Raw genomic sequence first — 57,671 nt, 5'->3', positions numbered from 1 at the left:
GCGATCGTCCAGCGGTGTCGCGACCACCCGGACACCGGTGCTTGCCTGGTGCACGCCCTCCTCGACGCGCGTGACCCGGCGACCGGGCGTCCGCTCGACGACGACACCATCGTCGATGAACTGGTCATCTTCATCGGAGCCGGACACGAGACGACCGCGACGACCCTGGCCTACGCCCTCTGGCAGCTCGGCAGGCACCAGGACTTTCAGGATCGGGTGCGGCAGGAGGCGTCCGGCATCGGGGGAGGCGTACCGACCCCCGACGACCTCGGCGCGCTGTCGTACACGACGCAGGTCGTGCACGAGGCTCTGCGGTTGTTTCCCCCGGCGCCGGCTCTGGCCCGCATGGTGACCCAGGACCTCGTCGTCGACGGTTTTCAGGTGTCGGCCGGCCACATCGCCATCGTGGGAGTGTATGCGCTCCAACGTGATACCGATCTGTGGCCGGATCCGCTGACGTTCGATCCTGATCGATTCGAACCGACTGCGATGAAGAGCATCGATCGGTGGAGCTACCTCCCTTTCGGCGCCGGCCGTCGGTCGTGCATCGGAGACCACTTCGCGATGCTGGAGGCGGTACTCGCGTTGGCAACAATCATCCGTGAGGTCCATGTGGAGTCGCGCTCAGAGGAATTCCCGATGGCGCTCCCATTCACCGCTGTCGCGGCCGAACCGGTCATTGCCGAGGTCACGGCCCGGCCGGATCGTGGGAGGGCGGGGGCGACAGCAGTACGGGGGTGACAACAGCACGGGGTGAACCGCCAATCCGGGATGAATCGGGTGCCGAATGGCAGACCATGAGCGCCCAGGCCGAATCAGGCGAGGACACGTCCGCGTCGCCCCGTTGTGACGGCGCGACGACCGCCGACTCCACCAGCGAGTACCTGCCGATCGCCGACCACGGCGTCATCGGGGACCTGCGTACCGCGGCCGTCGTGGGAGTCGACGGTCGGATCGACTGGTTCTGTTGTCCGCGGTTCGACTCGCCGAGTGTGTTCGGCTCGCTGCTCGACGCCCGACGCGGCGGTGCCTGGACTGTGGAACCCATCGACGGAGAGGTCACCACGCGGCAGTTCTACCTCCCCGACTCCAACGTGCTCGTCACCCGCTTCCTGAGCGAGGACGGTGTCGCCGAGGTCCAGGACCTCATGCCGATCGCGCGCCCGCACGATCCCGACCATCGCACGCGGATCATCCGTCGGGTCTCCTGCGTGCGCGGCTCCGTGGAGTTCCGCGTGACGGTTGCGCCGCGGTTCGACTACGGCCGCGAGGCGCACACCGTCGTCGTCGAGAACGAACGCAGTCTCCGTTTCGAGACCGACGACCTGGTGCTGCATCTCGCCTCGACGGTCGATGTCGACACCGTCGACGACCGGGATGCACAGGCCCACTTCACCGTCGAGACCGGTCAGTGCGTGACGTTCGTCCTCGCCCCCGACCCCATCGGGTCGGAAGTGCTCGACCACGACAGTTCTCCCGCCGTCGTCGCCGCGACGGTCGCATTCTGGCAGGACTGGGTCTCGCGCTCCTCCTACACGGGCCGGTGGCGGGAGATGGTGCACCGGTCGGCGCTCACGCTCAAACTGCTCACGCACGAACCGTCAGGGGCGGTGGTGTCCGCGGTGACCGCCGCGCTCCCCGAAGAGATCGGCGGCGAACGGAACTGGGATTACCGCTACGTGTGGATCCGCGATGCCGCCTTCACGCTCTACGCGCTGTTGCGGCTGGGTTTCACCGACGAGGCGGGCGCCTTCATGGACTGGCTGACCTGCCGATTCGACGACGGCGCCGACGAATCCGGAGATCTGGGGCCGCTGCGGTTGATGTACACCGTCGACGGGGATCCGCCGCCGAAGGAGACCGAACTCGACCACTGGGAGGGTTACCGGCAGACCTCGCCGGTGTTGGTCGGAAACGCCGCCGCCGACCAGCTCCAGCTGGACATCTACGGCGAGCTCATCGACTCGGTGTACCTGTACAACAAGTACGGACCGGGGATCTCCTACGGGTCCTGGACGCATCTGTGCACGGTGGCGGGATGGCTCGTCGACAACTGGGATCGTCCGGACCAGAGCATCTGGGAGGTGCGGAGCAAGCCGCAGGACTACGTCTACTCGCGAGTGATGTCGTGGGTGGCCCTCGAGCGGATGATCCGGATGAGTCGGCAGCGCGGTCTACCGGGCGACGTCGCCGGTTGGATGAAGGCCCGCGACGACATCTTCCTGCAGATCATGGAGCGGGGCTGGAACGATGACGTGGGGGCGTTCGTCCAGACGCTCGACTCCGATCGGCTCGACGCCGCGCTGTTGCTCATCCCCGCCGTGAAGTTGTTGTCGCCCACCGATGATCGGTTCCTCCGCACGCTCGAGCGGATCGAGGAAGAACTGGTGAGCGACTCCCTGGTGTTCCGGTACGACACCGACGGCGGGCACGACGGGCTCGACGGTGCCGAGGGGACGTTCTCCCTGTGCTCGTTCTGGTATGTCGAAGCACTCACCCGCGTCGGCCGCCTGGCCGACGCCCGGCTGGCCCTGGAGAAGATGTTCACCCACGCCAATCACCTCGGCCTGTACGCCGAGCAAGTGGGCCTGACGGGGGAACAACTGGGCAACATGCCGCAGGCATTCACCCACCTCGCACTCATCAGCGCGGCCATCAATCTCGACCGACGGCTTGGTGATTGAGCCGAGCGCCACGGGATCCGGTTGCGGTTTGTACCGGTGACCGGGACAAACCGCAACCGGATCTCATGTGCGCGTTCAGATCCAGCCGGACCCGCCGCACAGGTCGTCGGCGGCCGCGGGGCCCGTGGACCCCGCCGCATACGGTTGCGGTGCGGGCGGATTCGCCAGCACCGGTGCGGCCACCTCCCACACGTGGGCGAGGCCGTCGGGTCGGGTGAACAGCGACCGATCGCCGCGCAGCACGTCGACGATGAGTCGGGCATAGGGCGACAGACCGTCGGCCACCTCGTCGAGTTGTTCGGTCATGTGCGCCACGGAGAGGTCGGTGCCGGACCCCGGTTCCTTGATCGTGACCGCCAGGTCGATGGCACCGTCGCCGGCCAGGTCGAAGGTCAGCACGGTGCCGTCCTTCGGGGTGTCGGTCAGCGGACCGTCGGCAGGGGAGCGGAACACGAGGCTGAGACGCTGGGAGCTGTGGTCGAGCATCTTGCCGGTCCGCAGCAGGAACGGGACGCCGTGCCAGCGGTCGGTGTCGACCCACAGACGCACGGCCGCGAATGTCTCCGTGGTGGAGTCCGCGGGGATGCCGTCGGTGTCGCGGTATCCCTCGTACTGGCCGAAGACCACCTCGGCGGGGTCCAGTGGTCGGAAGGCCGCGATCACCGACTCCCGCGCGTCGAGCAGGTCGTCGGCGCCGAGCGAGACCGGTGGTTCCATCGCGACTTCGGCCGCCACCTGGAACAGGTGGGTGACGATCATGTCCAGGAATGCGCCGGTGGCGTCGTAGAAGGCGGCGCGGTCGGCGATGTCGAGGGTCTCCGGTACGTCGATCTGGACTTCCGCCACGTGTTCGCGGTTCCACACCCCCGAGAACAACCCGTTGGCGAAACGGAGGACGTGCAGGTTCTGGGTGCTCTCCTTCCCCAGGAAGTGGTCGATCCGGTAGATCTGCTTCTCGTCCAGGGATTCGTGGACCGCCTCGTCGAGGGCCTGGAAACCGTCGGGGGACGTACCGAACGGCTTCTCGTAGACCACTCGAGAGCCCTCCGCGAGATCGTGCGCGGCAATGGCTTTCGTGTAGTCGACGAAGGTGGTCGGTGGGAGGGCCAGATAGTGGACCAGTTGAGCACCGTCACCGGCGGCGTCACGGGCCGCGTCGATCACCTCTGGCAGACGGCCGGGGTCGTCGACGGTGAACCCGCCGCCGGCGAAGCGGATGGTCTCGGCGAACGCTTCCCATTCGTCCGATGACACCGAACCGTCCGGACCGAATTCCTCGATCGCGTCCTTCACATGTTGCCGGAATTCATCGTCGGTCCGGTCGCCTCGTCCGTTGCCGACGAGCTGCCATCCGTCGGGGAGCAGGTCTCGCCGGTGGAGTTCGTACAACGATGGCAGGACCATCCGCTTGGCGAGATCGCCGGTCGACCCGAAGAGGATGAAGGTCACCGGCCCGGTGGAGTTGTCTGTGGTCACCCAATCCATATTGCGCGAACAGATGTGCAGAGTGCGGGATGTGTGCTGGATTCCGTTACCGATCCCGCACTGTGGATGTCAGCGGATCCTGCGCCGCCGGCCACATCTAGTCCTGCGAAAGGTCCTGGCAGGGGGAGCGCAGACACCACGGCAGGGCGTAACGCGACGGGAACGACGTACCTGTCGCCCTCGAGCGTCAGCCAGCCTTCGTCGATGTACAACTCGAGCCGACGATGGATTGCCTCGACGAGCAACTCGCTGAGTCCGAGTTTGGGAACCCAGGCGTCGATCTCGACGATACTCAGCGGTGAATCGCCGAGTCCGCTTATGACCACGCCGATCACCGACGACGAGAAGTCGATGTCGGGGTTGTATTCCCGAGGAAAGCCGGACCGAACCCAGGCGGTGAGACCCACCCGCAGCACGTCGATCCGGGGCTCTTCCCGCCACAGATGGGCCGCGCGCCCGGGACGTGCGCTCGAGGTGTTGACTTCGACGATCTCGAGGACCTGGGCAAACTCCCACAGGTCATGTAACGACGCGACGTTGCTCATGCTCTTGACGTGAGCGGGGAAGTCGATGTCGAGTCGGCGGGCGAGGTCGCGGGCATCGGCCGGTGTCAGCCACCGACTCTGCGTGGTGGGGCGGTGCGGACCCAGCCAGTCCAACAGTCCGGTGACCCGCCGGACCGGCTGTGTGCCCATGAGGGCAGCGCGTTCGGTGGCCTCGTCGACCTCCTCGATTCTCGTGGTCCGCAACTCGAGCCCGGAGACAAGGGCAAACTGCTCGGCCGCATAGCCCGATACGGCTTCGGTGCCGAGCCACATGCCGGTCTCGACCAGGTAGCGGCGCATCGTCTCGATCGCGATGGCGAGCGCTTTGGCGTCCTGCTGCTGGTTCGACTCGATGTGGCTGAGCATCGACACCATGGTGTCGACGTCGTCGGTGGTCCAGGTGAGCGGATCGAAACCGGGGTTCGTCTGCCCGACGGCGTCGAGCACGATGAACGCGTACGCCCCGATGTGGGTGACAGCTTCCTCGTCGCCGGGGAAGACTTCATCGCGGAGCCACGACTTGAATGATTCGGGAGCAACGTGTCGCCTTGCGGTGCCGAAGAGCGATACCACGTTGGAGTGGTTGCCACTGCCGGAGTCGTGTTTGCGCTTACGTTGGGCGCGCCGCTTCTTCTTGTCGCGTTCCGTCGGGGCTGTGGCGCCGGGTCCCGAGCCTGGACGGCTGTGAGGGCGGCGGATCGCCAACCTCCGACATCCTGATGCGAGTGGGCTATGTCACAAAAACATCAGACATGAGCGGAATGCACTCAACTCTGTTGGCGTTGTAGACCGCGTATGGCTCATACTTGAGCCTGTTGGACTTAAGAGAAAGGTGCACGCGAGTGGACAGCTTCACCCCCACCACCAAGACGCAGCAAGCATTGAGTTCTGCTGTGCAGGCGGCGGCCAGTGCTGGCAACCCCGACGTGCGACCGGCCCACATCCTCGTGGCACTGCTCGATCAGTCCGACGGCATCGCGTCGCCGCTGCTCAAGGCAGTGGGCGTGGACCCGTCGAGCGTTCGTGCGCAGGCCCAGGCATTGGTCGATCGCATGCCGACGGTGTCCGGCGCCAGCTCGACGCCTCAACTATCCCGCGAATCGATCGCGGCCGTCACCGCAGCCCAGCAGCTGGCCGGTGAACTCGACGACGAGTACGTCTCGACCGAGCACGTCGTCGTCGGCCTGGCGACCGGTGACTCCGACGTCGCCAAACTGCTGCACAACCTCGGTGCGACTCCGCAGGCTCTGCGCGAGGCCTTCGTCGCCGTGCGCGGCAGCGCACGGGTCACCTCCGAGGACCCCGAATCGACCTACCAGGCTCTCGAGAAGTACTCGACCGACCTGACCGCGGCCGCCCGCGAAGGCAAGCTCGACCCGGTCATCGGTCGCGACACCGAGATCCGGCGCGTCGTGCAGGTGCTCAGCCGGCGGACCAAGAACAACCCGGTCCTCATCGGTGAGCCCGGCGTCGGCAAGACCGCCATCGTCGAAGGCCTCGCCCAGCGCATCGTCGCCGGCGACGTGCCGGAGTCGTTGCGCAACAAGACCGTCATCTCCCTCGACATGGGTTCGATGGTCGCCGGTGCGAAGTACCGCGGCGAGTTCGAGGAGCGGCTCAAGGCCGTGCTCGACGAGATCAAGGGTTCGGCCGGACAGGTCATCACCTTCATCGACGAGCTGCACACGATCGTCGGAGCCGGTGCGACAGGCGATTCCGCGATGGACGCCGGCAACATGATCAAGCCGATGCTCGCCCGTGGTGAGCTGCGGCTGGTCGGTGCCACAACCCTCGAGGAGTACCGCAAGTACATCGAGAAGGACGCCGCTCTCGAGCGTCGCTTCCAGCAGGTGTACGTCGGCGAGCCGTCGGTCGAAGACGCCATCGGTATCCTCCGCGGCCTCAAGGACCGGTACGAGGTGCACCACGGCGTGCGCATCACCGACTCCGCATTGGTCGCTGCCGCATCGCTTTCCGATCGCTACATCACCTCGCGGTTCCTGCCGGACAAGGCCATCGACCTTGTCGACGAGGCCGCGTCGCGGTTGCGGATGGAGATCGACTCGCGCCCCGTCGAGATCGACGAGGTCGAGCGGATCGTCCGCCGTCTCGAAGTCGAGGAGGTCGCCTTGCAGAAGGAGACCGACGCGGCGTCGAAGGAGCGGCTCGAGAAGCTGCGCGCCGAACTCGCCGACCAGAAGGAGAAGCTCAACGAGCTCTCCGCCCGGTGGCAGTCGGAGAAGACCGCGATCGACGCGGTCCGAGACCTCAAGGAGGAGCTGGAAAGGCTTCGCGGCGAGGCTGATCGCGCGGAGCGCGACGGTGATCTCGGACGCGCCGCCGAGCTGCGGTACGGTCGCGTCCCCGGACTGGAGAAGGAACTCGAGGCCGCGATCGAGAAGACCGGCACGGATCCGTCTCAGGATGTGATGCTGCAGGAGGAGGTCGGACCCGACGACGTGGCCCAGGTCGTGTCGGCGTGGACCGGAATCCCGGCCGGACGCATGCTCGAAGGCGAGACCGCCAAGCTGCTGCGCATGGAAGAGGAACTGGGACAACGGGTCATCGGCCAGAAGGACGCGGTGCAGGCGGTGTCCGACGCGGTGCGTCGTGCCCGCGCGGGCGTCGCGGACCCGAACCGGCCGCTCGGCTCGTTCATGTTCCTCGGCCCCACCGGCGTCGGCAAGACCGAACTCGCCAAGGCGCTTGCCGAGTTCCTGTTCGACGACGAGCGGGCGATGGTCCGCATCGACATGAGCGAGTACGGCGAGAAGCACAGCGTGGCACGGCTCGTCGGTGCTCCGCCCGGCTACGTCGGGTACGAGGCCGGCGGTCAGCTGACCGAGGCGGTGCGGCGTCGTCCGTACACGGTGGTCCTGTTCGACGAGATCGAGAAGGCCCACCCGGACGTGTTCGACGTGCTGCTGCAGGTGCTGGACGAAGGTCGCCTGACCGACGGCCAGGGCCGGACGGTGGACTTCCGCAACACCATCCTGATCCTCACCTCGAACCTCGGTGCGGGTGGCGACAAGGATCACGTGATGATGGCGGTGCGGTCGGCGTTCAAGCCAGAGTTCATCAACCGTCTCGACGACGTGGTGATCTTCGACGCCCTGAGCCCGGAGGAACTGGTGTCGATCGTCGACATCCAGCTCGGCCAGCTCAAGAAGCGCCTGGCGCAGCGTCGCCTCGACCTCGAGGTGTCGACCAAGGCCAAGGAATGGCTGGGCGCACGCGGATTCGACCCGCTGTACGGTGCTCGCCCGCTGCGCCGGCTGGTGCAGCAGGCCATCGGTGACCAGCTCGCCAAGCAACTGCTCGCCGGAGACATCCGCGACGGGGACGTGGTGCCGGTCAACGTCAGTGCTGACGGCGAATCGTTGGTACTCGGCTGAGTTCGTGAATGACAAGTGAATGACAAGGGACCCATCCTTCGGGATGGGTCCCTTTGTCTGCGTCGGCTACGGATGTGGGAAGCGGTCGAGGTTGTCCTCTACCCACAGGCGCAATGCGTCCAGCGGCCCGGCGGCGTCCAGCCCGAGTTCCGTCAGTTCGTATTCGACGTGCAGCGGGACCGCCGGATAGACGGTACGGGTGAGCATCCCGGCTGTCTCCAACCGACGCAGAGTCGCCGTGAGGACTTTGGGGCTGATCCCGTCCAGCCGCACGCGGAGCTCTCCGAACCGCATCGGTCGATCGCGTAGGGCGCCGATGACGAGGGCGCTCCACTTGTCGGCGAGAAGATCGAGCATCCCTCGGCAGGGACACGATGCAGAGTAGGCGTCTCCGCGATGGGACTGCAGCGACATGGCGTCAACCTCTATGCTTTCCGAAGGATACTAGGACACCTTGTGGGTAACTGGGGTCGTCGAGATACCTTAGCGCCATGACCCGAGAGATGACAGCCCTGGTTGTGGCCGCCGCGGACTCCGTCGAGGACCCGAGCGCGTTCGCCGAGACGACAATGCCGGTGCCGACCCCCCGTCCGCACGATCTCCTCGTCGAGGTCCGCGCGGTCTCGGTCAACCCGGTGGACACCAAAGTGCGTGCAGGCCTGCGTGACTCCGATCCCCCGAGGGTTCTGGGATTCGACGCGGCGGGAATTGTCGTCGGGATCGGCGACGAGGTGTCGAGGTTTGCCGTTGGGGACGAGGTCTACTACGCCGGTTCGATCGATCGGCCGGGAACGAATGCCGAGTTCCACCTGGTCGATGAGCGGATCGTCGGACGCAAACCGTCGTCCCTCGACTTCGGCGCGGCTGCCGCACTGCCGTTGACCACGATCACTGCCTGGGAGTCGTTGTTCGAGAAGCTGCGGGTCGATTCCGCGGACTCGGGAACGATCGTCGTGGTGGCGGGTGCCGGGGGCGTCGGCTCGATGGTCATACAGTTGGTCCGGACCCTGACTGATCTCACCGTGATCGCAACCGCCTCACGGCCTGAGTCGCAGGAATGGGCGCGAGGGCTCGGGGCCCACCACGTCGTCGACCCGAGACGCCTGCGCGAGGACGTGCGGTCGTGCGCCCCGGGCGGAGTGGATTACATCTTCTCACCCCACTCGGACGGGAATGTCGAGTCCTATGCCGACATCATGGGCGTACACGGTCAGGTCGTCGCCATCGACGAACCGGAAGGTCTCGATACCCTCCCGCTGAAAGACAAGAGCCAGAGCTGGCACTGGGAGTTGATGTTCTCCAAGCCGTTGTTCGCACCGGAAGACGACTCGCAACACCAGATCCTCGGCCGGGTCGCCGAACTCGTCGACGCCGGCAAGATTCGCAGCACTGTCAACCGCGAACTGGCTGGCTTCACAATCGACAATCTTCGTACAGCGCACCAGGTTTCCGAATCCGGAGGGGCGATCGGCAAGGTGGTCCTCACGCGCTGACCACTGCGGACGAGCAGGCGGACCCTCACCAGGTGGCGAGTAACTCCATGAGGTGCGCTTCGACGAGGGAGGGCCGGGGTGTGCGTGGTCCGGGTCGTGGTGGCCGGTAGTCGATGACGTGGCTGGTTGTCAACCACGATCGGCGCGCTTGATCGCCGGGCCCCCTGCTCCCTGAGGAGTGCCCGGAGCTTGCGGAGGGCGCGTCACGAAGGGTCCGGCGACCGCGCCTGCCAAACCCTCGGGTGGTCGGTCCGTGGATCTCGTTGCGCACGGTGTTCAGATGTTCTGCGAACCGCCGGGGTATGTCGGGTCGGCGGTTGAGGTGTTCGGGGTTGGGTGGCGCGCCGGGTTCGGCGTTGAGTCGCCAGGCGCAGCGGCCTTCGTCGGGTCCGTCGCGGACCACCCGGGTGGTGTATTGGCCGGGTTGGTCGCCGACCATGCGGTTGTGGCGTGGACAGGCGGGTGCGAGGTCGTCGATGTCGGTGAGACCGCCCTTGGCCCAGTCCTTGTGGGCGTGATGGAGTTCGACGTGGGTGGCGGGTTGGTCGCAGCCGGGTGCCGAGCACACTTCCCCGTCGGGGCGGGCGAAGGAGACGAGTCGTTGTTCGCGGGTGGCGAGGCGTCTGCCCCGCCCGAAGTACAGCGGGACGGTGGTGGCGTCTTTGAAGATCGCCAGCCATGGCTGGATGTCGGCGGCCATGGCGATGAGGTCGGGGATGGGGAGCAGGGTGCCGGTGGCGGTAGTCGCCAGTCCGGCTTCGCGGATCAGGTCGTTGAGGTCGGCTTTGATGATCAGTTGGACGGGTAGTCCGCGGTGCGAGGTTCCCAGTGTTCCGTCGGCGAAGCCGGCGGCCAGTGCGGCGTCGAGGGCGTCGTGATTGGTCTGGGCGAGGGTGCGGCCGTCGCGGTCGGCTGCCGAGGCCAGGGCGTCGGGGTCGGCGGTGCCGGCCGGCCCTTGGGGCGACTGTGGGTCGTCGGGGTTGTTGAGTCCGGGTTTGCCCCACACGGCGAACATCATGGTCAGCCGGGCGGCGAGTGCGGGGGTCAGTGTGCCGGAGATTTTGGCGGTGCCGTCGGCTCGTTGTCGGCCGATCCACAGGCCGCGGCGTCGTTTCTGGTCGGTGTCGTCGGTCAGGGTGCCGTCGGGGTCGAGGTGTGCGAGCAGGCGGGCACCGAGTTGGGTGATGTCGGCGGGGGTGTGTGCTTCGGCGATGTCGGCCATCTGTCGTTCGGCGGCGACCTTCACATCGTGGTCGACGGCGGCCGGGATGCGGTCGAGGACGTCGAGGGCGGCCTGTACGTGTGCGGTACCGACCGCGCCTTGTGCGAAAGCTTCAGCGAGGCAGGGGTGTTCGGGTGGGAGGACCTCGCCGCCGAGGCTGGTGCGGTGGGCGGTGGCGTCCATTTGCTTACGGCGGCGCATCGGGTTCGAGACTCGTAGCCGGTGGGTCATGAATTGCATGAGGGTGCGGCAGCCCGCTTTGCGGGGCAGGTCGCGGGCGACGGCCTGATCGATCTGCCGGTCACCGGCAACGGTGAGTCGCGCGATGGCGCGTTCGGTGGCAGAAGTGACTTCGATCAGTTCTTCGTCGGTGCACGAGGACAAGTCGACGGTCTGTAGTTCGTCGAGGTTCGCGTGTAGTTCGGCGACGAGTTCGGCCGCGCGGGACACGGGCGCGCCGTGGTCGGCGAGTGGTGTGGTGCTGGGCATGACGGTCACCTCCCCCGAAAACCGGTGTTGCGAATGTAGGTTCGAGTGTACACCAATCCAGACGTATGACAAGGCCAAACATACTGCTGTGCAATGCTATTCGCTGATGTCGACTTGTCGGTGTCGTGTGGTAGGGGCCTCGGACGGAAGCTCTTCCCTGGATTCACGCGGCGACCTGTCCGACAGGGCCACCGCCCGTGGCTCAGCGCACGACCTCGCGATGCCCGGCGTCGAGGCGGCGGGTCCAATGACGGCCGTCGAGGTGCTCCAGTAGCGGAATCACCACGCGCCGAGTGGTTCCGAGCGCTTGGCGGGCGGTGCTGGTGGTGAACGGCTGATCGAGCGAGGCGAGGGTGCGCATCGCCAGGGCGGGGGCAGTCGGCAACAGCACGACGCCGTCGCGCAAACGGAGAATTCGGCCCGTGCGTTCGGCGGCGGCGAGCTCTCGGGCGCCCAGGCCGAGTGCGGTGAGGTCATCGGCCTCGGGTGCACGGAACGGGTGGTCGGTGAGCCGGCGCTCCAGTGCGCTGACCGCGTCGTCTGCATCACCCAGGGAGGGCTTGTGACCCGGAACGGCCAGATGCCCGTCGGACGACGACAGCCCAGCGTCCGAGACTACGGTCGCCAGCAGCGTCGTGTCCGGAAGGCCGAGCAGGGCAGGTACGCCGGACGCGGAGAGCCCCGCCGACAATGGATCTCGGTCGTGGAGATCGACAACGGCGGCGCGGAGACGCTCGGCCCATGCCGCGAGGGAGGATTCGGCGACCCACCATTCGCCGATCACTCGTACGCCGTGGGGAGTGGGCTCGGCGTCGTCGACGAGGCCCAGGCGAGCCAGATCGGTGACGCGCATCGCGCCGCGCCGATGCACTTCTTCGGCGGCCCCGGCGCCGTCGGACATGGCCGCCAGCGAGGCCGCGCGTCGTGTTGCGTCGCCGCGCCGGGTCAGTGCCGGGGGATCGGGGTGCAACACGACGCCGCCGCCGACGATACGTCGGCCGGGATCGCGCAGGACCAGCCGATCGCCCCGTGACATCGGCATGGCGCGCGCGAGCGTCACGCGCGCGTGGTCACCGTCGAAGGGGCGCAACCGGACCGGTAGCGCCGCTGTGCCGATGTGCGCGACGAGGTGTTCCGGTGCCTCCTCGAAGGACATGCCGCTCACGCGCCGGACATCGGCGACTGCGGAGGTGTGCCAGGCTCCGGGCGTCACGAGTGCGTCGCCACGCGAGACGTCGTCGACGCCGGCGCCGCGCAGATTGATCGCGACTCGGCTGACCGGGCCGGCGGTGGTGAGAGTCGCACCCTCGCTCTGCAGTCCACGGACATCGAGTCGTCGGCGGCCGTCAACCGTGACCAGGTCCAGGGTGTCGCCGACCGCGACGGTCCCGGCGGCCAGGGTGCCGGTGACGACGGTGCCGGCGCCGGTTCGGGTGAAGACCCGGTCGATCCAGAACCGGACACGACCCGCGGTCGGCGGCGGTGATGTCCGGGCCAGGACGGCGTCGAGCCGGGTGCGCAATTCGTCGATACCGGAGCCGTCGGTCGCCGATGTCACGACCGCCGGCGCATCGGCAAGGCCTGTGCGGCTGAGGTGATCACGCGACAGATCGATCACTTCGCGAACGCGGTCGGGCGAGGCCCGGTCGGCTCGGGTGATGACCAGTAGGCCGTACTCGATGCCGAGGCCGGCGACGGCGTCACGATGGTCGTCGGACTGGGCGCTCCATCCCTCGTCCGCGGCGACGACGAACAGGACGACGGGCGCCGGGCCCAGGCCGGCCAGCATGTTCGGGATGAACCGCTCGTGGCCGGGGACGTCGACGAAGGCCACGTCGGCACCGGAAGGCAGTGTGGTCCAGGCGAAGCCGAGGTCGATCGTCAGCCCGCGGCGTCGTTCCTCTTCCCATCGGTCCGGCTCGATCCCGGTCAGAGCACGCACCAGTGTGGACTTCCCGTGGTCCACGTGTCCGGCGGTGGCCACCACGTACTTCACGAGCACGACTTCACGACGCGTCCAGAGCCTGTCGGATCGCGGCGAGTACCTGCGCGTCGTCGGCCTCGGGAACGCAGCGCAGGTCCACGAGACAGGCATCGTCGTGAACGCGGGGCAGGACTGCCGGATCGCCGAGGCGTAGACGAGCGGCCGTCGCGACCGGGAGCCGCACCGCCCACCCGGGCAGCGGCACGCCGGGTGCGCCACCGCCACCCACCCGTCCGTCATGGGCGACGACCGGGAATCCGACTGCCGCGCCGACGGATTCGGTACGCATGCGAAGTCTGTCGGAATCGGCGTGGAGGTACTCCCAGACGGGAGGTCGTGGGCCGCCCACGGTCGCCTCCATCGCGGCCAGTGCCAGCTTGTCCGCGCGAACCGCCCGTGCGAGAGGGTGTTTCGCGAGGCGCTGAACCAGCGCCGCATCGCCGAGGAGAAGTCCGGCCTGCGGTCCGCCCAGGAGCTTGTCGCCGCTGGCGATGACGAGGTCGGCACCGGATTCGAGTGACGTGGCGGCGTCGGGTTCGTCGGGCAGCAGCGGGTCGGGCTGCAGGAGTCCGCTGCCGATGTCGGCGACGACGGGCACGCCGTGCGCCCGGGCGAGGTCGCGCAACTCGGACAGCGAGGTCTCGCTGGTGAAACCCTCGACCCGGAAGTTGCTCGGATGCACCTTGAGGATCGCTCCGACGTCGTCGTCATCGGTGAGTGCGTCGGCGTAGTCGCGCGCGTGGGTGCGGTTGGTGGTGCCGACCTCATGCAGCCGGGCACCTGTCGACGCGATCAGTTCGGTGAGCCGGAAACCTGCGCCGATCTCGATCATCTCGCCACGACTGATGACGACTGCACGCCCGGCCGCCAGCGCGGTCGTCGCCAGTACCAGTGCGGCCGCACCGTTGTTGACCATCAGAGCGTCTTCCGCTGCGGGACAGGCTCGTAGGAGAGCGGCGCGGGTGGCCGCCCCGCGCTTCGACCGGGTGCCGGACTCGAGATCGAGTTCCACGTCGACGTAACCCGACGCTGCGCCGACGGCGTCGAGCGCCGCGGGCGACAGCGGTGCCCGCCCGAGGTTCGTGTGCACGACGACCCCGGTGGCGTTGAGCACGGGGCGAGACGACGACGCATACGACGCGCTCACCGACTCGACGACGATCCGCTCGACGTCATCCGGTAGCGTCTCGCCGCGGCGGGCCGCGTCCTGAGTCTGTCGGATGATGTGGCGAATCGCGTTGTCGCCCAGTCGTGCTCGCGCCGCGGACACCGCGGGCAGGGCCAACAGTGCGTCGGTCCGCGGGATCCGGCGGCGCGGATCGGTGACGGGGGGCTTCGACACGGCTCCTCGCTTCGCTCGTCACCGGCTGAGCCGGCGGGGGTCACGGTCGACCCCTGGCGGAGGCGGACGGGAATCGAACCCGCCAGGCCGAGATACTCGACCTCCTCGGTTTTGAAGACCGGGGAGCCCACCAGGACCCATACGCCTCCATGCGGTCCCAACCTATCCGACGTGCGGCCGGGTCAGTCCTGCCGGTGTGGCCAGTTGCCCTCGGTGATGAGTTCCTCGAAGTGGCGGATCAGCTTCGGGTTGAGATCGTCGTCGACGGCGCGCTCAAAGTCGCCGTCCCAGTTCGCGAACCACTCCTCATCGCGCTTCATCAGGAAGATCGGCCAGCCGTGGGTGATGTCGAGTTCGTCGGCGTAGAGGTCGGTCGACCCGTCCTCTCGCATGTACCAGTAGTCGTGACCGGATTCCCAGAACGCCTGCAGCTCGCCGGCCGTGACGTAGTACTCGCCGTCTGCTTGCCTCATGTGCCCGATGGTAGCGATCGCCGGAGGGCCGTATCGGCGATTGCCGGAGGGCTACCCTCGACACGGTGACAGTGCGAAGCGAGACAGCCATCCGACTGACCGGTTACGCCCACGGCGGTGGATGCGCGTGCAAGATCCCGCCGGGTGAGCTCGAGCAGGCGGTCGCGGGACTCACCGGCCAGGTCGGAGAGGACATCATCGTCGGGCTCGACGACGGCGACGACGCCGCGGCGGTGCGTATCCGCGACGACCTCGCGGTGTTGTCCACCGCCGACTTCTTCACCCCGGTCGTCGACGATCCGTACGACTGGGGCCGCATCGCCGCGGCCAACGCGCTGTCGGACATCTACGCCATGGGCGGCACCCCCGTCGTCGCGATCAACCTGGTCGGGTGGCCGCGGGAGGTGCTGCCGATGGAGCTGATGACCGAGGTGCTGCGCGGCGGTCTCGACGTCGGGGCGCAGGCCGCCTGTCCGGTGATCGGCGGGCACACCATCGACGATCCGGAACCCAAGTACGGCATGGCGGTGACCGGGGTGGCCGAACCCGACCGGTTGTTGCGCAACGACGCGGCCGAGCCGGGGTTGCCCATCACGCTGACCAAGCCGATCGGCGTCGGGCTGTTGAACAATCGGCACAAGCAGACCGGCGAGGTGTTCGACGAGGCGATCGCCCTGATGACGACGCTCAATCGCGATGCGTCGATTGCTGCGGTCGCGGCCGGCGTCCGTGCGGCGACCGACGTGACCGGCTTCGGTCTGCTCGGGCATCTGCACAAACTGTGCCGCGCGTCGGGCGTCGGCGCCGTAGTCGACCGCGCTGCGGTGCCCGCGGTCGACGGCGCGGCGCAGGCCCTGCGCGACGGGTTCGTGTCGGGGGGTACCCGCCGCAACCTGGACTGGGTACGGCCGCACCTCACGGTCGATTCCGGTGTCGCCGAGGACGACCTGTTGTTCCTCGCGGACGCACAGACCTCAGGCGGGCTGCTCGTGGTCGGCGAGGTCCCGGGCTATCCGGTGATCGGCGAGACGGTGGCGGGGACGGGTATCCGTGTTCGCTGACTCGGTTGCGAAGACCCTTCGTGACGCGCCCTCCGCAAGCTCCGGGCGCTCCTCAGGGAGCGGGGGTGGGCCCTTGCCCTCCGCAAGCTCCGGGCCCTCCTCAGGGAGCGGGGGCCTTGCCCTCCGCAAGCTCCGGCCTCCTCAGGGAGCGGAGGGTGGCGCTTGCGTTCAGGGAGCGGAGGGGTAGCGCTTGCGCGGTGGGCTCAGGGCGCGGGCGGCCCGGTGGTGATCGAGTCGTCGGTGATTCCGGCCGCGCGACGGGCCGCGAGGCGGCGCTTCTGCGGTTCGATCGTGTAGCGGGGGTTCTTGGCCGACTCGATGCCGGCGTCGAAGACGCCGAATCGCGTGCAGGCCGACGCGGCGAGCAGGGCGAGTCCCGAGACGACCGCCAGGGGGCGGGAGCGACCGCTGAGCAACGCGCCCACTCCGCCGGCGACGGCGAGTCGCTCGCTCCAGCGCAGCAGGGTGCCGGCCTTCCCGTGGTGGAGCGGTTCGGCGGCGACCGGGTCCATCCGTCGCTCCGTGAGTCGCATCGCCGCGAGGTCGCCGACCACCCCCAGCACCGCGAGCGTCCGTGCCGGCCCGGCCTGACCGACCGGCGTGGTGACCAGCGCCAGCCCGCTCGACGCCAGGCTCGCGGAACCGACGAACACGAACGGCAGGTCCCGGTGCATCGCGTTCCAGGTCGGCACGGCGGTGTCGGAGAGCAGCACCGCGGTGTACACCGCGAGCGGCGGACCCGCCAGACCGGCGGCCAGCCCGGCGGGGGCCTCGACGGCGCGCAACACCGGACGAAGCGGGCCGAGCGGCAGCCGCGCACCGGTCATCCGGTCGACTTCGGCGACCGCCGCGACGCCGAGTGCCCCGCTGAACGCCGACAGGATCCAGGAACCGACGCTCATCGGCGACGTCACCTTGAACGTGCGCAACATGTTGTAGAACCGGTCCGGCCGTCCGAGATCGGCGACGAGCGCGATCCCGCCCAGACCCACGGCACCCAGACCGCCGAGGCGGGCGTTGCGGCGCAACGCGTCCCGCCCGGTGAGCTGGGCCCCGGCGGCCAGGACGCCGGAGCCGCCGGCGACACCGCCGAGAAACAGGTAGGCGGCGACCTTCTCGTCCCAGGGTGGCGGCTTGACGACGGGATGCCCGTAATACGAGGTGAATTCGGCGTCGGGCACCATCGACATCTCGCGGTTGCCCTCGCCTTGCCCGAAACCTCTACCAGGCCTTCGTTTTCCGCCACGGCCGAAACCCCGGCCGCGCCGCCGGGGTGGTTCCGGCGGGCGGAAGGAGTCGAACTCCGACGAGGTCATCGGCCGCCCCGCAGGAACGAGAGTGCGGCGGCGGCCAGCATTCCGGCCGCCGCGATCCCGGCGCGTTTGTACATGGCCGGCAGATCCGCGGTGCACACCCGCGGGTCCGGCGGCAGTCCGTAGACCTCCGGCTCGTCGAGCAGCAGGAACACCGATCCGGTACCGCCGACACCGTCGTTCGGGTTGGCGCCGTAGAGCCGCGCCTCGGTCATGCCCTGCTCGTGCAGCGCCCGGACGCGGGCGTGCGCGTCGTCGACGAGGTCGTCGTGGTCGCCGAACTTGATCGACGTGGTCGGGCAGGTCTTCGCGCAGGCCGGTGTCTCGTCGTCGAGCAACCGGTCGTAGCAGAGCGTGCACTTCTGTGCGACACCGCGTTTGGGCACCTCGGGCTGCTCGCCCTTGCGCTCGCCGGAGCGGGTCGTCGGCGCGGCGGTGCCGTCGGCCCGACGCTCGACGACGCCGAACGGGCATCCGGCCACGCACGTCCCGCAGCCGTTGCAGACGTCGTCCTGGATCACGACGGTGCCGAACTCGGTGCGGAACAGCGCGCCGGTCGGGCAGACGTCGAGGCACCCGGCGTGGGTGCAGTGCTTGCAGACGTCCGACGACATCAGCCAGCGGAACTCGGGGGTGTCGGGCGGGGCCGGGGAGGAGTGCTCAGCCGGCTGGGAGGCGGTGTCAGCAGGCGGGGAGTCGGGCATCGCGGGCATGCCCAGTCCGACGAGCGCACGCCCGGACTCGCGGGCCTCGGCGATGCGGTCGGAGTTCTGCTCGATGAAGGCGACGTGACGCCAGGTGCTCGCGCCGAGGGCGACGGTGTTGTCGTACGACATCCCGGTGAGCGCGAGGTCGCCGTCGCGCGGGTTGCCGTTCCATTCCTTGCACGCCACCTCGCAGGCCTTGCAGCCGATGCAGATCGAGGTGTCGGTGAAGAAACCCTTGCGCTCCTCGTGGGTGCTCCAATGCGCGTCGGCGCTCGGATCGGATGGCCCGGACAGCTGTCCCATCTATTCCTCCGCCTTCCCGGTGATGTGCTGGTTGTCGGTCTCGACGGTGACCCCGGCCCGCTCCTGGTAGGCCCGCTCCTGGTAGGCCCGCTCCTGGTAGGCACGCACCAGGTCGAGCAGTGCCCGGCCTTGCGGCCGGCGCCCGGCGACGACGTCGCACGAGCCCACCTTGGACTCCTGGATCTGCACGTTCGGATCCAGCGTGACCCCGATCAGGTCGTTGGCGGCGTCGCCGCTGACCACGGCGTCGGAACCCACGCCCCAGTGATAGGGGAGCCCCACCTGATGCACCTGCCGGCCGTTGATGGTCAGCGGCATCATGCGGTCGGTCACGAGCACCCGCGCCTCGATCGCGGCGCGCGGCGACACGATCGTCGCCCAGCCCTCGTTGGTGAGGCCCCGCTCTTCGGCGAGTTCGGGTGAGACCTCGCAGAACATCTCCGGTTGCAGTTCCGACAGGTACGGCGTCCAGCGGCTCATGCCACCCGCAGTGTGGTGCTCGGTGAGGCGGTACGTCGTGAACACGAACGGGTACACCTCGGAACCGGGGCTTTCGCCGCTGGGTGCGTCGAGATTGTCCGTGCGGGGGAACAGGACTCGCGATGGCGACTGCTGCTGGGGGTACAGCGCGTTCACCACCGGGGATTCCTGCGGTTCGTAGTGCGTCGGCAACGGGCCGTCGACCAGTCCGCGCGGGGCGTAGAGCCAGCCCTTCCCGTCGGCCTGCATGACGAACGGGTCGTCGCCGCAGAGGGCGTCGACGCCGCCGACCGACGGGTCGGGGCCGGCGTCGGGGGCCAGGTCGACCGGGAAGTCGGGCACGTCGGGACCGACCCACCGCCCGGCGTCGGCGTCCCATTCCATGTACCGCTTGCGTTCGCTCCACGGCCGGCCGTCGGGGTCGGCCGACGCGCGGTTGTAGAGGATTCGACGATCCGCCGGCCACACCCAGCCCCACTCGTGCTGGGTGACCCCGCCGCCGCCCTGCGGGACCCGGCGTGCGGCCAGGTTTCGCGGTCCGTCGGTGTCCGCGCCGGTGTAGACCCCGGTGTAGATCCAGCAGCCGCCCGCGGTCGAGCCGTCGCGCTTCATCTGGGTGTAGGACGTGAGGTTCGTGCCGGCGTCGGCACCGGTCACGTGGTAGCCGTTGATCTCCGACAGCACGGACTCGGGATCGGGGTTCCCGTGGTCGTCGAGGGGATAGTCCCAGGTGATGTCCAGCAGTGGGCGGTCACGTTCGTCGGTCGACCCGGCGAGGCGTTCGCGGATGCGCCGCCCGAGTTCGTAGAAGAAGTCCATCTCGCTCTGGCACTGGCCCGGTGGATCGACCGCCTGGTGGCGCCACTGCACCATGCGTTGGGTCTGCGTGAACGAGCCGGCCTTCTCCACATGCGTGGCCGCGGGGAGGAAGAACACCTCGGTGGCGATGTCCTCGGTGCGCAGCTCGCCGGACTCGATCTCCGGGCCCTCCTTCCACCAGGTGGCCGTCTCGATCATGTTGAGGTCGCGGACGACGAGCCACTTGAGATGCGACATCGCCATCCGCGCCTGACGCCCGTTGGCCGATCCGACCGCCGGATTCTGGCCGAGGACGAAGTAACCGTCGACCTTGTCGGCGAGCATGTCGACCGTCGTCTGGAAGGTCCCGGCGGGCCCGGTGAGCCGGGGCAGGTAGTCGTAACACCAGTCGTTCTCGGCGGTCGCGGCGTCGCCGAACCACGCCTTGAGAAGACTCACCATGTAGTCCTCGGCGTTGGCCCAGAAACCCTTCTCGGCCTTCGACGTGATCGCGTCGATGTAGTCGGCGAAAGTGTCGTGCTTGCCCGCCGAGGGCATCGGCAGATACCCGGGCAGCAGGTTGAACAGCGTCGGGATGTCGGTGGACCCCTGGATGCTCGCGTGTCCGCGGAGGGCCATGATGCCGCCGCCGGGGCGCCCGACGTTGCCGAGCAGGAGTTGCAGGACCGACGCGGCGCGGATGAACTGCGCGCCGAAGGTGTGCTGGGTCCAGCCGGTCGCGTACCCGAAGCACGTGGTGCGCTCGCGGCCGGAGTTGTCGGTGACGGCCCGGGCCAGATACTCGAAGTCGCGCATCGAGATCCCGCACATGTCGCGCACCATCTCGGGTGTGTAGCGCGAGTAGTGACGCTTGACGATCTGGAACACGCTGCGCGGGTGTTCCAGGGTGTCATCGCGCACGGTCGCCCCGTGCTCCAGCGGCGGCCCGCCGGAGCCGTGCTCGTGCCCAACCGCGCGGTCCTTCACCCGCGGCCCGTCGTCCGGGTGGCCGGGCGACTCGACCTTGCCGTCCTCGCTGTCGCGGCCACCGTCGTCGGAGTGGGCGGACGGTTCCTCGTAAGCCCAACTGGTGGCGTCGTATTCGCCGGTCTCCGCGTCGAAGCCGGAGAACAGGCCGTCGAGATCCTCGGTGTCGCGGAAGTCCTCGGCGATCAGGGTGGCGGCGTTCGTGTACGCGACGACGTACTCGCGGAAGTACTTCTCGTGCGTGATGGCGTAGTTGATGAGCGCACCGAGCAGGACGACGTCAGAGCCGGCCCGGATGGAGATGTGCCGGTCGGCCACCGCAGAGGTACGGGTGAAACGCGGATCGACGTGAATGATCGTCGCGCCCTTGGCCTTCGCCTCCGACACCCACTGGAAACCCACCGGGTGCGCTTCGGCCATGTTGCCGCCCATGAGGACGATGCAATCGGCGTTGGCCATGTCCTGCAGTGATTGCGTTGCGCCGCCGCGTCCGAACGAGGCCCCCAGACCGGGAACCGTGGCGGAGTGTCATATGCGGGCCTGGTTCTCGATCTGGATCGCGCCCGCCGCGGTGAAGAGCTTCTTGATCAGATAGTTCTCTTCGTTGTCGAGGGTGGCACCGCCGAGCGAGGCGACACCGGTGGTCCGCCGGAGCAGCCGGCCCTCGTCGTCGCGGTCCTGCCAGCCACGGCGTCGGGCCTCGAGGAAACGGTCGGCGATCATGTCGATCGCGGTGTCGCGATCCAGGTCCTGCCATTCGGTCGCGTACGGGGCCCGATAGCGGATGGAGGTCTGCCGCATCGGGTTGTTGACCAACTGCTCGCTCGACGCGCCCTTGGGACAGAGCCGCCCGCGGGAGATGGGGGAGTCCGGGTCGCCCTCGATCTGGACCACCCGCTCGTCCTTGACGTACACCTTCTGCCCGCAACCCACCGCGCAGAACGGGCACACGCTCTGGACCACACGGTCCGCGGTGGCGGTGCGCGGCTCGATGTCGCGTGTCCTGGCCGAGGTGACCGCCGGTCCGCGCCCGAAGACGTCGCCCGACCGCAACTGGCGGAACACCGGCCATTCGAGGGGGCTGAAGGCTGGCACGGATTCGAGTCTAGACCTGCCGTGGCTCGACGGGCCGGTCCCCGGGCCCGGTGCCACTCGGAACCAGGCGGTCCCGCGCGTTCTTCCATGGCTTCACCCAGGTCATGTCCTCGGGGGCGAGAACCGCTCCACATGCGCTGCACACCTCACCGCGCGTGGTCTCGTTCCCGCACCGGTTGTGGACCATCGACATGTGCGCGCCGCCGGGCGGCATCGGTGTGTGACGTTCTCCCCAGATCGCGAGTTGCTGGAGGATCGGCAGCAATTCGGCGGCGGCGTCGGTGCCGGCGTAGCCGTGGCGGACACGACGCCCGTCGTGATACCCGACCCGGGTCAGCAACCCGGCCTCGACCATCGCCTGCAGCCGGCGGCTGAGTACGGCATCGCTGATCGCGAGGCTCGCCTTCAGGGCGTCGAACCGTCCGCGCCCGTGCAGTACGTCCCGGATGATGAGCAACACCCACGGGTCCCCGAGGACGTCGAGCGAGCGCCGGATCGGACACATCTCGTCGGACCAGTCGGATCGCAGCGGCATCGGACATCCCTTCTCGAGACCAGCAATCACGGTACCCGTAGTATAACTTTCTTCAAGAAAGTCATCAGACGACGAAGGGGCCCGTGCGATGACACGATCAGCTCGCCGGGTGCATCCGGCGTGGTGGGTGGCCGGTGTGGCGTTCCTGGCCCTCATGGGTGCGGCGGGCTTCCGGGCGGCCCCCGGAGCACTGATGGTGCCGCTCCACCACGAATTCGGGTGGTCGACCAGCGTGATGTCCCTGGCGGTCGGCCTCAACCTGCTGTTGTACGGGCTGACGGCACCCTTCGCCGCGGCGCTCATGGATCGGTTCGGCATCCGGCAGGTCGTGGCGACCGCGTTGGTGCTGGTCGCGGTGGGTGCGGGCGGCAGCACCCTGATGAGCGCCTCGTGGCAGCTGCTCGTGTTCTGGGGCCTCCTGATCGGCCTCGGGACGGGCTCGATGGCCCTCGTGTTCGCCGCGACCATCGCCAATCGGTGGTTCGTCCGGCGCCGTGGACTGGTGATGGGCGTCCTGACCGCGGGGTCCGCGACCGGGCAACTCGTCTTCCTACCGCCCGTGGCGGCACTGGCGGAGAACGTGGGCTGGCGATCGGCCTCTCTGGTCATCGCCGCGGCCGCACTGATCGTCGTTCCGGTCGCCTGGCTGGTGATCCGCGACCGGCCCGGCGACCGTGGCGTGCTGCCGTACGGGGCGGACGCCGACCATGTTCCCGCGCCCGTGCCCAGCGGGGGTGCGACGAGGCGGGCACTCGAGGGACTCGCGTTCGCATCACGGCACAGGTCTTTCTGGGCGCTGGCGCTCGCGTTCGCGATCTGCGGCGCGACCACCAACGGGCTGATCGGGGTGCACTTCATCCCCTCGGCACACGATCACGGGATGCCGGCGACCACCGCGGCCGGACTGCTGGCAGTGGTCGGTGTGTTCGACATCGCGGGCACCGTCGCGTCGGGCTGGCTCACCGACCGATTCGATCCGCGGGTGTTGCTGGTCGCCTACTACGCCTTCCGTGGCGTCGGACTCCTCATGCTCCCGTGGTTGCTGGCCGACAGTGTGCATCCGAGCATGATCCTGTTCATCGTCGTCTACGGGCTGGACTGGGTGGCCACCGTGCCGCCGACCGCGGTCCTGTGCCGTGAGATCTTCGGCGACAGGGGGACGATCGTGTTCGGCTGGGTGTTCGCGGCCCATCAGATCGGCGCTGCCGCAGCAGCCCTCGGAGCCGGCCTGATCCGTGACGTGTTCGGCGCGTACACCTACGCGTGGTGGGGCGGAGCCGCCCTGTGCGTGCTCGCCGCGGTGTTGTCGTTCGTGGTCCGGGGCCGCAGGTCCGGCGCCGTCGGAGTCGCCGGACGAGACTCGGACGGCGACGCGCTCACTGCGCCAGCGCCACGCTGATGTCGCGCGCGGTGGAGCGCCCGAGATCGACGAGGAACGGGATGCGTTCCGGACTCATCAGATCGGTGGTACCCCGGATGCCGAGGGCGAAGCGCACATCGGTGCTGCCGTCGGCGGGGAAGATCGGAAGTCCGATGGTGCGGTGGCCGGCCGCCAGCTCCTCGTCGTTGAAGCCGTAGCCACGTTCCCGGGTGAGGGCCAGTTCCTTCGCGAGCTCGTCGGCGTTTCGGACGGCACGGTCGGTGCCGTCTCCGTAAGGGAGGCGTTCGAGCTCGTCCTGGCCGGTGTGCGAGAACGCCAGCAGCGCCTTGCCGAGTGCGGAGGCGTGCAGCGGCAGCAACACGCCCTGGAGTGCGTGCCCCTCGGCTTCGCGCCAGCGGCTCGTGCCGAGGAGGACGACTTCGTTGCCGTACCGCATCGCGACCGATGCCGACGCGCCCGTGGTCGCGGCAAGGCGTTCCAGATGTGGTTCGGTGAGGTAGATCCGATGCTGGCGATAGGCGATCTGGCCGTACTGTGCCAACGCCCCGCCGAGGCGGTATCGGCTTGCCTCGGCGGTCTTCTCGAGGAACCCGGCGTCGACCAGAGCGGTGAGCAGACGGTGAGTCGTGCTCAGCGCGAGGCCTTGCGCGCGGGCGACATCGGTGACCCCGAGTTCGTCCCCACCGCGGAAGCAGCCGAGGACGGCAAGCGCCCTCGACACGGTTTGCACACCCGATCCCGCCATTTCCTCGCTCCGCCTCCTCGACTCCCGTGAACCGGATTCGTCCGTCCGTTCCCGGTCGTGCGTCCCGAGTAGAAATCGGCCTGATTCAGGAACTGGCCACTTTCCACTATCCGGAAGATACTCCTCGCGACGGGGGCCGTCGATATCAGGATCAGCGCGGTTCGAGACCGTGCGACCGGACGAGGAGACGAGTGGCCGACGAGAGTGAACCGGGTTGGCTACGACGGCTCTGGCAGTGGTTGCGCCCCTACCGGGGCCGGGTGTCCGTGGCGCTCGTGCTCGCCGTCGTGGGGCAGGGATTGCTGGCGTTGGTGCCGCTGGTCCAGCAGATCATCGTCGACGACGTCCTGCTCGACCCGACGCACTCCCTCGCGTTCTGGATCATCGTCCTCTGCTCCATCGGCGTCCTGAGCTTCGTCTCCCACGCGCTGCGCCGGTACATCGGCAGCCGCTGCGCGGTCGACGTTCAGCACGATCTGCGCGTCGCGGTCCATCGGCACCTGCATGCGCTTGACGCACGGCGTCGGGCGGAACTCGCGGCGGGCGATGTCATCTCGCGGGGGACGTCGGATCTGAACCTGATCCAGATGTTCATCTCGCAGGTGCCGTTGTTCGTCGCCAACCTGACACTGCTCGCGGTCGGCCTGGTCGTCATGTTCGTCCTGTCGCCGCCGCTGTTCGTGGTCGTGGCGGCGAGCGTTCCGGTCCTGTTCTGGGTCACGCGCCGGCTCCGCCGCGAACTGTATCCAGCCTCGTTCGGCGACCAGGTGCTGCTGGGCCAGGTTGCCGCGGCGGTCGACGAGGAGATCGCCGGGGTCGAACTGATCCGCGCGTTCGGCCAGGAAGATGTGCGACGCAACCGTTTCCGCGACCGCGCGACCCGCCTGTTCGCCTCGCGGTTGCGCAGTGCGCGGATCTCGGCCCGCTGGAGCGCGGCGATGGTCGCGATCCCGGTGTTCACCCAGCTCGGCGTGCTGGTTGTCGGCGGGTGGCTGGCCATGAACGAACACGTCTCGGTGGGTGTTTTCCTCGCCTTCGCCTCGTACGTGCTGCAGTTCGCGCCTCCGGCAAGGCTGCTCGCGGCCATGGTGACGACGATGCAGCTCGCGCGATCGGGGGCGCGCCGGGTGTTCGCGCTGCTGGACACGGTGCCGGCGATGGACCCCACCGGTCCGGATCTCCCGTCGCCGCGCGGCACGATCGAGGTGACCGGCGTCGACCTCGCGCTCGGCGGCCACCCCGTCCTCCGTGGGGTGACGACTTCGATCGCTCCCGGTAGCCGCGTGGCGATCATCGGTCCGTCCGGCGCGGGCAAGACGACGCTCGGGTCGCTCATCGCCCGCCAGTTCGACCCCGACCGGGGATCGGTGCGGATCGGTGGCACCGACCTGCGTGCCGTGTCGCCGCGCTCGGTGAGGTCGGCGGTGATGATGGTGTTCGACGAGAGCCTGCTGTTCTCGGGCACCCTCCGCGAGAACATCGCAATGGGGTCCCCGGCCGACGACGCGGGAATCGTCGCCGCCGCCCGCGCCGCCGCGGCCGATGAGTTCATCGACAGGCTGCCCGCGGGTTACGACACCGTGGTCGGACCGGGCGGCGTCTCGCTGTCGGGCGGACAACGTCAGCGGATTGCGCTCGCCCGCGCCTTCTTCGCCGACCCGGCGGTCCTGATCCTCGACGACACGACATCGGCGCTCGACCCGACCACCGAGCGGACGGTGTTGGCGAGGCTGGCCGGGCTGATGGTCGGCCGGACCACGATCCTGATCGCCCGCCGGCCGGCGACGACCGAACTCGCCGACCAGGTCATCGTCCTCGAGGCGGGCTGCATCACGCACGACGGTCCGCCGTCGGAGGTGCTCGCCGACCCGCGCGTCGCGGCTCTCCTGGCCGGTGGCGTGCGGAAGGCGCACGAGACCGAGCGTTCGACGGTGCCGGACAGCTCGATGCCGACTCCCGAGAGCTGGCCGGAAGTCGACGAGGCGGGCTCCGATCCGCTGGTCCGGGCCCGCCTGGGGCTCGACGCCGACGAGAGCGGAAAACAGGTCCAGCAGGTGGACTCGCACCTACGCGAGGCACTGCTGGCGCTCCCTCCGCTGACCGACGTCCCCGCGCCGGGAGACGACCGTCCGCCTCCGAAGTCGACCCGTACCAGGGTTTTCGGTCTGACCGGGTCCCTGCGGCCGTTCTGGTGGCCCGTCGCGCTGTGCGTGGTCCTGGTCGTCGTCGACGCGGCGACGACGCTGGCCATCCCTGCCCTTTTCCGGCATGGCATCGACAACGGTGTCGGGGCGGATGCGGCGACCGTGTTCTGGGGAACGTGCGCGATCGTCCTGGTGATCGCGCTGGTGTCCTGGCTCAACTCGTGGGTGCTGGCGTTGCGGGCGGCGCGGGTCTTCGAGCGCGTGCTCTTCGCGTTGCGGCTCCGGCTGTTCGGGCACCTCCAGCACCTGCGCATCGACTACTTCGACACACGGCAGTCGGGCCGCATCGTCACCCGGCTCACCAGCGACGTGGACGCGGTCGGGCAACTGATGACGCAGGGCATGGTCAATGCGATCGTCAACGTGTGCACCTGTGCCGGGATCCTGGTGGTCCTGGCCTTGCTCGACATCCGGCTGGCGGCCGCGATGCTCGCCACCATCCCGTTGCTCGCGGTGGAATCGTGGATCTTCGTCCGGGGTTCGAATCGGGCCTACTTGCAGGCGCGTTCGCGTATCGCGACCGTCACCGCGCTCCTCTCCGAACATCTGGGGCGGGTGCGGATCACCCAGGCGCACAACGCCGAGGAGTGGACGACGGGTGCTTTCGACGGGCACTCGCGACGCTACCGAGATGCGCGCCGTCGTTCGATGTTGTACATCTCGGTGTTCTTTCCCTTCCTGAATCTGCTTGCGGTGGCGGCCAAGGCGCTCATCCTGATCGTCGGCGCACAGCTCATGGATGCGGGCTCCCTCACCACCGGTGTGCTGGTCGCCGCGCTCCTCTACGTCGATCTGTTCTTCACCCCGCTCCAGCAGTTGTCGATCGTGCTCGACCTCTGGATTCAGGCTCGGGTCGGCACCCAGCGGATGCGCGGCTTCCTCGACACCCCGATCGACGAGGGTTCGCGGCCAAGAGGCAGCGAGATCGTTGAACCAATCGATGCCACAGTCGAATTCGACGAGGTGGTCTTCGGTTATCCGGCGGCGACGCGGACGCGTGGTCGGCCCGCGCTCGACGGGCTCGACCTGGTCATCCCCGACGGTGAGACCGCGGCCGTCGTCGGCACGACCGGGGCGGGCAAGAGCACCGTGATGAAGCTGCTGCTGCGGTTTTACTCGCCCGACCGCGGCGTCGTGCGGGTCGGCGGCGTCGACCTGCGCCACGTGAGTCCGGGGGGCCGCGGTCCCCGAATCGCCTACGTGCCACAGGATCCCTATCTGTTCGCCGGCACGGTGGCGTCGAACATCGCGTTCGGCCGGCCCGACGCCGGGCAGGCCGAGATCGAACGGGCGGCGAGGTCGGTCGGCGCTCACGGCAGCATAGCGTCGCTGCCGCTGGGCTATCAGACGCCGGTGGGGCCGGGCCGGGCGACGCTGTCCGCGGGCCAGCAGCAATTGATCTGCCTGGCCCGCGCCGAGCTCGTCGAACCGGATCTGCTGATCCTCGACGAGGCGACCTCGGACATCGACCCGGGTACCGAAGCGGAGGTCTTGGCCGCGTTGCAGGCCGTAGCGCGCAGGCGCACAACGGTTCTCGTGGCGCATCGCCTCACCACCGCGGCTTGGGCGGACCGGGTCGTCGTGATGGCCGACGGTCGGGCCGTCCAGTCCGGACGGCACGCGGATCTGGTGTCGGCGCCCGGGCCCTACCGCGACTTGTGGCAGAGCTACGCGCCGACCGACCCAGCTCTGAGCGGAGTTGTCAAGCTTTCCAACTGATGGAAACGCAGAGGTGTGCGGACTGTCTCCGTCCACCTAACGTCTGCGGTATCCGAATCCTCGTGTTCGTCCGAACACGGCCTCCACCTGTCGAACAGGAGCCCGTCATGCCCGCAACCCCACGATTCCGCCTCGCCGCCGCCGCGGTTGCGGCGGCAGCGCTGTTCACCGTCGCCACCGGGTGCGCGTCGGGTGACTCGGACGGTAGCAGTGCCGGCGGCGAACAGTATGTGCTCAAGGTGACCGACCCAGGCAACGCCGGACCGCTGGCGGTCGGCAAGCGCGACGGGACCTTCGACGAGGCGCTGGCCCCGCTGGGCGCGAAGATCGAATGGGTCAATTCGACACCCGGGTTCTCCTCGAACCTCAAGCTGTTCAACACCGGCCAGCTCGATGTGTCCGGTGGTGCCTACAGCCCGGTCGTCGGCGCACTGTCGAAGAACGTCGGCGTCAAGATCATCGCGGTGGCCGACCCGGCCGGCAAGGACCAGAACGGCATCCTCGTCACCAAGGACTCCGGCATCACCGATGTCGCCGGCCTCGTCGGCAAGCGGGTGGCGGTCAACCCGGCGGGCAAGGGCGAGTACATCACGCTGAAGGCGTTGCAGCAGGCGGGGATTCCGTTCGACAAGGTCGAGCGGGTGCCCCTCCAGCAGGCGGAGGCCGGTTCGGCGTTCTCCACCGGTCAGGTCGATGGCTGGGCATCGTTCAACCAGCCGTACCAGGAGGCGAAGGCCGCCGGGGGTGTCGAGATCGCCACCGAGGAGAGCATCGGCTCGGTCGACAACACCATCGTCGCCTGCCGGACCGAGGTGCTCGAGGAGCGGCCCGACGTCGCCGACGCCTACCTGAAGGCGTTGCAGCAGTTGACCGACACGCAGCGCGAGAATCCGGCCGACTACGAGAACGTCTTCGAGAAGGCGGGTCCCCGCGCGCTCAGCGGAGACCGGCTCACCCGCGCCCTCGCACTCGGCGCCGACGCGTCGACCCCGCGTTACCCCACGGCGGAAGACGGTGAGGACCTCGAGTCGGTGTCGGCGCTGTTCGTCGAAGCCGGCGTGATCCAGAAGCCGGTCACGGCCGAGGACATCTTCTTCGATCTGCCCGCACAGTTGCAGAAGTACGAGAGCGGACAGAAATGACCTCGACCACGATCGCCCAGACCGCATCCGGAGGGACTGCGTCGCAACCGGTCTCACCGACCGGTCTGGAGACCCCACGTACGCGCAGGCAGCGCGCCCGGCCGGTGTGGCTCTCGCTGCCGCTGCGGTTCCTGGTTCCGGGCGTCATCGTGGCGGTCTGGTGGATCGGCACCGCCACCGGCGCGATCTCGCCGGCGGTCCTCGCCTCGCCCGGGGCCGTGTTCGACGCGTTCGTCGAGCTCTACCGCACCGGGCAACTCGTCGACTTCGCGCTGGCGTCGCTGGAGCGTGCCGCACTCGGTGTCGGTCTCGGCGTCGGCGTCGGGCTGATCCTCGGCGTGCTCGCGGGTCTGTACACGCTCGGCGAGGAACTCATCGACTCGACGATGCAGATCAACCGGGCCATCCCGTTCCTCGCGCTGGTGCCCCTGTTCATCGCCTGGTTCGGCATCGACAACACCTTCAAGGTGCTGCTGATCGCCATCGCGACCGTGTCGCCCATGTACGCCTACAGCTACCTCGGGGTCCGCAACGTCGATCGCAAGATGATCGAGGCGGCACAGGGTTTCGGGCTCAGCGGGGGACGCCTCATCCTCGGCGTGATCATCCCGGCGGCGCTGCCCGGAATCCTGATGGCACTGCGCATCTGTCTGTCCATCTCGATCACCGGGCTGATCGCCGCCGAGCAGGTCGGCACCCGTGAGGGCATCGGCTACCTGGTGAGTCTGGCGCAGGAGTACAACCGCACCGACTACATGATCCTGTGTGTCGTGCTGTACGCCGTCCTGGGCCTGATCTTCGACCTCGTCGTCCGCATCCTGGAGAAGTACTCGATGCCGTGGCGGGCGGGGGTGACCGTCCGATGAGCCCCGAAGCCCCGTTGCCCCCACTCCTCGAGCGGCAGCCGACGCAGGTCACCGCACGCGAACGCCGTGCGGGCCGGCCGGTCGCGGTCTCGCTGACCGGGGTGACCAAGACCTTCGGTCCGAAGACGGTCCTGCAGTCGGTCGACCTGACCATCCGGCGAGGCGAGTTCGTGGTGCTGCTCGGCCCATCGGGTACCGGGAAGACGACGCTGCTGCGCCTGCTGACCGGCCTCGAAGAGCCCGACTCCGGTGAGATCCTCGTCCCCGCTGCACGCACGACCGTGTATCAGGAGCCGCGACTGGTGCCCTCCAAGCGGACGCTGGCCAACGTGACGATCGGCCAGCGAGGCGGCAAGACCACAAAGGACCGCGGACGGGCGGCATTGGCGGAGGTCAACCTCGCGGACAAGGCAGACGCCTGGCCGGCCACCCTGTCCGGCGGTGAGGCGCAACGGGTCGCACTGGCCCGAGCCCTCGTCCGCGAACCGGAACTGCTGTTGCTCGACGAGCCGTTCGCCGCGCTGGACGCCCTGACGCGACTCCAGATGCAGGATCTGGTCGGCGATCTCGTGGCGCGGCACCAACCCGCGGTGCTGCTCGTGACCCACGACGTCGACGAGGCGGTCCGGCTGGCCGACCGCGTGATCATCCTGTCGGACGGCACCTTCGGCATCGACGAGGACATCGACCTGCCCCGCCCGCGTGACCGCTCCGACCCCGAATCGCTCCGCTACCGAGCCGAGTTCCTCCGTGAACTCGGCGTCGGCCGCATACATCCCGACACCGAGAGTTGAGGACGAATCCCCGATGACCATCGATACCGCGACCACCATCCACACCGCGACCACGGCGTCTGCCGATGCCGACACCGTCTGGTACACCCGGTGCCCGGTCCCGACCGCGAGCGGTCTGGCCAACAGCCTGGGCTGGCTCGGTGAGCCGGCATCAGCAGCGGGACTGGGCTTCTCGATCCTCCAGGACGCCGGCCCCGAACTCGCTCCGCGCCACTTCGACCATCAGTTGTCGGGATTGATCCGCGAAGGCGGCAACGTGCCGGCGATCGTCGCCCGCGCGTCGGGTTCACCGACCCGCTTGATCGGACTCACCTGGATCGACGAATCGCAGGCCGTTCTGGTCGGACCCGACTCCGACATCGACGACGCTGCCGGGCTCCGCGGCAAGCGGATCGGGATTCCGGCGTGGGCGGTCGACCAGGCCCGCAGCTTTCCCCGCGCGATGTCGTTGCACGGCTTCGCCTCGGCGCTGGCTCTCGGCGGACTCTCGTTCGGCGACGTGAACGTGGTCGAGACGGCCGCCAACTGGGAACCGCGCGTCCGCACCGCGGAGGCGGACCGGTTGCGATCGGTGCCGTCCGGTTTCCCCGAACTGCTCGACGGCGACGTCGACGCCATCTATGTGAAGGGCGCCAGGGCCGCCGAGGCCGCCGCCGAACACGGTCTGCGTGTCCTCGTCGATCTCGATGCGACCGAGTCGAAGCGGTCGCGGGTGAACAACGGCACGCCGCGACCGATCACCGTGCACGAGTCCCTGCTGCAGGAGCATCCCGAGGTCGTGGTCGGGTTCCTCGCCGCGAGTCTGCGTGCGGCGGACTGGGCGGCGGGCAATCTGGGTACGGTCCGCGAAGTGCTCGCGCGGGAGACGTTCTCGGGACCGGAAGGTGTTGTGGCGGCGTACGGGGACGGCTTCCACACGTCCTTGCACCCGTCGCTGTCCGACGAACGGCTGGATCTACTGGGAGTTCAGAAGCGGTTCCTCTACACCTACGGGTTCCTGCCCGCCGACTTCGATCTCGAGAGCTGGGTCGATCCCGAGCCCCTGCGCCGTGCGCGCGCCGAGATCGGTGCGGCCAAACCCATTGCCGACATCACCGGGGAAGCGTGATGGTTGCTTTCGAATGGGAGGTGCCGACCCGGGGCGACAGCCGGCACGTCGGTCCGGCCGCGCGTCACCGCGGCGGCTGGGCTCCGACCCCCGGGTCGGCGGTGGCCACCGACCTCCGCGCGGGTGGCCGGTGGGATCCGTTCGATCCGACCGAGCAGGTCATCACCGCGATCGACACCGCCGGCTACGACACGGTGATAGCGCCGTACGACCCGGCGGGTGAGGAATCGTGGATCCTCGCCGGCATTGCGTTGCGGCGCACGCGACATGCGCGCGTCGCCGTCGAGTTCCACCCCGGTTTCGGCACGCCGGTCTACGCGGCGAAGGTGTCCGCGACCCTGCAACGGAACTCCGCGGACCGGCTGCAGTGGCAGTTGCGCGTGGAGACCGACGCCGCGGACAACCGAGCCCGCGGAGACCGGCTGACCGATGCCGAGCGCTACCGCCGGGCCGACGAGTTCCTGACAGTGGCCAAAGGCGTGTGGGATGGAGCCGGAAACCGCCAGGGCGGGTTCGACGGTGGCGAGTTCAACCACGTGGGCGAGTTCTACGAGGTCACCGACGGTGGGCTCGATCGGTCGGTGCACGGTCATCGTTTCCCGACCGTCCGCCTGACCGGGGAGAGCGACGAGGCGCTCGCGCTGTCGGCCCGGCACGGCGACATCCACCTGTTCGAGTTGTCCTCGACCGGTGCGGCGCCGGCTATCGCACCGCTCGTCGACCGTGCGGCGGCACTCGGGCGGACGGTGGCGGCCGGCCTGTACCTACCGGTGATCGCCCGGTCGACGAAAGACGAAGCGGTGCAACGCCTGCGCCGTCAGTGGCGGGATGCCTACGGTGCCGACGCCGACACCCGGACGGACGATCTGTGGGTCGACGACCTCACCTTCACCGGGTTCGACCGGATCGGCCACCGACACCCCATCGGTCTGGTCGGCTCCTATGACGATGTCGCGCAGCGGATCATCGATCTGGCCGAGCAGGGTTTCGCGCGGTTCGTCCTGTCGGGCATACCGAACATCGAGGAACTCAACCGCAACACCGAGCACCTGCTCTTCCGGGCCGACGAACGCAACCGCGTCCTCGCCTGACCGACGATCCCTGACAGACGAGCGGAGACCCATGACCATCGACTTCTACTGGCGGATAGGAATGGGTGGCGACCACGCCACCCTGCGCACGCCCCGACGGCTCAACCGGGGAGACTGGCGCGGCGTCCAGCCGGGCAACCTGACCCCGGCGATCCGTGCGGGAGAACGTGACTCGTACACCTACATCGACCACATGGCGGCCGTGGCCAAGGCGTCGGAGAGCGCCGGCTTCGTCGGCGGTCTGCTCCCGTCGTTCCCCGGGACCGACGATCCGTGGGCGGCCGCTGCGGCGCTCGCCCGGGAGACCAGCACCTACCGGTTCATGGTGGCCTTCCAGCCGGGATTCCTGCATCCGCTGCAGGCCGCCCGGATGTCGGCCAGCCTGCAACGGGCGACCGGCGGGCGGCTCGTCTACAACATCATCAGCGGGGGTGGTGGCCCGGCCCAGCTGTGGTGGGGAGACAAGGTCGCCCACGACGACCGCTACCGTCGGACCAGTGAGTTCCTGGACGTCCTGAAAGGGGTCTGGGGGAGTGAACGGTTCGACTACGACGGTGACTTCTTCACCACCGAGGGCGCCTCTCTCCCAGCGCAACTCGCCGAGACGCCCTTCCCGGAGATCTACTTCTCCGGGTCGTCCGGCGCGGCGGTCAACGCCGCGGGCAGTCACGCCGACTACTACCTGTCCTGGCTCGAACCCTTCGCCGACCTGCGGGCCAAATTCGACGGGGTGCGCGAGCACGCCGCGCGGCTGGGACGGCGTCCGCGCTTCGCAGTCCGCATCGACATCCTCGCCCGGCACACCGCCGAGGCGGCGTGGGCCGAGATCGCCGAGGGCTGGCAGCACGTCGACCGCGCCGCGGCGAACCGCCAGGCGCAGGGTGACTCCGTCGGGGCCGGCCGGATCAAGGGCTGGGTACCCGAGAACATCACCGATTACACCGATCTCGAGGTGCAGCCCAATGTGTGGTGCGGCTTCAGCCTCATGCGCGGTGGTCCGGCCTTCGGACTGGTCGGCAGCTACGAGCAGGTCGCCGAACGACTCGACGAACTGATCGATCTCGGCGTCGACGCCTTCATCCTCGCGGGCAACCCTCATCTCGAGGAGGCCTACCGCGTGGGCGAGGAGGTCCTCCCGCTCCTGGGACGATCCCGGCTCGGCCGTGCCGAGACCACCACCGGTTCCGCCCTGGGTGTGGCCTGAGGGCCCACGCCCGCCATCACACCCATCGTCAAAGACAGACAACCCATTTCATCGCAAGGAGAGACATGACCACCGTAGAAACCGGACTCGACCGCGAGGTCGTCGACTTCGTCGCCGAGGTGACCGAGCACGCGCAGAAGGCATTCGACGTCTTCCGGACCACCGGAACGGTGTCGGCGAACGGGACCGCCAACTTCGTCGAGCGGGTACCCGGTCGTGAGATCGCCGTCGCGCTGAACGACCCCGGCCCCTGGGCCGACGACCTGACCGTCCACCCCGTGGTCGCGACCTTCGACGGCGAGATCCGGTCCGGTTCGGGCGCAGCGGGTTTCGTCACCTCATACGCCCCGGTGTTCCGGGCCCATGAGGACATCACGACCGTCGTGCACATCCACACGCCGTGGCTCGGGGCCTGGGCACAGACCCACCGGACCCTCCCGATCCGGTACGCCGCCTCGCAGCGACTCACGCTGTCCCGCGAGATCCCGCCGCACATCAACCGCCACCAGCCGGCGTCGGAGTTCATCCTCGAACGCCTCCAGGAGGATCCGCATCTCGCCGCCATCTTCGAGGCCAACGGCGGGTCCAACGTGATCGGACGCCGGGGTCTGCTCGACACCGCGAAGTTCATCGTCCTGCTGGAGGAGGGAGCCCAGTTCCAGGCCATCGCCGAAGGACTCGGCGGCTCGGCCGAATTCCACCCCACCAATCTCGCGGTGCAGTGGAAGCGCAGCGGTCTTCTCCCCGAGGCACGCGAACGCGGCCTCATCCCCGAACTCTGACCACCCACCTCACACACCAGGAGATCGCATGACCATTCGAGTCGGCTACTTCCCGCACAACAACTCCCTGTTCGTGCTCCGGCACCGGGGCATCCTCGAACAACGCATCGACGTCGAATGGGTCGACCTGCGGAGCCTGCCCGCGTCGCCGGAGCCGGACCCGACCACGGGCCTGCCCACCCTGCACTCGGACTGGCTGTTCACCGAGGGCGGGTACGACTTCATCGGCACGGGTTTCACGCCGCCGATCACCGGCCTGGCGCAGGGCCGTGACCTCGTGTACGTCGGGGTGTCCGGGCCGCGCACCGAGAACGGGCGGCTCGTCGTGAAGGCCGACTCCGACATCGACTCGGTGGCCGCGCTGAAGGGCAAGCGCGTGGGCATCGCCCACGGCTCCTGGCAGACGACGTTGCTGCTGTTCGCGCTCGACTCGGTCGGACTGACGTGGCGCGACATCGTGCCGGTCAACACCTCGGTCACCGATGGTGCAGACCTCTTCCGCGACGGCTCGATCGACGCCTGGGTCGGCGCCTACCCCGGCCTGGCCGCCGTCGAACGCGACCTCGAACTCCGGACCCTGATCGACACCGAGGGCCTGTTCAGCCACCCGTCGCTGTGGTTCACGCGACGCGACTTCGCCGAACAGCACCCTGCGGAACTGGCCGCGATCGTCGACGCGCTGCGCGAGTCGGATCAGTGGATCGTCGACCATCCCCGCGAGGCCGCCGAGTACTTCGTCCGTGACGTCGTCGATCGCGGCGGGGACGCCAGCCTCGACGCCTGGGAAGCCGCCATCCGCAACCGGCCCTTCGGGATCGGGCCGGTCACAGACGACTTCCTCGACGAGCAGCAGCGCGCCGCGGACCTCCTGCACGCCAACGGTCTGCTGCCGCGGCCGGTCCGCGTGCGGGACGCAGTCCTCCCGTCCGTCGAGGCGGTGGTCACCGCCCCGTGACGGGCGTCAGTGCTGCGCGGCCGTGACATCCGTGCCGCGCGGCACGAGCGCGAAGACGGCCACGGCGACGGCGACGAGCGTGACCCCGCCGCCCAGGCTCGTCTGCTGCATGGCGTCGGTGAATGCGGCCGCCGCCCGCTCCGCGAGTCCGGGCGCCCCGGCGGCTTCGGCGAGACCCATGGCGGCGCCGAGGGATTCGCCGGCCGCGTCGGTCACCTCGGCGGGTACGCCGGGGACGGGCTCGGCCGTCAGCGTGGTCCGGTAGAGGATCGACGCAACGCTGCCGAGGATCGCGACACCGAGCACATTGCCCAGGTCGTAGGCGGTCTCTTCCAGCGCGGCGGCGTTGCCCGCCTTGGCATCCGGGGTGCCGGCCATGATCATCGCCGACGCGATGGCCAGTGATCCGATGCCGAATCCGACGAGCACTTGAGCGGTGGCGACGGTGCTGTAGGAGAGCCCGTCGGAGCCGAGGAACATCAGCGCCATCCCTACGCCGGCGATGCCGATGCCGCCGGCCACGACGGCTCGGGCGCCGATCATCCGGGAGAGCGGGGCGGCGATCATCGAGGACACGAACGCCGCTCCCGCCACCGGCAACAGCCGCACACCGGCCGCGATCGGGGAGTGGCCCTCGACCAACTGGAGCCACTGGGCCAGCAGCAACAGTGCCGCCGCGAGTCCGAACATCGAGCCGAGCGCGGCGAGAACGCCCGCACTGAACGGTCGGCTGCGGAACAACGAGACGTCGAGCAGCGGCTCGGTACGTCGCATGCAGCGGCGGACGAACAGGGCCAGGATGAGGACCGCGCCGAGCAGGGCCACCCAGGCGGCCGGTGCGAGGAGGCTCTCCTCCTTGGCGAACCGCTTGATGGCCCAGACCAGGGCGACCATGCCGGCGATCGACATCAGCGCACCGACGGCGTCCCACCGGCCCGGCTGCGGGTGCTTCGACTCCGGCAGGATCAGCACTGCGGCCACGATGGCGACCGCCATCAGCGGGACGTTGACGAGGAACGCGGCGCGCCACGAGAAGTACTCGAGCAGAACTCCGCCGACGATCGGGCCGACGGCCGCACCGAGGCCCGACACCGCGGCCCAGAGCCCGAGGGCGGTCGCACGCTCGGCGGGGTCGGTGAAGATGCTGCGCAGCAGGGACAACGTGGTCGGCATGATCATCGCGCCGCCGACGCCCAGCAGCACCCGCACCCCGATCACTGCCTCGGGTGACTCGGCCAGCAGGACCAGTGCCGAGGCCCCGCCGAACACCGCGAAACCGGTGACCAGCATCCGTTTCCGGCCCCACCGGTCGGCCAGTGAACTCATGGAGAGCAACAGGCCTGCCAGGACGAGCGAGTAGGCGTCGATGATCCACAGCTGCTGATCGGCGGTCGGGCGCAGGTCGCCGGCCAGGTCGGGAAGCGCGACGTTGAGGATCGTGAGGTCGACGGTGATGACCAGCAGGCTGGCCGACAACACGGCTGCCGACGCCCATCGGCGCCGGAAGGACAGACCTTGCGCGCCGGCGGTCTCGGTTGCGGATCGCTGGGTCATCGTCGGCTCCGGTTGTGCTCGGGGGAGGACAGCCCGGTCAGGGCCGTCAGGGTGGCGGTCAGGTCGTCGAGGGACAGCGGCGTCCCGTAGAGGAGTGCGTGCATGGCCACGCCGTCGGTGTACGCGGCGATCGCGCGAGCGGCCGTCTGCCCGACGTGCGGGATGAGGATCTCGACCAGCCCGTCGGGCCAGCGAACCGCGAGCGGGCGGAGCGCAGGATCGAGGACGGCGGCCGACACGAGCGCGAGGTCGGCGCGGATCAACCGCTCGTCGGACAGATAGTCGTGGAGCGTCTCGGCGAAGACCGCCGCGGCCGGGCCGTGTTCGGCGAGGGTCTCGGCCACCTCGGCCAGGCCGGAGTCGATGTCGTCGGCCAGGCGGGCGAGCGCTGCCTCGCGCAGATCGTCGAGCGTGGCGAAGTACTGCGTCGTCGAACCGAGCGGCACACCGGCACGTTTCGCGACGAGCCGGTGGGTGAGCCCCTCGGAGCCCACCTCGGTGATGAGCGTGGCGGCGGCCTCGACAATGGTGCGTCGCCGTTCCTCGGGATCTCGTCGGCGGCGGGGCGCTGCCTCGGTCATCACTACCCTTCCAAGTTAATGTACGGATGTACATGTACAAACGTACACTAGCGCTTCGCGGGTTTGCGTGTCGAGTGCTGGCATCATGCGACCATGGCGGTGAACAGGATCGATGCGGTCGAGCTGCCCCGGACGGCGCTCGGCGACTTCTTGTCGTCGTCGGCGTTCGCGGAGATGCTCGACCCGGACGACGAGCGCACGTCCTCCCGCAGTGCGGCGGCCCGACGCGCCGAGGTCGCCGATGTGGTGCGCGCCGTCGACCGTTTCGCCGGCCGACGATTCGTCGACCGGGAGCGCGCCGGCGAGGTCGTCTTCGGCGGGATCACCGCCGGGGGGCTCGGGGTCCGCCCTTCGGTGGTCGACGAGGTGCTCGCCCTGCTGCGGCCAGTCGGCGTCCCTGCGCCCGGTGCTCCGAAACCCGTTCCCTACGAGGCGCAGTCGGTGCTCGGTAGCTACGTCTATGCACTGGTCGATCCGCGTGACGCCACGGTGTTCCACATCGACGCCGGCCGCGGGAACCGCGTGTACCGCCACACCGCCGCCGCGCTGGCGGGCGACGCACCCGACCCCGCCGACATCGTCGGCGACGACGACCCGGCCGAGGTCGCGGCCGCCGTCTCCGAGCGCATCCGCGACATCGACGCCGACGGGTTCGGCGTCGAACACTGGATTCTGCGGTACGACGTCGGTTCCCTCGATTCGGCTGCAGAGCACGCTCTTTCGCTGCGACGCACGACACTCGACGTCGTCGCTCTGACCGGATCGAAACTGCCGGAAACGCCGGATGCACAGGGGCCGTGGCGCATCGAGGAGCTGATCCTGCGCCATGCGGCGCCGGTGTCGCCGCCGCTACCGGATCCGTGCGTGCTGGTGAAGGTCGACGAGTCCGCCCGGAGCGACGTCACCGCCGACGTGATCTACGAATCCGCCCGCAGCGCTTGGCGTGCGGGCCCGCACCGCACCGTCCCGGACCTGCCGGTCCTGGTCTTCGCCGAGGACCTCGTCCGGGCCGTCCACCGTGTCGACTACTGGGAGTCCTACCGCGACGCCGCGGGAAACCTGGATCCGAAGCGGTGGGTGTACACCGGGAAACCCGACGCCGAACTCGAGGCCCGATATGTGGGTACCAGCCTGCGCGAGGTCCGGCAGGAACGCGGCGGCAAGTGGAATCCGTCCGGCTGGCACCCGTACGGACACGTTCCCTGAGCCTGTCCGTTGGAACAAACTCGCCTGTCGTGATCCGACGAGGGACGCGCGGTCTGTTCTACTCGCGGCATCGTCCATCGACAGAAAGCCGGCGCATGTCCTCGGATCGACGCGATTCATTCGACCACCGCACCGCCCTGATCACCGGGGCCTCCGCCGGGATCGGCAAGACGTTCGCGGAACATCTTGCCGCGAAGGGGTACGACCTACTGCTGGTCGCTCGTCGGGCCGACCGCCTCGACGAATTGTCCGAGCGACTACATCGCGAGCACGGCGTTCGCTGTGAGGTGTTCGCCGGGGATCTGTCCGAACCCGGCACGCCGGCCGCGATCATCGAGCGCGCCGATGAACTCGGGCTGGACATCGACGTGCTGATCAACAATGCCGGCATGTCGCTGAGCACCAAGTTCGCCGAGACCCCGTGGGAGGAGGTCGGAGGTCAGCTGCAGTTGATGCTGACCTCGCTGACCGAGCTGTCCCACCGCGTGCTCCCGGGGATGAAGAAGCGCAGATGGGGGCGGATCGTGAACGTCTCGTCCATCACGGCTCTGCTGCCTCCGGCGGAGGGCCTGCTCTACTCCGCGATCAAGTCGTATGTGCTGCTGATGTCCCAGTCCCTGGACATGGAACTGAAACCGCACGGCATCCACGTGACGGCGCTCTGTCCCGGTTTCACCAGGAGTGAGTTCCACGATGCGATGGGGGCGGAGACCCGCGAGACCGCCGATCGCCTGCCCGGCGTGCTGTGGCAGGAGCCCGAGGACGTCGTGCGCGAGGGATGGAGCGCGGTGATGAAGGGCGACGCGGTGTGCGTGACCGGCATGGTGAACAAGCTGGTCACGACGGCCGTGCGTCCCATTCCGCCGGGTATCCAGTACTTCCTCGGCCGGACGCTCAATCCGTTCAAGTAGACGCCGGGGCGGCTCATTTCTTGGTGCGCCGACTCCCGCCGTGCCAGTCCTCCTCGACACCCGCCTCGCCGTCGGTCACTCCGAAGGCCCGCAGTTGTGGCTTCTCCCGCAGGCTCCGCTTGAGCTCGGCGAAACCCGGGAAACTCGCCAGGCCGATCACGTGGTCCCACAGGACGACCGCGTCGTCGTCACCGGGTAGGCGGCTGATGACGGGCCCGAAGAAGGCCACTCCCTCGGGCGGCTGGAAGTGGATGATCGGCGTACCCACGTCGCGACCGGTCAGGGACAGGGCCTCGTCGGTCTCGGTTTGGATCTCCGCGTCGAACTCGTCGTCGTCGAGGGCGTTCAGGTGGTGCGCGGGCAACCCGAGTTCGTCCAGGACGGGTCCGAGGAACTCCGCGGTACCGCGGAAGTCGGTGGCGTCGACGGTGTAGGAACCGGTGTGCGCGTCGAAGATTCGTGTACCCAGCGCCTCGTAGAGCGGGCCGATGGCGGCCGGTCCGTGTTCGCGGCGGATGCTCGCCGCCGCGCGCAGAAGGCGGAGTCCGGCGGTGTGCCCGGCCTCGTACTCCGGCGGGAACTGCGCGTCGTAATCGACGTGTGCGTTCAGCAGACGGAGCGAGATGAATCGCCATTCCACCGTGTAGTCCCGCTGGGCCTGTACCGTTCGCACCCATTTGCTCGTCATCCACGCGAAGGGACAGACGGGATCGAAGTAGAAGTTGACGTCGGCCATGGACTCGACGGTAGACGACGCTGTGAGGCGGGGCTAAGCGGTCGCGAGCGAGTCGCTGAGCTGCAGTGCTAGCTTAGTCGGCCCTTCTGTCGGCGGGTCAAACCGATACCGCCGTGCCTCTTTGATGTTCTCAGGACTGTCTGAGGGTGATCGCGCCCTGTTCTGAACAGGTCGATCCGCCTAGCGAGCATCTAGGCCCTGCAAAGGTGCCTCGAGACAGGTCGCATCTGGACGGCGATGCGCATCGCTAGTCGGTGGCGTTCGTTGAGGATGGTGGCGAATCGGGAATCTATCTCCGCTGCGTTGATCGGAGGTATCGCTGTGCATGATCTGCGACCTCACGTGTCGTCAGCTCGTCCTTCGCAACTTTGTCGAGCAAGACATCGCCCCTCCTGTTGGCAACCGTTGCGAAAGACTTCTGGATTAGCTTCACTAACGTAGATAACAGCGACTGATTCGGCAACTGGTCGGTGCTGGCTATCTCGGCCGCTGTGGGGCGTAATTTCCTTGTGACGGCGACGGTAGCGATCATCGATAGATGTAGGAGGAAATCGTCGGTCTGCTCCCGATGATGGGCACGAAGGTATTCTTCGCAGACCCTTAGAAGTCGTATCGAATATGCATACATCTCAATCGGATGGTTGGAAGAGAACACCAACTCATAAACGTCGTCATCGAAGATCCTTGACAACTCTCCCCGGGCGACATGCGGTAGTTGAACGCATATACTCAGAACGGACTGGCCCATCTGATCGATTGTCACCAGATTTGATGACGAAACGCCCTGATTAAGGTAGAAATTCTTCCGACGCTCGTAGTAAAGATCATGGTTCCGTAGATGCTCCTCGATTTGTCGTTGGACCTTATCGGTTGCGCGAACTGCACTAATTCCTAGGTTTGTTTGGCTATTTGTCGCTCGAATTATACGGTCGCGAATAGTCTCGTCCTGCGCCTCGATAATCTTGACTAGAACTCCGCGAGTGTCCGTGACAGGAGCTGTGGCATTCTCTCGTGCCCGCTTGTAAACCTCGTGGGAGGTCTGAAGTCCGTTTACAATCTGAGGAGAAGCTAGCTCGAGTATTTTTCCTGCTTGCTGAACCTTGTCTGCAACAATCGTCACACCGTTATTAAGCCACCAGAAATCCACATCTTGCTCCCGGTTTTCTAGGGTAGTTCGAATGCTCGCATTGACGGCGGTCTCTCCCTCGTAGTCCCGAACGTTTGCTTCGAACAGTGAAGCATCGAGCTTCCCTGTTTCATCCGTGATGAATTCTTGATACCGAGTCAAGCTGACTACGCCGATGTAACCGCCAGTGCGATCGGTCGCCAGTGGGAACTCGGTGAGAGTTAGGGAGCGATTAGTAACCGGCCGCTGCCGTGCAAGATCAGCCACACGCTCGGCATCTAGAAAGTCTGCGGCGACGCTCGCCGAGCCAAAGCAAGTGCGAAAGGCCTTCTCGAGCTTTCCAGTCCTGATGTGAAGATTCGGGTGAATGTGGTCCGCCTTCAAAGAAGCGAATGCGAAGTACACCGAGAGCGTGGGCATTTCCAGAGAACGGTAGGACTTTAGAAATCTACGCGTAATCTCTATGACTTTCGCGTTGAACGTTTTGGCGAGTTGTGGCTCGTCACGTTCGAAGTCCAACAGATTCGGAATGTTCACAATCAGTTTGTCGATGGATGACTCGCTAAAACTTTTCGAGTTCTTGACTTGTAGGAATATTAGATCGAGGTGTGCCCGACGGCCCAGGCTATGGATGGCTGAGTCGTCTCGGACGTGATAACCGTCAGCGAAGATGTATACGGCGTCGATTCCGCCGTCATGCATTCCATCGACAACCCCCGATACGATGTCATCGTGCGCAGGTTTGTATTCGCGGAGATAGTGCTTCGCGACGAAGTATGCTTCCTGGGCGGATGCTGACAGAGTCGCCGTGTCCTGGCGTGACCGTGACACCATATCAGCAAGAAGCGTTACATCATTGGAAGTCATTCGGCGGTTGTCTCCGGTGTTAGGTGCGTTAAGAGCTCTAGCCTCTGTGGCTGTTGGTTATCAGGCGGCCCGTTCCGTGTACTAAGTCCGCTGATACGCGGTGACCGCCCTTGCTGGCCGGCACACGAATCGACCAATGCGCGTCAGATATGCCTGCTTCTGGACCAAGTCGGCGTGGGCCTCACTGGAGACCCACGCCGACTTCCAGATCAGCGCTGCGCGCTCGCGAGTGCCTCGTTGAACGTCGTGCTCGGACGCATGACGGCGGCGGTCTTGTCCCAGTCGGGGTAGTAGTAACCGCCGATGTCGACCTGCTCGCCCTGTACCGCGTTCAGCTCCTCGACGATCTTGTCCTCGTTGGCCGCGAGGGTCTCGGCCAGCGACGAGAAGTGCTTCGCGAGATCCTCGTCCTCGGTCTGCGCCGCGAGTTCTTGCGCCCAGTAGAGCGCCAGGTAGAACTGGCTGCCGCGGTTGTCGAGTTCGCCGGTCTTGCGCGACGGCCCCTTGTCGTTCTCGAGCAGCTTGCCGGTGGCGGTGTCGAGGGCCTTCGCCAGGATGACGGCGCGCTTGTCGTCGAACTTCTTGCCCACGTCCTCGAGGCTCACCGCGAGCGCGAGGAACTCGCCGAGCGAGTCCCAGCGGAGGTGGTTCTCTTCGATGAGCTGCTTGACGTGCTTCGGCGCCGAGCCGCCCGCGCCGGTCTCGTAGAGTCCGCCGCCGGCCATCAGCGGGACGATCGACAGCATCTTGGCGCTGGTGCCGAGTTCCAGGATCGGGAACAGGTCGGTCAGGTAGTCGCGCAGGATGTTGCCCGTGGCCGAGATGGTGTCCAGGCCGCGGACGACGCGCTCGAGGGTGTACCGCATGGCGCGGACCTGCGACATGATCTGGATGTCGAGGCCCTCGGTGTCGTGATCCGGCAGGTACTTGTGGACCTTCTTGATCAGCTCGTTCTCGTGCGGGCGATACGGGTCGAGCCAGAAGAGCACCGGCATCCCGGAATCGCGGCACCGGTTCACGGCCAGCTTGATCCAGTCCTGGATGGGCGCGTCCTTGACGATGCACAGACGCCAGATGTCGCCCTCCTCGACGGTCTGGGTGAGCAGCACCTCGCCGGTCTCCAGATCGGTGATGTTGGCGGTGCCGCCCGCGGGGACCTCGAAGGTCTTGTCGTGCGAGCCGTACTCCTCGGCCTTCTGCGCCATCAGGCCGACGTTGGGCACCGTGCCCATCGTCGTCGGATCGAACTGCCCGTTGGTCTTACAGAAGTTGATCATCTCCTGATAGATGCGGGAGAAGGTCGACTCCGGGTTGACGGCCTTGGTGTCCTTGAGTCGGCCGTCGGCGCCGTACATCTTGCCGCCCGCGCGGATCATGGCCGGCATCGAGGCGTCGACGATGACGTCGCTGGGGGAGTGGAAGTTGGTGATGCCGCGGGCCGAGTCGACCATCGCCAGCTCGGGGCGATGCTCGTGGCACTTGTGCAGGTCGTCGATGATCTCCTCGCGCTGCGCGCTGGGCAGCGACTCGATCTTGCTGTAGAGATCCGACAGCCCGTTGTTGACGTTGACGCCGAGTTCGTCGAAGAGTTCGCCGTGCTTCTCGAAGGCCTCGCGATAGAAGACCTTGACCGCGTGCCCGAAGACGATGGGGTGCGAGACCCGCATCATGGTGGCCTTCACGTGCAGCGAGAACATCACGCCGGTCTTGTAGGCGTCGTCGATCTGTTCCTCGTAGAACTTGATCAGGGCCTTCTTGCTCATGAACATGCTGTCGATGACATCACCGTCGGTCAGCGACACCTCCGGCTTGAGCACAAGGGTCTCGCCGGAGTCGGTGATCAGCTCCATCTTGACCTTGCGGTCACCGGAGACGGTCATCGACTTCTCGCCGTGGTAGAAGTCGCCCTCGCGCATGTGGGCGACGTGGGTGCGCGATGCCATCGACCATTCACCCATGCTGTGCGGGTGCTTCTTGGCGTACTCCTTGACCGCCTTCGGTGCGCGACGGTCCGAGTTTCCTTCGCGCAGAACGGGGTTCACGGCGCTACCGAGGCACTTGGTGTACCGGTCGCGAATCGCGCGCTCCTCGTCGGTCTTCGGGTTGCCCGGGAAGTCGGGCAGGTCGTAACCCTTGCCCTGCAGCTCCTTGATGGCGGCGAGCAGCTGGGGGACCGACGCGGAGATGTTGGGGAGCTTGATGATGTTGGTGTCGGACTTCTGGGTCAGCTTGCCGAGCTCACCCAGGTTGTCGGTGACCTTCTGGTCATCGGGCAGGAGGTCGGAGAACTCGGCGAGGATGCGAGCCGCGACGGAGATGTCGCTGGTCTCGACGGAGATCCCGGCCGCTCCGGCGAACGTGCGCACGACCGGCAGAAACGCATGAGTGGCGAGCATGGGTGCCTCGTCGGTCAGCGTATAGATGATGGTCGGCTGTTCGGCACTCATGCGATGTGTTCTCGATTCTGTCTTGGTCGACGCGTTTGTGTTCGGCCTTGTGGGTCCGGTTTTACCGATATCACGACGGGGATGGACTCGCGTGACATCCACCCATGATTTTGCCTGTCCGGGCCGGGCGGCGGGAGACGTGGTCGGTGGATTCGCGTCGAACGCCAGGTGGTAACGGCTGTGACCTGGCCTGCGTCCCAAAATTTGTGTGGTCGACGCCACAGTCGGTTCGCCCGGGGTGCCGACATGAGTCGACCCCACTCGGTGGCGGGTGATCGCCGTCGAGCGGGGCCGGTCGGGACGGTGGGGCTTGGTGCGGGTGGTGTCAGGCGACGCGAACCGGCACGGTCTGCCGGAGCCTGATCAGGCCGTCCCGGATGCGGGACTTGACGGTCGGCAGGGCGACGTCGAGATGTTCGGCGACCTCGCGGTAGGTGAGCCCATGGAAGTAGGCGAGCTCGATCGCCTGGCGCTGCAGCGGGGTGAGGGTTTCCAGGCCGGTGTGGATCAGGCGGGCGATCTCGCGTCGCTCCACCGATTCGCTGACCTCGTCGACCTCGCGGCCGGTGTCGGCGATGCCGTAGGCGACGGTCCGGCGGGTCGCCGCCGACTCCGAGCGCACGCGATCGACCGCGCGACGATGCGCGAGCGTGAGAATCCACGACAGTGCGGAGCCGGACGCGGGATCGTAGGCGTCGGCATTGCGCCAGACCGCCAGGAACGTCTCCTGGGTGGCTTCCTCGCTGTAGCCCGGATCGCGGAGGACCCGCAGCGTCATGCCGTAGACCCGGTCGCACGTCGCGTCGTAGAACTGCGCGAACGCGTCCATGTCGCCGGTTGCCACCCGGGCGAGGAGAGTGCTCAGTTCGGTGTCTTTCATCACGAAGCTCCTTGCCGCAGATGGATTGTCCCGCTCTCGGGGTTCACGTCGGGCGGACTGCGCCGGGTGGCCGAGTTGCGATGTGTCCAACGCTAGGCCCCGCGCTGCGCACAGTGATCATCGCGACACACAACGGGACGCTTTCGCAATACTTGGTAACGGGGAGATAACGGCGGGGCTCGCGGCCTCCGAACAACGGGTGAGCTGGGATGTCGGCGCTGCGGAGTAGCCTGCTCGCCACGAGAGGAGCGTGGATGCCTGACGACACCATAACGATCGCCGACGGTCGTGCACGTTGCCTGTGGGCGGCGCGCGAACCGGAGACCACCTATCACGACACGGAGTGGGGGTTCCCGATCGCCGGCGACACGGCGCTGTTCGAGCGTGTCTGCCTCGAGGGTTTCCAGTCGGGGCTGAGCTGGCGGACGATCCTGATCAAGCGGGAGAACTTCCGTGCGGCGTTCGCGGGGTTCGACATCGAGCGCGTGGCGCGCTTCACCGACGCCGACGTCACCAGGTTGCTCGCCGACGCCGGCATCATCCGGCACCGCGGCAAGATCGAGGCGTCGATCAACAATGCGCGCCGGGCCGTCGAGCTGATCGACGAGCAGGGGTCGCTGGAGTCCTATTTCTGGGGATACGCCCCGGCCGGGGAACACGTGCCGGGTTCGATGACGACATCGCCCGAGTCGCTCGCTCTGTCGAAGGACCTGAAGAAGCGTGGCTGGCGGTTCGTCGGGCCGACGACCATGTTCGCTCTCATGCAGGCAACGGGAATGGTCAACGACCACGCCTACGGCTGCGTGATCCGAGGTGACGTGGAGGCGGCGCTACGTACGGCGAGCCCGCATAGATTGTAGACAATCCGACAATGTGCCATCATCCCTGCATGACGGCCCAGATCGGCATCGGGATGGTATGCCCGTTCGACATGGCTCTCGATCGTGAGCTGTGGCGGTGGATGCCGGATACGGTGTCGCTGTACTTCACCCGCACCGGTTTCATCGACGCGCCGGTCGACGTGGAACTGTGCCGCGACCTCAACAACCACGCCGAGATCGCCGCCGCCGTGCGGGCCGTCTCGTCGGTCGGTCCGCGCGCCTTCGGTTACGCCTGCGCGTCGGGCAGCTTCGTCTACGGGATGGCCGGTGCGCTCGAGATCTCGAACTGCATGGTCGCGGCCGGCGCCGAGCGGGCGGTGACGACCTCCGAGGCACTGATCCGCGCCCTCGATGCGCTGAACGTCGGTACGCTCTCGGTCGCCACGCCGTACACGGCGTCCCTCACCGGCCTGCTGTGCGATTTCCTCGCCGAGTCCGGCCGGAGCGTCGTCGCCCAGGCGGGGCTCGGGCGGAACTCCGAGATCTGGACCATTCCGTACCACGTGACCGCGGACCTCATCCGCGCCGCGGACCACCCCGACGCCGACGCGATCTTCGTGTCCTGCACCAACCTGTGGACCTACGACATCCTCGCCGGCCTCGAAGCCGAACTCGGCAAGCCGGTCCTGTCGGCGAACCAGGTCACCGCCTGGGCGACCCTGTGCGACGCCGGGGTTCTCGGTGAATTCGGCAGGCACGCGGACTCTTCGGACCGCCGTGCGCAGACACTGTTCGCCCGTAGCATTGCCGCATGACCTCGAGCGCGGCGACATTCGGCGAAGCAGGCACCGCCAAGTACGTGAATCTGACGACCTACCGCAAGGACGGCACCGCGGTGACTTCCCCGCTGTGGGCGGCGCTCGACGGCGACCGCCTCGTGATGTGGACCGTCGCGGATTCGTGGAAGGTCAAGCGTCTGCGACGCGATCCGCGCGTCGTCGTGCAGGCCTGTGACGTTCGGGGCCACAAGACTTTCGGCGAGCCCGTCAGTGGTACCGCCGAGGTGCTCGACGCCGCGGACAGCGGCCGCGTCAAGAAGGCCATCGCCGACAAGTACGGACTCCTCGGCAAGATCACCATGCTCGGAAGCAAGCTCCGCCGGGGCGAGGCCGGCAGCGTGGGGATCGTCATCACGCCTGCGGTCTGACGCGCTGCTGGGTGCACAGCCCACGGATGTGGGAGTGGCATTCGGTCCAGATCTGCTCGTGGGCGACGGCGTCGATCTGGCCGGATCGAAGCTCGTCGTCGGCTCGGCGCAGCCGTGCGGCGACCCTTCGAAGTGCATCTCGCCGCTCGGTCTCGCCTCTTGGGCGCATCCTGGGGTCCTCGATCCACACCTCCATCACCGCCTGGCGTGGCCGGGTCTCGCGGGTGGCGAGCCACGCGGCCACCGCCGGAATCGGAGTCAGGATCACCGCGCCGACGACCGCCACCGCACCGGAGGTACCCACCGCGGCCGCCACGATGATGGTGACCAGGAGCAGTACCCCCGTGATCGCTGCACTGTGATGCCACGCCCGCAGCCACCGACGCTCTCGTACGGTCGCCCCGGGCGGGAAGACGGTGATTCGGTGACAGGTGTCGTGATGCGCATGGTCCGTCGTGGCGAAGCCCCAGAGGGGTCCGGCGTCGAATACTCGCGTGATGATCCCGGTCATGGCACCGATGTCTACTCGCGCCGGCGCCTCACACAGACCGTCTGAACGCGATCTGAACGTCGCAGCGGGCGATCCCTACGCGATCGTGACACCCCCGTCGACTCGGTGCGTCCGTACGATTCGCGCCCGGATCACCGGCTCTGCCAACGCCTCGTCAATTTCGCTCCCCGGCGCGTATGGAACGCGTTAAGGACTGCCGCAGACGACGTCGATGCGCACCATCCTGTCATGAGCCCACAGATCGGTGGGCTGTGCGAAAGGGAGTGAGTGATCGTGGCGGATGTGTTGTACGTCGTGCTCGCCGTGGGAGGGTTCGCCCTGCTCGTGCTTGCATTGCGCGGAATCGACCTCAGGATCAAGAAGTGACCGTGGATGGGGTGACCAACGTCGTCCTGCTCGCCCTGGCGACGGCGGTGGTCGCCTTTCTGTTGGTGGCGCTGGTGTTTCCGGAGAGGTTCTGATCCCAGATGAGCACAACCGTTTCAGGCCTGCTCCAACTCACCGCTCTCGTACTGGTGCTCGCCGCTGTGTACGTTCCCCTCGGCGACTACATGGCGCGCGTCTACACCAGCGACCGGGACCTCTTCGCCGAGCGCGTCTTCTACCGCGTGGCCCGTATCGATCCGCGGAGTCGACAGACCTGGCTGGGTTATACGCTGGCGGTTCTCGGCTTCTCGCTGGTGTCGTTTCTCACACTGTTTCTCATCCAGCGCATGCAAGGGGTCCTGCCGTGGTCAGACGGCAAGCCGGGCGTGGATCCGTCGACGGCTTTCAACACGGCGATCTCGTTCGTCAGCAACACCAACTGGCAGTCGTACTCACCCGAGGTCGTGATGAGCAACCTGACCCAGATGGTCGGGTTGGCGGTCCAGAACTTCGCCTCCGCCGCCGTCGGGATGGCCGTGGCCATCGCGGTGATCCGCGGCATCATCGACCGTCGTGCAAGCGGCCAACTCGGCAACTTCTGGGTTGACCTGGTGCGAGGTGTTATCCGAATCCTGTTGCCGCTCAGTCTGATCGTCGCGACATTGTTACTTACACAAGGCGTGGTGCAGTCATGGCACTCCGGCTTCGGGTGGACCGCGCTCGACGGCACCGACGCACGCAGTGTCATCGGTCCGTTCGCCTCCCAGGAAGCGATCAAAGAGCTCGGTACCAATGGCGGCGGTACGTTGTCGGCGAACTCCGCGCACCCGTTCTCCAACCCGACCCCGTTGTCCAACATCATCGAGAACCTCGCGCTCCTGCTGATCCCGGTGTGCCTGACGCGCACCTACGGAACGCTGGTCCGTGACCGGCGGCAGGGGATGACCATCCTCGGCGTCATGGCGGCCATCTGGGCGCTCATGCTCACGGTCGTCTGGACGTTCGAGAGCCGCACGGCCGGAGCGGCATCCGCTGCTGCGGGGGCCATGATGGAGGGCAAGGAGGTACGGCTGGGGGTGCCGGCCTCGGCCTTGTTCGCCGTGTCGACCACCGGGACCTCGACCGGTGCCGTCAACTCCATGCACGACAGTTTCTCCGCCGCCGGCGGGGGAGCGCTGATCTGGAACATGCTCCTCGGGGAGGTCGCGCCCGGCGGGGTGGGATCGGGGCTCTACGGCATCCTGGTGATGGCGGTGATCACCGTGTTCATCGGGGGGCTCCTGGTCGGGCGGTCACCGACCTTCCTCGGCAAGCGGATCGGTCAGCACGAGATCACGATGGCGGCACTGTATGTGTTGGTGATGCCGGCGCTGGTGCTGGCCGGCACGGGTGTCTCGATGGTCTTGGGCTCGACGATCGACGCCCAGGGCAACAGCGGGGATCCGGGTAGCCCGGGTTCCATCCACGGGTTCGGCGAGGTCCTCTACGCCTACACGTCGGCCGCCAACAACAACGGCAGTGCCTTCGGCGGGCTCACGGTGACCAGCGACTGGTTCCAGGCCTCGCTCGGAGTGGCGATGTTGCTCGGACGGTTCCTGCCCATCGTGCTCGTGCTCGCTCTGGCCGGTCTGCTGGCGCGGCAACGTCCCCGCGGCATCGAGATGTCGGCCGGTGACGGGGTCAGCGCAGATGCGATGCCGGCCGCCGAGATGCCAGCGGGCGGATCGGATGGGGCGCGCACCGCAGTGCTGTCCGCCCCGGCCGAGGCCGAGGAGTCGGCCCGTGCCACCCTGCCCACCCACGGACTGCTGTTCGGATTCCTGCTCGCGGCGACGATCCTGCTCGTCGCGGGACTCACCTTCTTCCCGGCGATGGCGCTGGGACCGATAGCCGAGGCCCTTCTGTGACAACGCAACTCTCTGAAACCGACGATCCCGCGGACACTCGGGACGCCCCGGATCGCGACGCCACTCCGGCGCTGGTGTCGAGCGGTGCGTTCGACGCCCGCTCGCTCGTGACCTCCCTGCCGCTCGCGCTCCGCAAGCTCGACCCGCGTGATCAAGCGCGCAACCCGGTGATGTTCGTGGTGTTCCTCGGTGCGGTCGTGACCACGGTTCTCGCTGTGGCACAACCGTCGTGGTTCAGCGCGACGGTGGCGGCCTGGCTGTGGTTCACCGTGCTGTTCGCCAACCTGGCCGAGGCCGTGGCCGAGGGTCGCGGACGCGCGCAGGCAGACAGCTTGCGAAAGGTCAAGCGCGACACGATCGCTCGTCGAATGCGGCAGGACGGCTCGATCGAGGAGGTGTCGGGCAGCGCGTTGGCCATCGGCGACCTCGTGATCGTCGAGGCGGGTGAGACGATCGCGGGCGACGGCGATGTCGTCGACGGGATCGCCACCGTGGACGAATCGGCGATCACCGGTGAATCAGCGCCGGTGGTACGCGAATCCGGCGGCGACCGCTCGGCGGTCACCGGTGGCACCGTGGTGTTGTCGGACCGGATCGTCGTGCGCATCACCACGTCTCCCGGGGAGACATTCGTCGACCGGATGATCGCGTTGGTCGAAGGTGCCGCCCGTAAGAAGACCCCCAACGAGATCGCGCTCGACATCCTGCTGACCAGTCTCACGGTGATCTTCGTGCTCGCCGTCGTGGCCGTCGGACCGATGCAGGAATATGCCGGACAGTCGCCCGACCCGGTGAAGCTGATCGCGCTCCTGGTCTGCCTCATCCCCACCACGATCGGGGCACTGCTGAGCTCGATCGGCATCGCGGGGATGGATCGTCTGGTGCAACGCAACGTGCTCGCCATGTCCGGGCGCGCGGTGGAAGCGGCCGGTGACATCGACACCTTGCTCATGGACAAGACCGGCACCATCACCTACGGCAATCGACGCGCAACCGATCTGCATCCTGCGCCGGGTGTCTCGGTGGACGAACTCGCAGGCGTCGCCTACCAGTGCAGTCTGGCCGACGACACACCGGAGGGTCGTAGCATCGTCGACCTCTGTCGTTCCACCTACGGGGTCGAGTGCATGGACGACACCATTGTTGCCGAGGCGCGTGGCCGGATGCATCCGCACTATCAGATCGTCGCCTTCACCGCCCAGACCAGGATGAGCGGCATGGACGTCCACGCCGACGGCGCTGTCGTCGAATACCGGAAGGGCGCCGCGGATGCCTTGACGAACTGGGTTGTCGCCGGGCGCGGTGGGGTGGACGAGTCGGTCGTCGCCGATGTCGACCGCGTGTCCACGGGCGGCGGCACGCCTCTGGTCGTCGGACTGCGCGAAGCTGGACAGCCTGCCCGCGTGCTCGGTGTGATCGAGCTGTCCGATGTCGTCAAGCCGGCGATGCGCGAGCGTTTCGAGCAGTTGCGGGCCATGGGGATTCGGACGGTCATGGTGACGGGAGACAATCCGCTCACCGCACGGGCGATCGCCGACGAGGCCGGTGTGGACGACTTCGTGGCCGAGGCCACTCCCGAGCAGAAACTGGATCTCATCCGGTCCGAGCAGGCGTCCGGACGGCTCGTCGCGATGACCGGCGACGGTACCAACGACGCACCCGCACTGGCGCAGGCCGACGTGGGGCTGGCGATGAACACCGGGACCTCGGCGGCCAAGGAAGCCGGCAACATGGTGGACCTCGACTCCGACCCGACCAAGCTCATCGAGGTGGTGGCGATCGGTAAGCAGCTGCTGATCACCCGAGGCGCGCTGACGACCTTCTCGCTCGCCAACGACCTGGCGAAGTACTTCGCGATCCTGCCCGCGATGTTCACCGCCGTCTACCCGCAGCTCGACGCCCTCAACGTCATGGGTCTGCATTCGGCGCAGTCGGCCATCGTCTCCGCGGTGATCTTCAACGCACTGATCATCGTGGCGCTCATCCCGCTGTCCCTGCGTGGTGTGCGCTACCGGCCGGGCTCGGCGTCGAAACTGTTGGGACGCAACCTGCTCATCTACGGGATCGGCGGCGTGGTCACACCGTTCGTCGGCATCTGGCTGATCGATCTCGTCGTTCGATTCGTACCGGGAATGGGCTGATCACCATGAACACACTTCTGTCCGGCTTCTTACGCCAGTGCGTCGCCGCCGTCGTCGTGCTCCTAGGCCTCACGATGCTCGTGGGTGTCGCCTATCCCGCTGCGGTCTGGGCGATATCGCGGGTGGATTCGTCCAAGGCCGAGGGATCGAGACTGACGGATGCGGCCGGCTGCACGATCGGCTCGTCCCTCATCGGTGTCGATCCCCAGGTGCCGCCCGGGGCTCCCGACCCCTATCTGCACGCGCGAGTGGTCGGTGCCGAGGACGAACCGATGGCGACCGGCGACCCGTCGGCGTCCGCGGCGAGCAACCAGGGCCCGAACAGCGAGCTCCTGCTGGAGAACGTCGAGGCCCGGCGCGCGATCGTCGCCGCACGGGAGGGCGTGGCACCGACGCAGGTGCCCGCCGACGCGGTGACCGGGTCGGGCTCGGGACTCGACCCGCACATCAGCCCGGCGTATGCCCGACTCCAGATCCCGCGACTGGCCCGGGAGAACCGGATGTCGACCGGCGACGTCAGCGCCGTCATCGACGCCCACACCGAGGGCCGGCAAGGGGGATTCCTCGGCGAGCCGCGGGTCAACGTCCTCGAGGTCAATGTGGCCCTCGGCCACACGCCGCCCGGCTGTCGGGCCCCGTGACCGAGGCTAGAATCGTCCGATGAGCTCAGCGGCCGGACACTCCGAGGGGCGGGGCAAGCTGCGGGTCTTCCTCGGATGCGCGCCCGGTGTCGGCAAGACCTACGAGATGCTCGCACAGGCGCGCGGTCTCGTCGACGAGGGTGTGGACGTGGTCGTGGCGCTCGTCGAGACCCACGGCCGAGTGGCCACTGCCGCGCTGATCGAGGGATTGGAGGTGATCCCGCGGGTCAACCGGCCCCACCGCGGGACACCGCTGGAGGAGATGGACCTCGACGCCGTGCTCGCGCGGCGTCCCCGCGTGGCGCTCGTCGACGAGCTCGCCCACACGAATGTCCCGGGTTCGCGAAACCGCAAGCGGTGGCAGGACATCGAGGAGTTGCTCGCCGTCGGGATCGACGTCTACTCGACGATCAACATCCAGCACCTGGAGAGTCTGAACGACGTCGTCGCCCAGATCACCGGAGTGGTGCAACGGGAGACCGTGCCCGACGACATCGTGCGCGGTGCCGACGAGATCGAACTCGTCGACATCGATCCGCAGGCCCTGCGTCAGCGCCTGTCCGTCGGCAAGGTCTATCCGAACGGGCGGGTCGACGGTGCCCTGGCCAACTACTTCCGGCAGGGCAACCTCACCGCGCTGCGCGAGCTCGCGCTGTTGTGGCTCGCCGACCAGGTCGACGACAAGCTCGCGGATTATCGTGCGGCGCACTCCATCACCGAGACCTGGGAAGCGCGTGAACGGGTCGTGGTGGCCGTCACCGGTGGCGCCGAATCGCCGACCCTGCTCCGACGCGCGAGCCGGATCGCATCGCGGTCGAGCGCCGAACTGCTGGCCGTCCATGTGGTCCGGGGCGATGGGTTGACCGGTGCGGGTGTGGACCTCGCCGCGCTCAAGGAGCTCGCGGCGGGATTCGGGGCGCGTATCCACACCGTCGTCGGCGATGACATCCCGGACACGCTGCTGGATTTCGCACGTGGCGTCAACGCCACCCAGCTCGTACTAGGCACCTCGCGTCGACCGCGATGGCAGCGGATCTTCGACGAGGGCGTCGGCGCCGCCGTGGTGAGCGAGAGCGGGCGCATCGACGTGCACATGGTGACCCACGACGAGACGTCGCGCCGGTCCCGACTCGACATCCGGGACACCCGCTTCCACCGGCCGCTGAGCTGGGTTTTCGCGGTACTGGTGCCGGCCGCCGTGACCGGGGTGCTCCAGCTGCTCGACCCGTGGCTCGGTTTCGCCAGCCAGTCGGCGCTGTACTTCGTTGCGGTACTGGCGGTGTCGATGCTCGGCGGCATCCTGCCGGCCGCGTTGTCGGCGGTCATCTCGGGGCTGCTCCTGAACTACTTCTTCACCGATCCGAGATTCACGTTCACGATCAGCCAGCCCGACAATCTGATCACCATCCTGGTGATGTTGTTGATCGCGGTCGCGGTTGCCGCGCTGGTGGATTCGGCGACCGTTCGACGTGCTCAGGCCCAGGACGCCGCCCGCGAGGCCGAATTGCTGGCGCTGTTCTCCAGCGTCGTGCTCGGCGGTGCCGACGTCCCGGTGCTGCTGGATCGGTTCCGGGAGACCTACGATCAGTCGGCCGTGTCGGTGGTACGGCGGACCTCTCGGGCCGGCCGGACGGTCGAGGCCGCGGTGGGCGACTCGCCGCCGACGACCCCGGAGGACGCCGACACCGTCTGCGTGGTGCCGGGTGACGAGTTCGAGCTGCTCTTGCGCGGGCCGAAGCTCGGGGCGCGGGATCGTCGCGTCCTGTCGGCCGTGGCCGGGCAGGCGGCGGGCGCCGTGCAGCGTCACGCCCTCGAAGCCGAGGCGGCGACGGCCGACGCGCTCGCGCGCACCGACGAGCTACGGCGGGCACTGCTGTCGGCGGTCGGACACGACCTGCGGACGCCGTTGGCCGCGGCGAAGGCGGCGGTGTCGAGCCTGCGCAGTGACGACGTCACCTTCAGTGACGAGGACACCGCGGAACTGCTGGCGACCGTCGACGAGTCGGTCGATCACCTCACCTCGCTGGTGGGGAACCTGCTGGACTCCTCGCGGCTCGCGGCAGGGGCGGTCCGGCCGCAGCGGCAGCGGACCTTCCTGCCCGAGGTCGTGCATCGCGCCACGGTGACGGCGGGCCGTCCCGACCGGCAACCGGGCCCGGTCTTCGATCTCGAACACGCCTGGGCCTACACCGATCCCGGACTGCTCGAGCGTGCGCTGGCGAACCTCATCGACAACGCGCGCCGACACGGCGGCGGGCAGGTCGAGATCACCGCCCGGCTGACCCCCGCCGACCCGCCCCGATGCGTGATCCGGGTCGTCGACCACGGAACCGGTCTCCCGATGGTGGATCGAGACCAGATCTTCGTACCCTTCCATCAGAGTGGCGACACCAGCGGCGCGTCGTCGGGGGTGGGCCTGGGGCTGTCGGTGGCGCGGGGATTCGTCACGGCAATCGGGGGCGTGCTGAGCGTCGAGGACACGCCGGGCGGTGGCGCCACCATGGTCGTCGACCTGCCCGCGACCGACGAGGATACGCACACCGAGACCGAGGGTCCGACTCGATGAGCGCCGAGAAGACGCGGGTCCTGGTCGTCGACGACGAGCCGCAGTTGTTGCGGGCGTTGCGGATCAACCTCAACGCGCGTGGCTTCGCGGTGACGACCGCGGCCACCGGCGCCGCCGCGCTGACAGCGGCCGCGCGGGAGAACCCGCACGTCGTGGTGCTCGATCTCGGCCTGCCCGACATCGACGGTCTGACAGTTCTCGAGGGACTGCGCGGATGGACGACGGTGCCCGTCATCGTCCTGTCGGCGCGCACCGACGCTGCCGACAAGGTCGTCGCGCTGGACTCGGGGGCCGACGACTACGTCACCAAACCTTTTGGCATGGAGGAGTTCCTGGCCCGGATGCGAGCCGCGCTACGGCGCGGAGCCGTGTCGAACGCGACGTCGGAAGCACCGGTCGTGGACGCGGGTGCCTTCGTCGTGGATCTGGCCGCCAAACAGGTGACGCGCGGGGAGGTTCCGGTCCACCTGACGCCGACCGAGTGGGGCATCCTGGAGATGCTGGTGCGTCACGAGGGAAAACTGGTGTCGCAGAGTGACATCCTGACCACGGTGTGGGGCCCGGGGTACCTGGGACAGAGTAACTACCTGCGCGTCTACATGGCGAGTCTCCGGCGCAAGCTCGAGGAGGACCCGGCGCACCCGCGGCACCTCCTGACCGAGGCCGGGATGGGTTACCGGTTCGTCCGTGGCGCACCGTGATCACGGCGTCGGAGATCCCGGTCGGTCTGTCCGAGCAGGCCGCGCTCGGTCCGCTGTGGGTGGACTGGCTGTCGCGTCTACCGGGCGTGGTCTCGGTGCTCCTGGACGAGTGGGGATTGC

At 67.7% G+C, this 57,671-nt stretch carries 46 protein-coding genes and 1 tRNA gene (2 of these 47 cut by a window edge); 27 read left to right on the top strand and 20 right to left on the bottom strand.

Annotated elements, in window-relative coordinates; genetic code table 11:
* Positions 1–741, top strand: the 3' portion of a protein-coding gene (locus tag ACFVHY_RS16525; protein WP_390273765.1) for a cytochrome P450. 654 nt of this gene lie to the left of the window's left edge; only the last 741 of its 1,395 coding nucleotides appear in the window; its start codon lies off the left edge, out of view; it ends in the stop codon at positions 739–741.
* A gap of 56 nt (positions 742–797) precedes the next feature.
* A complete protein-coding gene (locus ACFVHY_RS16520) occupies positions 798–2,684 on the top strand; it encodes a glycoside hydrolase family 15 protein (RefSeq protein WP_390273763.1) in 1,887 nt (628 codons plus the stop codon).
* 75 nt (positions 2,685–2,759) lie between these two features.
* Here the strand turns inward: ACFVHY_RS16520 and ACFVHY_RS16515 are convergent, their stop codons facing one another.
* Both ACFVHY_RS16515 and ACFVHY_RS16510 read right to left on the bottom strand, forming a co-directional pair.
* A complete protein-coding gene (locus tag ACFVHY_RS16515; protein WP_390273761.1) occupies positions 2,760–4,160 on the bottom strand; it encodes a glucose-6-phosphate dehydrogenase (NADP(+)) in 1,401 nt (466 codons plus the stop codon).
* Positions 4,157–5,419, bottom strand: coding sequence for a hypothetical protein (locus ACFVHY_RS16510; RefSeq protein ID WP_390273759.1), 1,263 nt, complete (start codon positions 5,417–5,419; stop codon positions 4,157–4,159). The genes ACFVHY_RS16515 and ACFVHY_RS16510 overlap by 4 nt, the downstream gene beginning before the upstream one ends.
* Positions 5,420–5,556: 137 nt before the next feature.
* Here ACFVHY_RS16510 and clpB point away from each other — a divergent pair, with 137 nt between their 5' ends.
* Entirely contained in the window at positions 5,557–8,109 is a 2,553-nt protein-coding gene (gene clpB / locus ACFVHY_RS16505; protein WP_390273756.1) for an ATP-dependent chaperone ClpB, read from the top strand.
* A 66-nt stretch (positions 8,110–8,175) separates the two neighbouring features.
* Here clpB and ACFVHY_RS16500 read toward each other — a convergent pair whose 3' ends face one another.
* Positions 8,176–8,523 carry a winged helix-turn-helix transcriptional regulator gene (locus ACFVHY_RS16500; protein WP_390273754.1) on the bottom strand — a complete coding sequence of 116 codons (348 nt, stop codon included), beginning with the start codon at positions 8,521–8,523 and terminating at the stop codon, positions 8,176–8,178.
* Positions 8,524–8,600: 77 nt separating this feature from the next.
* Here ACFVHY_RS16500 and ACFVHY_RS16495 point away from each other — a divergent pair, with 77 nt between their 5' ends.
* Complete coding sequence (locus ACFVHY_RS16495) at positions 8,601–9,602, top strand: zinc-binding alcohol dehydrogenase family protein (protein WP_390273752.1); 1,002 nt, start codon at positions 8,601–8,603, stop codon at positions 9,600–9,602.
* A gap of 25 nt (positions 9,603–9,627) precedes the next feature.
* On the opposite strand, the gene ACFVHY_RS16490 is transcribed toward ACFVHY_RS16495, so the two are convergent.
* From ACFVHY_RS16490 to ACFVHY_RS16470, 5 genes are all read right to left on the bottom strand, one after another.
* Entirely contained in the window at positions 9,628–11,313 is a 1,686-nt protein-coding gene (locus tag ACFVHY_RS16490; RefSeq protein ID WP_390273750.1) for a DUF222 domain-containing protein, read from the bottom strand.
* 202 nt (positions 11,314–11,515) lie between these two features.
* Positions 11,516–13,309, bottom strand: a complete 1,794-nt coding sequence (gene selB, locus ACFVHY_RS16485; RefSeq protein ID WP_390273747.1) for a selenocysteine-specific translation elongation factor — start codon at positions 13,307–13,309, stop codon at positions 11,516–11,518.
* Positions 13,310–13,319: 10 nt separating this feature from the next.
* Positions 13,320–14,639, bottom strand: coding sequence for an L-seryl-tRNA(Sec) selenium transferase (gene selA / locus ACFVHY_RS16480; RefSeq protein WP_390273745.1), 1,320 nt, complete (start codon positions 14,637–14,639; stop codon positions 13,320–13,322).
* 54 nt (positions 14,640–14,693) lie between these two features.
* Positions 14,694–14,788: transfer RNA gene (locus ACFVHY_RS16475), tRNA-Sec, on the bottom strand.
* Positions 14,789–14,821: 33 nt separating this feature from the next.
* On the bottom strand, positions 14,822–15,112 hold the full coding sequence (locus ACFVHY_RS16470) for a hypothetical protein (protein ID WP_065631414.1): 291 nt from the start codon (positions 15,110–15,112) through the stop codon (positions 14,822–14,824).
* 65 nt (positions 15,113–15,177) lie between these two features.
* Here ACFVHY_RS16470 and selD point away from each other — a divergent pair, with 65 nt between their 5' ends.
* Positions 15,178–16,173, top strand: coding sequence for a selenide, water dikinase SelD (gene selD / locus ACFVHY_RS16465; protein WP_390273742.1), 996 nt, complete (start codon positions 15,178–15,180; stop codon positions 16,171–16,173).
* Positions 16,174–16,376: 203 nt separating this feature from the next.
* Here the strand turns inward: selD and nrfD are convergent, their stop codons facing one another.
* From nrfD to ACFVHY_RS16445, 4 genes are read right to left on the bottom strand one after another with little or no spacing between them, the layout of a single operon-like run.
* Positions 16,377–17,489 (bottom strand): NrfD/PsrC family molybdoenzyme membrane anchor subunit, encoded by a 1,113-nt coding sequence (gene nrfD, locus ACFVHY_RS16460; RefSeq protein ID WP_390273740.1) that lies wholly within the window; start codon positions 17,487–17,489, stop codon positions 16,377–16,379.
* Positions 17,486–18,496, bottom strand: a complete 1,011-nt coding sequence (locus ACFVHY_RS16455) for a 4Fe-4S dicluster domain-containing protein (protein ID WP_390273738.1) — start codon at positions 18,494–18,496, stop codon at positions 17,486–17,488. Before ACFVHY_RS16455 ends, nrfD begins: the two co-directional genes overlap by 4 nt.
* Positions 18,497–21,856, bottom strand: a complete 3,360-nt coding sequence (gene fdh, locus ACFVHY_RS16450) for a formate dehydrogenase (RefSeq protein ID WP_390273735.1) — start codon at positions 21,854–21,856, stop codon at positions 18,497–18,499.
* Between the two features lie 10 nt (positions 21,857–21,866).
* On the bottom strand, positions 21,867–22,391 hold the full coding sequence (locus ACFVHY_RS16445; RefSeq protein WP_390273733.1) for a winged helix-turn-helix transcriptional regulator: 525 nt from the start codon (positions 22,389–22,391) through the stop codon (positions 21,867–21,869).
* 88 nt (positions 22,392–22,479) lie between these two features.
* Here ACFVHY_RS16445 and ACFVHY_RS16440 point away from each other — a divergent pair, with 88 nt between their 5' ends.
* Positions 22,480–23,790 carry an MFS transporter gene (locus ACFVHY_RS16440; RefSeq protein WP_390273730.1) on the top strand — a complete coding sequence of 437 codons (1,311 nt, stop codon included), beginning with the start codon at positions 22,480–22,482 and terminating at the stop codon, positions 23,788–23,790.
* Here ACFVHY_RS16440 and ACFVHY_RS16435 read toward each other — a convergent pair.
* Positions 23,768–24,517 carry an IclR family transcriptional regulator gene (locus ACFVHY_RS16435; RefSeq protein ID WP_390273728.1) on the bottom strand — a complete coding sequence of 250 codons (750 nt, stop codon included), beginning with the start codon at positions 24,515–24,517 and terminating at the stop codon, positions 23,768–23,770. The genes ACFVHY_RS16440 and ACFVHY_RS16435 overlap by 23 nt on opposite strands.
* A gap of 191 nt (positions 24,518–24,708) precedes the next feature.
* Here ACFVHY_RS16435 and ACFVHY_RS16430 point away from each other — a divergent pair, with 191 nt between their 5' ends.
* From ACFVHY_RS16430 to ACFVHY_RS16390, 9 genes are all read left to right on the top strand, one after another.
* Positions 24,709–28,440, top strand: a complete 3,732-nt coding sequence (locus ACFVHY_RS16430) for an ABC transporter ATP-binding protein (RefSeq protein WP_390273726.1) — start codon at positions 24,709–24,711, stop codon at positions 28,438–28,440.
* A 107-nt stretch (positions 28,441–28,547) separates the two neighbouring features.
* Positions 28,548–29,582 (top strand): NrtA/SsuA/CpmA family ABC transporter substrate-binding protein, encoded by a 1,035-nt coding sequence (locus ACFVHY_RS16425; protein ID WP_390273724.1) that lies wholly within the window; start codon positions 28,548–28,550, stop codon positions 29,580–29,582.
* Entirely contained in the window at positions 29,579–30,448 is an 870-nt protein-coding gene (locus tag ACFVHY_RS16420) for an ABC transporter permease (RefSeq protein ID WP_390273722.1), read from the top strand. The genes ACFVHY_RS16425 and ACFVHY_RS16420 overlap by 4 nt, the downstream gene beginning before the upstream one ends.
* The gene (locus tag ACFVHY_RS16415) at positions 30,445–31,242 is read left to right on the top strand and encodes an ABC transporter ATP-binding protein (RefSeq protein ID WP_390273719.1); all 798 of its coding nucleotides are present in this window, start codon (positions 30,445–30,447) and stop codon (positions 31,240–31,242) included. Before ACFVHY_RS16420 ends, ACFVHY_RS16415 begins: the two co-directional genes overlap by 4 nt.
* 13 nt (positions 31,243–31,255) lie before the next feature.
* Entirely contained in the window at positions 31,256–32,350 is a 1,095-nt protein-coding gene (locus ACFVHY_RS16410; protein WP_390273717.1) for an ABC transporter substrate-binding protein, read from the top strand.
* A complete protein-coding gene (locus ACFVHY_RS16405) occupies positions 32,350–33,441 on the top strand; it encodes an alkanesulfonate monooxygenase (RefSeq protein WP_390273714.1) in 1,092 nt (363 codons plus the stop codon). The genes ACFVHY_RS16410 and ACFVHY_RS16405 overlap by 1 nt, the downstream gene beginning before the upstream one ends.
* Before the next feature lie 31 nt (positions 33,442–33,472).
* Positions 33,473–34,645, top strand: coding sequence for an LLM class flavin-dependent oxidoreductase (locus ACFVHY_RS16400; RefSeq protein ID WP_390273712.1), 1,173 nt, complete (start codon positions 33,473–33,475; stop codon positions 34,643–34,645).
* 65 nt (positions 34,646–34,710) lie between these two features.
* A complete protein-coding gene (locus ACFVHY_RS16395) occupies positions 34,711–35,427 on the top strand; it encodes a class II aldolase/adducin family protein (protein WP_390273710.1) in 717 nt (238 codons plus the stop codon).
* A gap of 28 nt (positions 35,428–35,455) precedes the next feature.
* Positions 35,456–36,382 carry an ABC transporter substrate-binding protein gene (locus ACFVHY_RS16390; protein ID WP_390273708.1) on the top strand — a complete coding sequence of 309 codons (927 nt, stop codon included), beginning with the start codon at positions 35,456–35,458 and terminating at the stop codon, positions 36,380–36,382.
* 6 nt (positions 36,383–36,388) lie between these two features.
* Here ACFVHY_RS16390 and ACFVHY_RS16385 read toward each other — a convergent pair whose 3' ends face one another.
* Together ACFVHY_RS16385 and ACFVHY_RS16380 are read right to left on the bottom strand one after the other, a co-directional pair.
* Positions 36,389–37,936 carry an MFS transporter gene (locus ACFVHY_RS16385; protein WP_390273705.1) on the bottom strand — a complete coding sequence of 516 codons (1,548 nt, stop codon included), beginning with the start codon at positions 37,934–37,936 and terminating at the stop codon, positions 36,389–36,391.
* Positions 37,933–38,517: a TetR/AcrR family transcriptional regulator gene (locus ACFVHY_RS16380; protein ID WP_390273702.1), complete on the bottom strand. Its 585-nt coding sequence runs from the start codon at positions 38,515–38,517 to the stop codon at positions 37,933–37,935. Before ACFVHY_RS16380 ends, ACFVHY_RS16385 begins: the two co-directional genes overlap by 4 nt.
* A gap of 108 nt (positions 38,518–38,625) precedes the next feature.
* Here ACFVHY_RS16380 and ACFVHY_RS16375 point away from each other — a divergent pair, with 108 nt between their 5' ends.
* Positions 38,626–39,723, top strand: a complete 1,098-nt coding sequence (locus ACFVHY_RS16375) for a GIY-YIG nuclease family protein (protein WP_390273821.1) — start codon at positions 38,626–38,628, stop codon at positions 39,721–39,723.
* A gap of 95 nt (positions 39,724–39,818) precedes the next feature.
* The gene (locus ACFVHY_RS16370; protein ID WP_390273700.1) at positions 39,819–40,634 is read left to right on the top strand and encodes an SDR family NAD(P)-dependent oxidoreductase; all 816 of its coding nucleotides are present in this window, start codon (positions 39,819–39,821) and stop codon (positions 40,632–40,634) included.
* 13 nt (positions 40,635–40,647) lie between these two features.
* On the opposite strand, the gene ACFVHY_RS16365 is transcribed toward ACFVHY_RS16370, so the two are convergent.
* From ACFVHY_RS16365 to sigK, 4 genes are all read right to left on the bottom strand, one after another.
* Positions 40,648–41,370 (bottom strand): hypothetical protein, encoded by a 723-nt coding sequence (locus tag ACFVHY_RS16365; protein WP_390273698.1) that lies wholly within the window; start codon positions 41,368–41,370, stop codon positions 40,648–40,650.
* Positions 41,371–41,659: 289 nt separating this feature from the next.
* On the bottom strand, positions 41,660–43,363 hold the full coding sequence (locus tag ACFVHY_RS16360) for an AIPR family protein (protein WP_390273696.1): 1,704 nt from the start codon (positions 43,361–43,363) through the stop codon (positions 41,660–41,662).
* Positions 43,364–43,572: 209 nt separating this feature from the next.
* A complete protein-coding gene (locus ACFVHY_RS16355) occupies positions 43,573–45,810 on the bottom strand; it encodes an NADP-dependent isocitrate dehydrogenase (RefSeq protein ID WP_390273694.1) in 2,238 nt (745 codons plus the stop codon).
* A 325-nt stretch (positions 45,811–46,135) separates the two neighbouring features.
* Entirely contained in the window at positions 46,136–46,690 is a 555-nt protein-coding gene (sigK, locus tag ACFVHY_RS16350; protein WP_058249824.1) for an ECF RNA polymerase sigma factor SigK, read from the bottom strand.
* A gap of 254 nt (positions 46,691–46,944) precedes the next feature.
* Between sigK and ACFVHY_RS16345 the strand changes: the two genes are divergently transcribed.
* The 3 genes from ACFVHY_RS16345 to ACFVHY_RS16335 are packed head-to-tail and all read left to right on the top strand — an operon-like array spanning position 46,945 to position 48,718.
* Positions 46,945–47,550, top strand: coding sequence for a DNA-3-methyladenine glycosylase I (locus ACFVHY_RS16345; protein WP_390273692.1), 606 nt, complete (start codon positions 46,945–46,947; stop codon positions 47,548–47,550).
* A gap of 29 nt (positions 47,551–47,579) precedes the next feature.
* Positions 47,580–48,326, top strand: a complete 747-nt coding sequence (locus ACFVHY_RS16340) for an Asp/Glu/hydantoin racemase (protein ID WP_390273690.1) — start codon at positions 47,580–47,582, stop codon at positions 48,324–48,326.
* Complete coding sequence (locus ACFVHY_RS16335) at positions 48,323–48,718, top strand: PPOX class F420-dependent oxidoreductase (protein ID WP_390273688.1); 396 nt, start codon at positions 48,323–48,325, stop codon at positions 48,716–48,718. Before ACFVHY_RS16340 ends, ACFVHY_RS16335 begins: the two co-directional genes overlap by 4 nt.
* Here ACFVHY_RS16335 and ACFVHY_RS16330 read toward each other — a convergent pair.
* The gene (locus ACFVHY_RS16330; protein WP_390273686.1) at positions 48,702–49,229 is read right to left on the bottom strand and encodes a DUF6611 family protein; all 528 of its coding nucleotides are present in this window, start codon (positions 49,227–49,229) and stop codon (positions 48,702–48,704) included. The genes ACFVHY_RS16335 and ACFVHY_RS16330 overlap by 17 nt on opposite strands.
* 362 nt (positions 49,230–49,591) lie before the next feature.
* Between ACFVHY_RS16330 and ACFVHY_RS16325 the strand changes: the two genes are divergently transcribed.
* The 7 genes in view from ACFVHY_RS16325 to ACFVHY_RS16295 are tightly spaced (at most 19 nt apart) and all read left to right on the top strand, a layout consistent with a single transcriptional unit that may run on beyond the window.
* Positions 49,592–49,690, top strand: coding sequence for a potassium-transporting ATPase subunit F (locus ACFVHY_RS16325; protein WP_211539599.1), 99 nt, complete (start codon positions 49,592–49,594; stop codon positions 49,688–49,690).
* Between the two features lie 6 nt (positions 49,691–49,696).
* Positions 49,697–51,502, top strand: coding sequence for a potassium-transporting ATPase subunit KdpA (gene kdpA, locus ACFVHY_RS16320; RefSeq protein WP_390273683.1), 1,806 nt, complete (start codon positions 49,697–49,699; stop codon positions 51,500–51,502).
* Entirely contained in the window at positions 51,499–53,643 is a 2,145-nt protein-coding gene (gene kdpB / locus ACFVHY_RS16315) for a potassium-transporting ATPase subunit KdpB (protein WP_390273681.1), read from the top strand. Before kdpA ends, kdpB begins: the two co-directional genes overlap by 4 nt.
* Positions 53,644–53,648: 5 nt before the next feature.
* Entirely contained in the window at positions 53,649–54,284 is a 636-nt protein-coding gene (locus tag ACFVHY_RS16310; protein ID WP_390273679.1) for a potassium-transporting ATPase subunit C, read from the top strand.
* Positions 54,285–54,303: 19 nt separating this feature from the next.
* Positions 54,304–56,850 (top strand): DUF4118 domain-containing protein, encoded by a 2,547-nt coding sequence (locus ACFVHY_RS16305; RefSeq protein ID WP_390273676.1) that lies wholly within the window; start codon positions 54,304–54,306, stop codon positions 56,848–56,850.
* Complete coding sequence (locus tag ACFVHY_RS16300; protein ID WP_390273674.1) at positions 56,847–57,551, top strand: response regulator; 705 nt, start codon at positions 56,847–56,849, stop codon at positions 57,549–57,551. The genes ACFVHY_RS16305 and ACFVHY_RS16300 overlap by 4 nt, the downstream gene beginning before the upstream one ends.
* Positions 57,548–57,671, top strand: partial view of an aminoglycoside phosphotransferase family protein gene (locus tag ACFVHY_RS16295; RefSeq protein WP_390273671.1) — the beginning only. 806 nt of this gene lie beyond the right edge of the window; the window shows 124 of its 930 coding nt (coding positions 1–124); it begins with the start codon at positions 57,548–57,550; its stop codon lies beyond the right edge, outside the window. The genes ACFVHY_RS16300 and ACFVHY_RS16295 overlap by 4 nt, the downstream gene beginning before the upstream one ends.

The organism is Gordonia sp. NPDC127522, from assembly GCF_042672305.1.
Taxonomy (GTDB): domain Bacteria; phylum Actinomycetota; class Actinomycetes; order Mycobacteriales; family Mycobacteriaceae; genus Gordonia; species Gordonia hongkongensis.
The sequence above is the reverse complement of the archived record's forward strand: the minus strand, read 5'-3'. Positions and strand labels throughout refer to the sequence as shown.

Coding starts and splice junctions, on each gene's coding strand:
- ACFVHY_RS16385 (WP_390273705.1), bottom strand. CDS start 37,936: ATGACCCAGCGATCCGCAACCGAGACCGCCGGCGCGCAAGGTCTGTCC.
- ACFVHY_RS16400 (WP_390273712.1), top strand. CDS start 33,473: ATGACCATCGACTTCTACTGGCGGATAGGAATGGGTGGCGACCACGCC.
- ACFVHY_RS16365 (WP_390273698.1), bottom strand. CDS start 41,370: ATGGCCGACGTCAACTTCTACTTCGATCCCGTCTGTCCCTTCGCGTGG.
- ACFVHY_RS16390 (WP_390273708.1), top strand. CDS start 35,456: ATGACCATTCGAGTCGGCTACTTCCCGCACAACAACTCCCTGTTCGTG.
- ACFVHY_RS16410 (WP_390273717.1), top strand. CDS start 31,256: ATGACCATCGATACCGCGACCACCATCCACACCGCGACCACGGCGTCT.
- ACFVHY_RS16340 (WP_390273690.1), top strand. CDS start 47,580: ATGACGGCCCAGATCGGCATCGGGATGGTATGCCCGTTCGACATGGCT.
- ACFVHY_RS16300 (WP_390273674.1), top strand. CDS start 56,847: ATGAGCGCCGAGAAGACGCGGGTCCTGGTCGTCGACGACGAGCCGCAG.
- sigK (WP_058249824.1), bottom strand. CDS start 46,690: ATGAAAGACACCGAACTGAGCACTCTCCTCGCCCGGGTGGCAACCGGC.
- ACFVHY_RS16420 (WP_390273722.1), top strand. CDS start 29,579: ATGACCTCGACCACGATCGCCCAGACCGCATCCGGAGGGACTGCGTCG.
- ACFVHY_RS16445 (WP_390273733.1), bottom strand. CDS start 22,391: ATGCCGCTGCGATCCGACTGGTCCGACGAGATGTGTCCGATCCGGCGC.
- ACFVHY_RS16425 (WP_390273724.1), top strand. CDS start 28,548: ATGCCCGCAACCCCACGATTCCGCCTCGCCGCCGCCGCGGTTGCGGCG.
- ACFVHY_RS16305 (WP_390273676.1), top strand. CDS start 54,304: ATGAGCTCAGCGGCCGGACACTCCGAGGGGCGGGGCAAGCTGCGGGTC.
- ACFVHY_RS16345 (WP_390273692.1), top strand. CDS start 46,945: ATGCCTGACGACACCATAACGATCGCCGACGGTCGTGCACGTTGCCTG.
- ACFVHY_RS16470 (WP_065631414.1), bottom strand. CDS start 15,112: ATGAGGCAAGCAGACGGCGAGTACTACGTCACGGCCGGCGAGCTGCAG.
- ACFVHY_RS16380 (WP_390273702.1), bottom strand. CDS start 38,517: ATGACCGAGGCAGCGCCCCGCCGCCGACGAGATCCCGAGGAACGGCGA.
- ACFVHY_RS16335 (WP_390273688.1), top strand. CDS start 48,323: ATGACCTCGAGCGCGGCGACATTCGGCGAAGCAGGCACCGCCAAGTAC.
- ACFVHY_RS16455 (WP_390273738.1), bottom strand. CDS start 18,496: ATGGGACAGCTGTCCGGGCCATCCGATCCGAGCGCCGACGCGCATTGG.
- ACFVHY_RS16405 (WP_390273714.1), top strand. CDS start 32,350: ATGGTTGCTTTCGAATGGGAGGTGCCGACCCGGGGCGACAGCCGGCAC.
- ACFVHY_RS16330 (WP_390273686.1), bottom strand. CDS start 49,229: ATGACCGGGATCATCACGCGAGTATTCGACGCCGGACCCCTCTGGGGC.
- kdpA (WP_390273683.1), top strand. CDS start 49,697: ATGAGCACAACCGTTTCAGGCCTGCTCCAACTCACCGCTCTCGTACTG.
- nrfD (WP_390273740.1), bottom strand. CDS start 17,489: ATGACCTCGTCGGAGTTCGACTCCTTCCGCCCGCCGGAACCACCCCGG.
- ACFVHY_RS16500 (WP_390273754.1), bottom strand. CDS start 8,523: ATGTCGCTGCAGTCCCATCGCGGAGACGCCTACTCTGCATCGTGTCCC.
- ACFVHY_RS16360 (WP_390273696.1), bottom strand. CDS start 43,363: ATGACTTCCAATGATGTAACGCTTCTTGCTGATATGGTGTCACGGTCA.
- ACFVHY_RS16490 (WP_390273750.1), bottom strand. CDS start 11,313: ATGCCCAGCACCACACCACTCGCCGACCACGGCGCGCCCGTGTCCCGC.
- ACFVHY_RS16370 (WP_390273700.1), top strand. CDS start 39,819: ATGTCCTCGGATCGACGCGATTCATTCGACCACCGCACCGCCCTGATC.
- ACFVHY_RS16435 (WP_390273728.1), bottom strand. CDS start 24,517: ATGGCGGGATCGGGTGTGCAAACCGTGTCGAGGGCGCTTGCCGTCCTC.
- ACFVHY_RS16310 (WP_390273679.1), top strand. CDS start 53,649: ATGAACACACTTCTGTCCGGCTTCTTACGCCAGTGCGTCGCCGCCGTC.
- ACFVHY_RS16355 (WP_390273694.1), bottom strand. CDS start 45,810: ATGAGTGCCGAACAGCCGACCATCATCTATACGCTGACCGACGAGGCA.
- ACFVHY_RS16495 (WP_390273752.1), top strand. CDS start 8,601: ATGACCCGAGAGATGACAGCCCTGGTTGTGGCCGCCGCGGACTCCGTC.
- ACFVHY_RS16520 (WP_390273763.1), top strand. CDS start 798: ATGAGCGCCCAGGCCGAATCAGGCGAGGACACGTCCGCGTCGCCCCGT.
- ACFVHY_RS16440 (WP_390273730.1), top strand. CDS start 22,480: ATGACACGATCAGCTCGCCGGGTGCATCCGGCGTGGTGGGTGGCCGGT.
- ACFVHY_RS16415 (WP_390273719.1), top strand. CDS start 30,445: ATGAGCCCCGAAGCCCCGTTGCCCCCACTCCTCGAGCGGCAGCCGACG.
- ACFVHY_RS16395 (WP_390273710.1), top strand. CDS start 34,711: ATGACCACCGTAGAAACCGGACTCGACCGCGAGGTCGTCGACTTCGTC.